This window comes from Pseudarthrobacter sp. NPDC058196 (assembly GCF_042882685.1).
GTDB lineage: Bacteria > Actinomycetota > Actinomycetes > Actinomycetales > Micrococcaceae > Arthrobacter.
In genome coordinates this window covers 56,036-111,140 of record NZ_JBHVVN010000009.1, presented here as the reverse complement: position 1 = coordinate 111,140, position 55,105 = coordinate 56,036, and the positions used below count along the sequence as shown (strand labels likewise).

Below are 55,105 nucleotides of genomic sequence, written 5' to 3'. Positions count from 1 at the left end.
CCACCAGGAGCTCTGCGGTTTCGGAGATCTCCAGCAGCACACCGGCGGCGTCACCGTTCTCCACTGAGGAGCTGACCTCGACGTCGTACGTGGAAACCTTCTCCAGGGCCTGCTGGGCGATGGCCTCGGCCCCCTCACGGATGACCGAGTCATCTACGGTGGCGTAGCCTCCGTCCAGGCCGGACGCGGCGAAGATCGGCACCGAATAGGCGGTGACGATATGGAGGGGACGACGACGGCGCTGGGCCTCCCGCGCGGCCCACACGAGGGCGCACTGGCCATGCTCAGAGCCATCGACACCCACCACGATGCCTTCGGGAGCGGCCGGAGAACCACTACCGTCCCGGGCCGGGTCCGGATGCAACTCTTGTGAGCCCATGGGGGCCGCCTCCTCGCGATACTGCCTGATGTTGCGGCTATTCTGCCAGAAAACGGGCCGGGACCCGTGCACCCCGTCCCGCCGCTGCAACGGCGGGAAAAAGACCGCTTCCGTTTCCCACTATTCTCCGTCCCCAGCTGCTTAGCAAGCCTGTTCAGGGGCGCGAATGAGGGTTATCCACAGGCTTTCCGGCCGGTCGCGGAAAGCGCCTTCACCACGGCACGAATGATTTCTCCAATGGGCTATTCACGGCCGCAATTGTTCTGTAGTCTTCAGGACATTGTTGGTCCGGGACGCCAGCTGCAACTTCCTGTCAGGGCGGCCCGGCCATGCGCTGCGACCGTGCTTGGGGGTATCGGGACGCGAGCCGGCGAAGTCGCCGGCAACCTGCCGAAGCTTCGAAGGAGGGAAACTGTAGTGTCAAGCATGCCTGGGAGTGCCGGGACCGAACAGACCACCACTGTGATCATTGGCACCGGCCTGTCCGGGCTGGCCGTGGCCGCTGAACTGCGGCGCCACGGAGTGGACTCCATCGTGGTGGACGGTCTGGACATCCTGGGCGCAGCGCAGCCGGCCAACACGTCGTCGCTGCAGCGCTGCGACGCCGCTGACAGCGACACCCTGCGGGAGCGGAACGAGATCCTGCGCCACCTGCGCAACTACGCCGCAAGCCACAGCGTTGACGTACGGAACACCACCCGGGCTGTGCAGCTGACCATGCTTGGGGGCCAGGAGGACACCTCCGCGCCGCAGTGGCAGGTCCACACGCCCACGGGGATCCTGGTGGCAGACCACATTGTCCTCACGCGCTGCGCCCACAGCCAACTGCGGCGCATGCTCAGCGACTTCGGCATTGCCGTAGGGAAGAACGTGGCAGCAGCCATGCGGGCCATCGGCATCTACCTGGTGGGGGTGGGCGAACTGATCACGCCGTCACCCAAGGAAGTGCTGCGCCAGGCCAAGACCGTGGGCCAGGCGATCTCCGCCAAGGTCAATGTTGGCAACGTCCAGCCATCGGCCGCCGCCTTCCCGGCAACGGGCAGCTTTGCGGTGCTGACCTGCTGACGGCCGTCCGTGTGGCCGCCGGCCTGGAGCTAACTGTCCGGCCAGGAGTCCGCTACCGCGGGGCTTCCTCGTCTTGGTTCCCGTCGTCGGGCGTGCCCTCGTCCTCAGGCATGTCCTCGTCGTCAGGCGTGTCCCCGTCACCGGAAAGCCGTCGCCGGGCCAGGACGCCCAGGGTGACAAGCAAACCAACGGCCACAGCCGCAAACAGCACAATGCTCCACTGGAAGGGCTCGCCCGCACCGGCAGGTGCTGACGGTTCCTCCGTCACCCCAGGCTTCGGGGTGCCTATGCCGGGGACGGCGCCGGCCGGCGTCGAACTTCCCGACGGGGCAGACCCGGCCTGCGCGGCCCCGGGGGCCGCAGCTCCGGCTTGGGCGGAACCCGACGCCGCGGTGAACGTAAACGTCCCCTCGATCGGGTGTGAATCCGCGCTGACCACGCGCCACGCCACCGTGTACGCCCCCGCCGGGCCGCCGGAACGCAGCTTTTGGGTGGCCACGTTGTCTGCGATCAGGACGGAACCGTCAGCCCATTCCGTACCGGACGCGTCCTTGACGGAGAACGAGGAACCAATGCCCAGCGGCGGGTTGCTGAAGGTGACCGAAACTTTATCCGGCGGGGCCGCCAGCGACGCTCCCTGCGCCGGGCTGGTGGATTCCGCAGCATCATGCGCGGAGGCGGGCCCCGCCAGGCCAAGGGTGGCAGCTGCAAGGACGAACAAACCGAGCATCGCGCTCAGCAACTGCCGGCGGACTGGGCGCATGGGCTGCTCCTCGTGTTGGCTTCCTTACAGACTAGGCGAATTTGGCCGCCCCTACCGTGCAGCACCCTTAGGATGCAGGTATCCCCACACATTCCCCCGGAGGACTAATGCTTAAGCAAGGCTCTGCCCTGGACCGGTATTTCAAGGTCACGGAGCGAGGCTCCAACCTTTCCCGCGAGATCCGCGGCGGGTTCGCCACTTTCTTCGCCATGAGCTACATCGTGGTGCTGAACCCCCTGATCCTGTCCGGTCCCGACTCCACCGGGGCAACGCTCGGTTTCACCGCCGTTGCCGCGGTAACCGCGCTCGTGGCAGGAGTCCTGACCATCCTCATGGGCGCGTGGGGACGACACCCCTTCGCACTCGCCACCGGCCTGGGCGTCAACGCCTTCGTAGCCGTGACGGTCGCCCGGAACCCGGGCCTCACCTGGCCGGACATGATGGGCCTGGTGGTCCTCTCCGGCATCACCATGCTGATCCTGGTGCTCACCGGTTTCCGCACCGCCGTCTTCAAGGCCGTGCCCGAGGGCCTCAAGACAGCGATCGTGGTGGGCATCGGCCTGTTCATCGCCCTGATCGGCCTGGTCAACGCCGGGTTCGTCCGGCGCATCCCGGACGTGGCCGGGACCACCGTGCCCGTGGGCCTGGGCTTCGACGGCAAACTGCTGGGCTGGCCCACCGCCGTGTTCGTCTTCGGCCTGATCCTGACCATCGCCCTGGTGGTGCGCAAGGTCAAGGGCGCCATCCTGATCGGCATCATCACCTCGACGGTAGTGTCCGTCATCCTGGAGATGACCCTCCACATCGGCCCCAGCTTTGACGGCAAGACGTCCAACCCGCAGGGCTGGTCCCTGGTGGCCCCCACATTCAGCGGCTGGGCGGCCCCGGACCTTTCGCTGATCGGCAAGGCCAACCCATTCGGTGCGTTCTCCGACCTCGGGTTCGTGGCCGCCACCCTGCTGGCCTTCGTGATCCTGCTCAGCATCTTCTTCGACGCCATGGGCACCATGGTGGGCCTGGCAAACGAAGCCGGCACGGTTGACGAACACGGCAACATCCCCGACGTGGACCGCGTGCTCCAGGTGGACGCCCTCGGTGCCATCATCGGCGGCGGCGCGTCCGTCTCCTCGAACCAGATCTACGTCGAGGCCGGCGCCGGCATTGGCGAGGGCGCCCGGACCGGCATCGCCTCGATCGTCACCGGCCTGCTCTTCCTGGTGGCCATGTTCTTCACCCCGCTGATCAACCTGGTCCCGTTCGAGGCCGTAGCCCCGGCCCTGGTGGTGGTGGGCTTCATGATGGTGTCCCAGGTGGGCAAGATCGACTGGCAGGACTGGGGCATTGCCATTCCGGCGTTCCTGACCTTCACCCTCATGCCGTTCACCTACTCCATCGCCAACGGCCTGGGCGCCGGCTTCATTGCCTACGTCCTCATCCGCACGGTCCAGGGCAGGATCAAGGACATCCACCCGCTGATGTGGGCCGTGGCCGCCGCATTCCTGCTGTTCTTCGCCATCGGCCCGATCGAGGCCGCCCTCAGCATGTAGCCACCCGCTGGACGGAAAGGGCTGGTGCGGCGTCTGCCGTACCAGCCCTTTGTCTTTCTATACCGGGGTGTTGGGCGCGAGTCCTTCGTCCCCGGAGACCGCCAGCGCCCGCTTCTCGCGCAGCCGGTCCAGCCGGTTCATCAGCGGCGAGGTGGTGGCCCCGTGGATCACGATGGACAACGCCACCACCAGCCCCACAAACGACCAGAGCCGGTGCGCCTGGTCCGCGAAATGGTCTTCCCCCAGCGCAAAGGCCAGGTAGTACAGCGACCCGATGCCGCGGATGCCGAAGAAGGACAGTGCCACGCGTTCGCGCGGCCCGGTCTTGCCGCCCAGCAGCCCCAGCCAACCCGCCAGCGGCCTGACCACCAGCAGGAACGCCAAGGCCACCAGCACCTCCGCCGGTCCGATTCCGGCGAGGAGTCCACGGGCTATGGCACCGCCGAGCAGGACCAGGATCACCACGGTCAGGAGCCGTTCGAGTTGCTCCACGTAGGAATGGAGCACCCGGTGGTAGCCATGGCTGCGCTCGGCCGCACGGATGGTCACGGCACACACGAAGACCGCGATGAACCCGTAGCCCTCCGCCAGCTGCGTCAGCCCGTACGCCAGGAAGGTGGCCGCCAGCGCCACGAAGCCCTCCGAGTGGTTGGAAAGCCGCAGGCTGTCACGGCGGGCGGAGAAGAACAGCTTCGCCAACAGTTTTCCGGTCAGGAAACCCACCAGCAGTCCCAAGGCCAGCCGCCACAGCACGTCCACGCCGAACCATTCGGGAAACCAGGCGGACGGCGAGGCGCCGGCCACGCTGATCGCGATGGCGAGGTAGACGAACGGAAAGGCCAGCCCGTCGTTGAGGCCGGCTTCCGAGGTGAGGCCGAACCGCACCTCATCTTCCCTTTCGACGCCGTCCTCCGCGTCCGCCGGTTCCCCCACCTGCACCTCCGAGGCCAGGACCGGGTCCGTGGGGGCCAGGCTGGCAGCCACCAGCAGTGCCGCGCCAAGGCCCAGGCCCAGGAACCACATGCCCAGCAGCGTCAGGCCCGCGATGCACAGCGGCATGGCGATGCCCAGCAACCGCCAAGTGGTGGACCATCGCTTGCGCCCCACCGGCCGGTCCAGGGCAAGTCCGGCCCCCATCAGCGAAATGATGACGCAGATCTCCGCCAGGTGCATCACGAAGCCGCTGTGCTCCACCGGGTTGGGATCCGGGAGCGAGGGAATCAGCGCAAACGCCCCCATGCCGGCACCGAGGAAGACCATGGGCATGGACAGGGGCATGTTGCGCAGCAGTTTTGGCAAGACGGCGGCGACGAAGACGGCGGCTCCGGCGGCGGCAAAAATGATGTTAGCGGCATCGAACATGGGCGGCCTCCAGCCTGGAAAGGTGCGGGGTTCCGGCACAGGCACGTCACGCTTCGATCTGGCCGACCGCTCTCACCCTATCCCTTGGCCCCCGCGCGCGGGTTCTTGGATCCCGGACAGGACGACGGCGGCGGTGCTGGTTTTTGTGCCCGGCGTGCGGTGAGCTTGGAGCATGCCTTTCCAGTCCCCAGCCGTTGACGTCCCGCCGCAGCCCTGGTCCGGGAGGTACGACGGCGACGGCCCGGACCACCGCCGCTGGTGGCAGGCAGTGAACCAGGAGCGCCAGCCCGGGCCGTTGGACGCGCCGGACGGCCCGGGCACCGGGCACCCATTAGCATCGGGCCGGACGCCGGTGGCCCTGTTGGGCTTCGCCAGCGACGAGGGAGTGCGCCGGAACAAGGGCCGCGCCGGGGCGGCAGCCGCGCCGGCGGCGCTGCGAAAAGCACTCGGCCCGCTGGCGTTCCACCTGGACCGGACCGTTGCCGATCTCGGGGACGTGGTGGTGTCCGGAGACCAGCTCGAGGCCGGCCAGGAACGGTTGGGCCATGCCCTGGCGGCCCTGCTCGACGCCGGCCACCAGACTGTCGTCCTGGGCGGCGGCCACGAAACCGCCTACGCCAGCTACCTTGGCGTCAGTGCCTCTGCCGCGGTCCGCAGCGGACTGCGCCTGGGCGTGCTGAACCTCGACGCCCACTTCGACCTCCGCGATGAAGCGGTTCCCAGTTCGGGGACGCCGTTCCTGCAAATGGCCCGTGCGGAAGCGGGCGCCGGACGCGACCTCCGTTACGCGGTCGTCGGCATCTCGGAGCCGAACAACACCCGGGCCCTCTTCGACACCGCCGGAAAATTGGGCGTCCGGTATCTGCTGGACGAAGACTGCGAGGCGGAACGCGTCCGGGGTTTCGTGGCGGACTTCCTGGCGGAAATCGATGTCCTGTACCTGACCATCGACCTGGACGTGCTGCCGGCGGCGGTGGCGCCGGGCGTCAGCGCCCCCGCAGCCTATGGTGTGCCGCTCGCCGTCATCACGGCCGTGTGCCGGCAGGTGGCGCGGAGCGGCAAGCTGCTGCACCTTGACGTGGCGGAACTGAACCCCGCGTTCGACATTGACGGCCGGACCGCGCGGACGGCCGCCCGGCTGGTTGATACGCTGCTGCGCTGACAGTCCTTGGCGGCCGGCCGGGTCAGGCCTTTAGGACGTAACGCCGTTCCGGCCGCCCCACACCGTACTTGAGCCGGACATCGAGGGTGCCTTCGTCATGCAGGTATTCCAGGTAGCGGCGGGCGCTGACGCGGGACGTTCCGAGCTCCTGGGCCACCTCCGCGGCGGACACGTCACCGGCGGCAGCGTTAAGGGCGGCCTCCACCAGTTTCAGGGTCTCGATGCTGCACCCCTTGGGCAGCGGCCGTTCGGCGCGGTCCAGGCCGAACACCCGGTTGACGTCCGATTGCTCGGCCACGTCTTTGGCCGCATCCAGGCCCAGGTACGCACTACGGTAGTGCTCCAGCCGCTCCTGCAGGTCAGACTGGGAAAACGGCTTGATCAGGTAATGGACAATACCGCCCCGGAGCGCTTTCCGTACCGTTTCGACCTCTCGGGCGGCACTGATCACCAGGACGTCCAGTTCGGGGGCCACGCTGCGCAGCCGGTGCATGAGGTCCAGGCCGTTGGCGTCGGGCAGGTGGATGTCCAGCAACACCAGGTCGGGCCGGAGCCGTTGGGTCTCGGCAACTGCCTGCGTCCCCGTGTGGGCCGCACCCACCACCGTGAAGCCAGGTGTGCGCTGGATGAATCCGGCATGCACTTTGGCCACCATGAAGTCGTCGTCGACGATCAGGACTTTGATCATGCCTGGGCACTCCCTCGTTTCAGCACGGCCGTAAAGACCGCCCCGTGGTCATTGGCCACCGTCAGGTTGCCGCCGCCGCGGCGGCAGATGACCCGGGACATCGCCAGCCCGAAGCCGCGGCTGCCCGCCGGCCCGGGTTCCTTGGTGGTAAAGCCCTGGCGGAAAATGTGGTCGGCCGAACCACCCGGGACGCCGGGACCGTTGTCCCGCACTGTCACCACCACGTCACCCCCGGCCCCGTCCTCCACCTGCACGCTGACGGCTGCCTGCGGGAGCCCGGTGACGGCGTCGAACGCGTTATCCACAAGGTTCCCCACCACCGTGGTGAGGTCCCGGGACAGCGCATCATCCACCTTGCCCAGCCCTGAGTCCGGATCCAGCTGCAGCGCCACGCCCCGCTCGGCGGCCAGGCTGGACTTGGCGATCAGCAGGGCGGCGAGCGCGGGATCGGCGATCCGGCCGGTCACCTCGTCATTGAGCCGGGTCCGGTCCACCGTGGCGCCGTTGACGAACTGGACCACGGAATCGTACTCGCCGATCTGGATCAGGCCGGAGATGACGTGAAGCTGGTTGGCAAACTCGTGCGCCTGCGCCCGAAGGGTGTCCGTGGCGGTGCGGGTGGCGCCCAGCTCATGCTCAAGTTCAGAGAGTTCCGTCCGGTCACGGAGCGTGGCCACCGAGCCGATCACCTTGCCGCGGGACCGGATGGGGACCCGGTTCATCACCACCAGGCGGTCCCCGACGAGCACCAGCTGGTCCGGTCCGGGCTGGTCCCCCGTGAGGACTTTCTCGAGGGCTGGTTCGACCGCCAGGCCGGACACGCGCTTGCCCACGCAATCCGGCGGGAGGCCCAGCAGCGACCGCGCACTGTGGTTGGCCACCGTGATCCGTTCGTGCAGGTCAAGTGCCACCACGCCCTCCTTGAGGCCGTGGAGCATGGCTTCCCGGTTTTCCACCAGGCTGGTGATTTCGCTGGGTTCCATGCCGAGGGTCTGCCGCTTGACCCTGCGGGACAGCAGGAGCGATCCGGCAAGGCCCAGGACACTGGCAACCCCAAGGTAGGTGAGGAGGTTGGGGACGGCGTCGCCCAGCCGCTCCAGCACGGTGGGATAGTTGCGGCTGATGGAGGCTATCCCGATCATGCGGCCGGAATCGTCTAGGACCGGAACATGGGCGGACAGGAGCGGGGCGGGCGTTCCACCCACTACGCCGGTCCAGGCCCGGCCTTCCATCACCCTGCTGTCGCCGAGCTCCAGTGGCTGGCCCAGCAGGCTGGGGTCCGAGGAGGCCACCACGGTGCGGTCGAGTTTCGCCAGCGCCACCCGGGATGAGCCCGAGACAATGCGCACGGACTCTGCCACCGCGGGCAACACGGCACCGCCACGCGGCTCTGTGTCCGGAAGCAGCTCACGCACCACCGGGTTGCCGCCGAGCGCTTCCGCGGCCGACAGGGCTCGCCTGCCTTCGGTCCGTTCGAACGCCGCCGCGGACTGGGCCAGGGAAATGGCCACCACGCCCACCAGTACCGCCAGGACAATGAGCAACTGCAGCAGAAGGTACTGCCCCGCAAGGGACATTCCTCGTCGTCGAGTCACAATGGTCTTCCTGCTGTTCCGGGGGCGATACCCGGGAACTATATCCCAAAGCCCGCGGCAGGGACGCTGCGGGGTCATTGAAGCGTGAACGCAATGAACACAACTTTCTCTGCGTACACAAGAGTGATGGCCGTCACTGCCGCCCCTAGCATCGGAACCACCAGTCAGCCGATGCTGATCAGATTTTGATGAGAAGAGGAATCCATGCGCCAGATCCGCGCATTGCGAGTCGCCGCCATTGCTGCCGGCATCGCCTTGATGGCCACCGGTTGCGGTGCCACCAGCAAGAGCTCCACGGGCACGGAAAGTTCCGGCGCCGCCGCCGGTCCCATCACGGGCCTGCAGATCATGGTCCCCAACACCCCGGGGGGCGGCTACGACACCACCGCACGCGCCGCAGCGAAGGTGCTCGACGACGCAAAGATCTCCACGAATACCGAGGTCTTCAACCTGGCCGGCGCGGGCGGCACCGTGGGCCTGGCCCGGATCGTCAACGAGAAGGGCAACGGCGACCTTGCCATGCTTATGGGCCTGGGCGTTGTGGGGGCCAGCTACACCAACAAGTCCGAGTCCAAGCTGACCGACACCACTCCGCTGGCCCGCCTCATCGAAGAGCCCGGCGCCATCATGGTCGGCAAGGACTCCCCGTACAAGACCATCGGTGACCTGGTGAAGGCCTGGAAAGCCGATCCCGGCTCCATCTCCGTGGGCGGTGGCTCCTCCCCCGGAGGCCCGGACCACCTGCTGCCCATGCAGCTGGCGGGTGCCGTGGGCATCGACGCCACCAAGGTCAACTTCGTCTCCTACGACGGCGGCGGCGACCTCCTGCCCGCAATCCTCGGCAACAAGCTCGGCTTCGCCGCCTCCGGCGCCGGCGAGTACCTGAAGCAGATCGAATCCGGCGAGGTCCGCGTCCTGGCCACCAGCGGCGAAAAGCGCCTTGACGGTGTGGACGCACCCACGCTCAAGGAATCCAACATCGACCTGGTCTTCACCAACTGGCGCGGCGTGGTGGCCCCTCCGGGGATCAGCGACAAGGACAAGGCAGCCCTGATCGCAGCCTTGGAAAAGATGCACGGCACTGAGGGCTGGAAGGAAGCGCTGAAGACCCACAGCTGGACCGATGCCTTCATCACCGGCGACCAGTTCAAGACCTTCCTCACCGAGCAGGACAAGCGGGTGGCGGACGTCCTCACCAAGCTCGGGTTGGCGTGACATCCCTGACCACAGGCCTCAAAGGCCGCTCCGAGCTGGGGGTTGCACTCCTGCTCGGAGCGGCCGGCGCCATGGTGTTCCTGGACGCCAACGGCCTGGTAACCCCGTATTCGAAGTCGGACCCGGTGGGGCCCAAAACCGTCCCGTTCATCGTGGCCGGAATGCTGGTGGTCTGCGCCGTCCTGCTGGCCATCAACGTCCTGCGCGGCGGCAAGGGTGAGGCGGAGGGCGGCGAGGACGTCGACCTGGCGCACCCCGCCGACTGGAAGACCATCCTGCCGTTGGCGGGGGCCTTCATCCTGAACATCCTGCTCATCGACTGGGCCGGCTGGGTCATATCCGGCACTGTCCTGTTCTGGGGCAGCGTCCTGGCCCTCGGCAGCCGCCGTTACGTCCGGGACGGGCTGATCTCCGTGGCACTGTCCCTGCTGACCTTCTACGGCTTCTACCTCGGCCTGGGCATCGCACTGCCGGCAGGCCTCCTGGAAGGAATCCTCTAAATGGACGTCTGGTCCTCCTTGATGGACGGCTTTGCCACCGCCCTGACCCCCATGAATTTCATGTACGCCGTAATCGGCGTCATCCTGGGCACCGCCGTCGGCGTCCTGCCCGGGCTGGGCCCGGCCATGACCGTCGCCCTGCTGCTCCCCGTCACCTACGCCCTGGAACCCACCAGCGCCTTCATCATGTTCGCCGGCATCTACTACGGCGGCATGTACGGCGGCTCCACCACCTCGATCCTCCTCAACACACCGGGTGAATCGTCCTCCGTGGTCACCGCCATCGAAGGCAACAAAATGGCCAAGGCGGGCCGGGCGGCGCAGGCGCTTGCGACGGCGGCCATCGGCTCGTTCGTCGCCGGCACCATTGGCACGGCGCTGCTCGCCGTCTGCGCACCGATCGTGGTGAAGTTCGCCGTCAGCCTTGGCGCCCCCAGCTACTTCGCCATCATGGTGCTGGCCCTGCTGGCCGTCACGGCGGTCCTCGGTTCCTCCCGGCTCCGCGGATTCGCTTCCCTGGGCCTCGGCTTGGCCATCGGCCTGGTGGGAATGGACTCCGTCACCGGCCAGCGCCGGCTGACGTTCGGCCAACCGCTCCTGGCCGACGGCCTGGACATCGTGGTGGTGGCCGTAGCCATCTTCGCCGTGGGCGAGGCCCTCTGGGTCGCCGCGCACCTCCGCCGGACCCCGCTGCACGCGATCCCCGTGGGGCAGCCGTGGATGGGCAAGTCCGACTGGAAGCGCTCGTGGAAGCCGTGGCTGCGCGGCACTGCGTTCGGCTTCCCCTTCGGTGCACTGCCGGCCGGTGGCGCCGAGATCCCGACTTTCCTCTCGTATGTCACGGAGAAGCGCCTCAGCAAGCACCCTGAAGAATTTGGCAACGGCGCCATCGAAGGTGTTGCCGGCCCTGAAGCGGCCAACAACGCTGCCGCCGCAGGCACCCTGACCCCGATGCTGGCCCTGGGCCTGCCCACCAACGCCACGGCCGCCGTGATGCTCGCCGCTTTCACTTCCTACGGCATCCAGCCGGGCCCGCAGCTCTTCACCAGCCAGGGCCCCTTGGTGTGGGCGCTGATCGCCAGCCTCTTCATTGGCAACTTCCTGCTGCTGATCATTAACCTGCCGCTGGCGCCGATGTGGGCCAAGCTGCTGCAACTCCCCCGCCCGTACCTGTACGCCGGCATCCTGTTCTTCGCCACGCTGGGCGCCTACTCGGTGAACCTGCAGTCGTTCGACCTGGTGATCCTGCTGGTCCTGGGCGCGCTCGGATTCATGATGCGGCGCTTCGGGCTTCCCGTGCTGCCGCTGATCCTCGGGGTGATCTTGGGCCCGCGGATCGAGGGGCAGCTCCGCAAGACCCTGCAGCTGAGCGCAGGCGACCCGGCAGGGCTCCTGGGGGAGCCGATCGCCGTCGGGATCTATGTCATTATTGGCCTCATCCTGCTCTGGCCGTTTGCCTACCGGCTGTTCCGCCGGAACCGTCCCGTTCCTGCTCCTGCCGGCGGGGCCGCACCCCTTGCTTCGGAACCCCTTGATGCGGTCCACTCGAAGCAGGATGCCTTCAGTCCCGACCAAAAGGAGCGAACATGACCGTCGTTGTGGGATACGTCCCGACCCCGGAGGGCGAAGCTGCCCTGACGCAGGCCATCACCGAAGCCCGGAAGAACAACACCACCCTGGTGCTGATCAACTCTTCCAAGGGCGAGGCGACCGTGGACAACCGTTTTGCCCAGGACGGCGACATCCAGGACATTGAACAGCGGCTGGCCAGCCAGGGCATCGAGTACCTGATCAAGCGGCCCGTCCGCGGCCATGACGCCGCGGCTGAAGTGCTGGACGCCGCCGAGGAGCACAACGCCGACCTGATCGTGATCGGCCTGCGCCGCCGCACCCCGGTGGGCAAGCTGATCATGGGCAGCACATCCCAGCGCATCCTGCTGGAAGCGGACTGCCCGGTGCTGGCCGTCAAGGCAGGCTAGCCGCGCAGCTTCACCCTAGGCCGTTGCGGCCGCCGGCGCCCGGAACAGCTCCTGGCGCTGGCGGCCCAGGCCTTCCACTTCCACTTCCACCACGTCGCCCGGCTGGAGGTAGGGGAAACGTCCACTCAGTGCCACGCCCTCCGGGGTTCCGGTGAGGATCACGTCGCCCGGTTCCAGCCGTATGTACTGGCTGCAGTGGTGGACCAGGGTGGCTGCGTCAAAGATGAGCTCCGAGGTCGAGGAGTCCTGGCGTGGTTCCCCATTGACCCAGCTGCGCAGCGGGAGGTTGCCGCCGTCGATGTCCTCCGCCGGAACCAGCCACGGGCCAAGGGGCGTTGACCCCGGCAGCGACTTGCCTTTGGTCCACTGGCCCGCAGCCCCCGGCAACTGGTATTCGCGTTCGGAGAGGTCGTTGGCCGTGACGTAGCCGGCGATAAACGCGGCTGCTTCTTCCGGGGAGCCGAGGTAGCAGGCCTCCCGGCCGATCACGATACCCAGTTCCACCTCCCAGTCGTACTTGCCGGAATGCGGAGGGAGCGGGGCCGGATCGAACGGGCCGGCGACCGTATTGCTCGGCTTGAGGAAGACCACCGGAATCGTGGGGGGTGCGGCCCCCGACTCGGCTGCATGGGCGGCATAGTTCATCCCGATACCCACCACGGAGCCGGGCCTGGCCACGGGCGGTCCGACCCGGAGCGCATCCGCGCCCTCAAGGACCGGCAGGTCACCTGCAGCGAGGGCTTCCCGGACCTTGTCCAGGCCGCCGTCGGCGAGGAACCCGCCGTCGACATCGGCGGTCAGTGGCAGCAGGCTGAAGTACCGGCCGGCGCCGTCCGGTGAGGGAACGAACACTGCGGGCTGTTCGCTGCCGCTGTTGCCCAGGCGCATGATCTTCATACCGAATCTCCTCAAGGTGTGGGGGCGGGACTGCTGGATGGGGCCCTGCGGTGCCCGCTTCCATGGTCGTTGATTCCGTTCGGCCCCGCGAACAAACGCTTTGTGACCGTCCCTCCAGGGCTTCAGGAGGGCAGTCATCTGACATATATGGATACTGATCGATAGAATAGTGGAGCCATCCGGCACGAAACACAGAAAGTTCAGTACATGATCACAAGCACTTTGGAGCGCGTCCCCGCCGCTGCCAAGACCGCCGAAGGGCAGGAGCTCCGGTCCATCAGCCTGGAGTTCGCCAGCGCCAGCGAGGTCCATTCAGGACTCAAAGAGGCAGTAGCGGAACTGATTGAGGTGGCAGCGAAGGACGCCGCGTGCGGCATCCTGGTGACCAGGCTGCACCCGGGACGCTACACGGTGGCCCTGGATGAATCCGTTCCCTTTGGCGAGACCTACGAATCCTTCGCAGCCTGATTAGCCGGCGGCGCGCCGACCGGTTTCCTGATGCGCCGGGTGCCTGATCTGCCGGCTGCCGGGCTCGCCTTAACGGCCGGCCCAAGGGCCCCGGACGAACGCTTGGCGCCAATAAAGAATCCCCGCAGTGCCGTGAGGCACTGCGGGGATTCTTTATGTTGCGGGTGCGGGTTTCAGGCGAGGCGGACCTGGACGCCGTCGGACTTCAGGAAGAGCTGCTTTTCCGACAGGTCCGAGGGTCCGGCCGGCACCAGCCAGAGGACGTTGCCGCTCTGCGACACCTCTTCCACTTCCCCGGCTGCCACCACATGCGCATGCTTGATGATTTCGACGCGGTCCCCGGCCTTGAGGGCCTTCCAGTTGGATACCGCGGCGGAATGGGCGTTGCGCCTGGACAGGACTGCCCCACGTGCTTTCATTTGAACTTCTACCCCTTTGTATTGTTCTGCTGCCACAGCTTCGTTGATGTGACTTTCACTACACCATCAGTTCTACTACACTCCGGGCTCCGCCACGGGCAGTGTCGCCGGATATTCCGCACTTCGGACCGGAGCGCAGCAGGTACTGAAGATCCTTCGATTTCAGGCCAGGGAGCCGACGGCGGATTCGGCCGCCCGACGCACCTCCCCCGAGGCAACCAGCCGGTCCGCCGCTTCCAGTTCCGGAGACAGGAAACGGTCAGTCCCCGGACCATCCACCACGGCGCGAAGGGCAGCCACGACGGCGGTGCCCGCCGGGCCCGGCGTCAGCTCCCCACCGGAAAGCTGCGTGCGGATATCCAAGGCCCGCGCCGACGTCACCAGTTCGATGGCCAGGACCCGGCGGAGGTTCTCCACCGCCTTGCGCAGCTTCCGGGCCGCGTGCCAGCCCATGGAGACGTGGTCCTCCTGCATGGCGGAGCTTGGAATCGAATCCACTGACGCCGGCACGGCCAGCCGCTTGTTATCCGACACCAGGCCTGCCTGGGTGTATTGGGCAATCATCAGGCCCGAGTCAACGCCGGGATCGGAGGCCAGGAAGGCGGGAAGGCCATGCGAACGGGCGGGGTCAAGCATCCGGTCGGTCCGTCGTTCGGCGATGGAGCTGAGGTCCGCGACGGCAATGGCGAGGTAGTCCAGGACGTACGCCACCGGAGCGCCGTGGAAGTTGCCGTTTGAGCTCACGCGGCCGTCGGGCAGGACCACCGGGTTGTCGATGGCCGCGGCCAGTTCCCGGGTTGCCACGAGTTCCGCATGGTCAACGGTGTCACGGACGGCACCGGCAACCTGCGGGGCGCAGCGCAGCGAGTAGGCATCCTGCACACGGGAGTCCCCCACCTTGTGGGACGCGACAATCGGCGAATCCGAGAGTACGCGCAGCATGTTGTCGGCGCTGGCTGCCTGGCCGGGATGCGGGCGCAGCGCGGCGTGCAGTTCGGGCACGAACACCTGGTCGGTGCCCAGCAGCGCCTCGACGCTGAGCGCGGCGGTGATGTCCGCCGTCGCCAGCAGCTGGCGGAGGTCGGCGATGGCCATCAGGAGCATGCCCAGCATGCCCTCGGTGCCGTTGACCAGCGCCAGCCCTTCCTTCTCGGCAAGGGTGACCGGCTCTATGCCGTGGCCTGCAAGCAGCTCGGCGACAGTCCGCTCTCCGCGCCCGCCGTACGTGACGCCGTCGGGCCCTTCCGCTTCGCCTTCACCCATCAGCACCAGGGCGCAGTGCGAGAGCGGGGCGAGATCGCCAGAGCAGCCAAGCGAGCCGAACTCGCGGACCACCGGGGTGATGCCGGCGTTCAGCACGTCCACCATGGTCTGCAGCACCACGGGGCGGACGCCGGTACGGCCGGAGGCGAGGGTCTTGGCGCGCAGGAACATGATGCCGCGGACCACTTCGCGTTCCACGGCAGGGCCCATGCCGGCGGCGTGGCTGCGGATGAGCGATTTCTGCAGCTGGGTGCGGAGCTCACTCGGAATGTGGCGGTTGGCCAGGGCACCGAACCCGGTGGAGATGCCGTATGCGGGAGTCTCGCTGTGCGCCAGGCTATCGATGTGCGCGCGGACCTTGGCGACGGTCTCCAGGGCGTCTGGAGCGATGGCCACCTTGGCGTCGTGGCGGGCGACGGCGAGCACGTCCTGGGCCGTGACGCCGACGGGCCCGAGGGTAACAGTGAGCGGTTCGTGGGTGAGGGTGGTCAATTTAAGTTCCTTGTGTTGTTTCATCGACTGCTCCGTAATGGTCCTTTTGGAGTCCCAAACGGCAGTTACGGAGCAATCGATGCGGGGTTTGGCCGGATCAGCGGGTTTCGTTCATGGGGATGCGGACGCCGCGTTCCTTGGCGACGTCAAGGGCTCGTTCGTAGCCGGCGTCGGCGTGGCGGATGACGCCCATGCCGGGATCGTTCGTGAGGAGGCGTTCGAGCTTCTGCGCTGCGAGGTCGGTGCCGTCCGCGACCGAGACCTGGCCGGCGTGGATGGAGCGGCCGATGCCTACGCCGCCGCCGTGGTGGAGGGAGACCCAGGTGGCGCCGGAGGCCGTGTTGAGCAGCGCGTTCAGGAGCGGCCAGTCGGCGATGGCGTCCGAGCCGTCGGCCATGGCCTCGGTTTCCCGGTACGGGGAGGCGACGGAGCCCGAGTCCAGGTGGTCGCGGCCGATCACGATGGGTGCCTTGACCTTGCCTTCCTTGACCAGCTGGTTGAAGAGCAGCCCGGCTTTGGCACGTTCGCCGTAGCCCAGCCAGCAGATGCGGGCCGGCAGGCCCTCGAATTCGACGCGGTCCTGGGCGGCGTCGATCCAACGGTGCAGGTGCGTGTTGTCCGGGAAGAGTTCCTTGATCGCTTCATCCGTCACGCGGATGTCCTCCGGGTCGCCGGAGAGGGCCACCCAGCGGAACGGGCCGAGCCCCTCGCAGAACAGGGGCCGGATGTAGGCGGGGACGAAGCCAGGGAATTCGAAGGCGCGATTGTAGCCACCCTTGCGGGCTTCATCACGGATGGAGTTGCCGTAGTCGAAGACTTCGGCGCCGGCGTCCTGGAATTCGACCATGGCCTGGACGTGCCTGGCCATCGAGGCCTGGGCCTTTTTGGTGAAGCCCTCGGGGTCGGCGGCGGCCTCGCGGTGCCATTCCTCCACGGTGATGCCCTCGGGCAGGTAGCTCAGGGGATCGTGTGCCGAGGTCTGGTCGGTGACGATGTCCACGGTGAGCTCGCCGGCGTTGTGGCGGCGGAGGATCTCGGGGAAGACCTCGGCGGCGTTGCCGACGTAGCCGACGGACCAGCCGCGACGCTCTTCCTTGGCTTTGAGCACCTTGGCGATGGCGGCGTCGAGGTCGGTCTCCACCTCGTCGAGGTAGCGCTTGCCGGCGCGGCGGCGCAGGCGGGTCTCGTCGACGTCGACAATCAGGCAGGCGCCGTCATTCAGGGTGACGGCGAGCGGCTGGGCGCCACCCATGCCGCCGCAGCCGCCGGTGAGGGTGAGGGTCCCGGCGAGGGTGCCGTTTTCGTCCCCGGTGAGCTTGCGGGCGATCGCGGCGAAGGTTTCGAAAGTGCCCTGCAGGATGCCCTGCGTGCCGATGTAGATCCAGGATCCGGCGGTCATCTGGCCGTACATCATCAGGCCCTCCGCCTCGAGCCGGCGGAATTCGGGCCAGTTGGCCCAGTCGCCGACGAGGTTGGAGTTGGCCAGCAGCACGCGCGGGGCCCATTCGTTGGTGCGGAAGACGCCCACGGGCTTGCCGGACTGGACCAGGAGGGTCTCGTCCTTTTCCATGGTTTCCAGGGTGCGGGTGATGGCGTCGAACGCGGCCCAGGACCGGACGGCGCGGCCGGTCCCGCCGTAGACGACCAGATCGTCCGGGCGTTCCGCGACCTCGGGGTCCAGGTTGTTCATGAGCATGCGCAGCGGCGCTTCGGTCTGCCAGGACTTTGCGGTGAGCTCGGTGCCGCGGGCTGCTTTGACCGGGCGGGCACCGGTGGTGAAATCGGCGGGTGCCATGATGGGCTCCTTCGGGTGGTGTCTGTTGGAGGAAAGAAGTTCTGTATCAACTAAAGCCCTTGGCGGTCGGGCTTCACAGGGGTTTTTACGCGGTGCTGTCCGGTATTCCAGACATGGCCGCCGATCCGTTTTGCCTCGCCAGCGATGGTCCTTGGCGGCTTGGACGAAGACCAAGTTCACAGGTCAAGGAGTGCCGGCGGCGCTACTTTCCGGGCCGGCCATGGAGCCGGACCGACAGTTCGTCAGCCACCTTCCGGACGCGGGCGGCCAGGACCGGCCACTCCTGCGCAGGCAGCTTGTCCTCGAGGAAAGTGACGGCAACCGCGGCCGTGGGCCATCCGAGGTGGTCGGTCACGGCAGCGGCAATGGAACCGAAGCCGGGCGTAACCTCGCCGTGTTCGGTGGCGTACCCCCGCTGGCGGACCTGGTCCAGGTGGGAGGACAGCGCGGAGTACTTCATGATGGCCCCCACCACCTCATGCCGTGCGGTGAAGGCGGCGGCGTTCGGGTACAGCGCACGTACTTGCGACTTGGGCAGCGCGGCAAGGATGGCGCGGCCGCTGGCGGTGAGATGGCTGGGAAGCCGGACGCCGACGTCGGTCACCAGCGACGGGCGGTTCTTCGCCCGTTCCTCCACGATGTACAGGACATCACGCCCGTGAAGCACTGCCAGGTGGGCGCTCTCACCGAGGGCATCCACGAGGCTCGCGAGCAGGGGGCGGCCCAGCCGGGACAACGGTTCCTGCCGTGAATAGGCGGAACTGAGTTCGAAGGCGCTGATACCCAACCCGTAGCGTTGCTCCTCGTGCAGGTGGAGGACGAAGCCGTTCGCCTCCATCACGCCCAGCAAGTGGTAGACGCTGGACCGGGGAAGGTCCAGGCTGGAGGCGATCTGGGAGGCCGCCATCGGCCCGCGCTTGGAGGCCAACAGCTTCAGGATGCGCAGGGTGTTTTCCGCAGCAGGGACTTTTGAGGATGCCTTGACCGCCGCGCGGGGCGCCTGGGCTTCGGTGCTTAATGCAGTGCTCATTGGCTGAAGGGGTCTTTCTGGGTAGCTCTGTCCGGTATCCCGTACTTAAGCTTGCGCCCTCTTGCACCCCGCAGCGACGGCGCATGCAAGGTTTCCTGTCTGGAATCCCAGACAGGCGCCGCAGGCCGGACGCCGGTCCAAAAACTCCCAGAACTCAGCTACCCCCGCGTCTTCCTCGTTTCAGCCAGAGAGAACCGGCGGTTCCATGTCCTCGAAGTCCAAAAACAGCTTCCATTCCGGGAAGGGGTCAGTTGGCAGCTCACTCTCGGAAGGACCAGGGTCCGATGGGGCGTCCATGGCCGGCATGTCCCATTGATCCGCGTCCTCCAGCACTTGTGGCGTATCTGCCAGCGGCCGTTTCCCCTGGCCGGCGTGGAGGATGGGCCGGTCAAAGTGGGCAGGCACGTACAAGTCCTGCTGTCCGGACTCCTTCTCCAACGGGGCACCCCACGACGCCTCACTCCAGGCAGGCCAGTGGGTTGGTTGGGGGTCGGGTTGTTCGGGTTTGTAGTGTCGGCCGGTGGGTGAGGTCCAGCCGGGTGGTTCATTCCGCGTGGCCGGGTCGGGGACCCAGGTGCTGGTGTGTTTGAGGCGGTGATGTTTGGGGCAGACCTGTGCCAAGTTTCGGACGTCTGTTTTGCCGCCGTGGTGCCAGGCGGTGAGGTGGTCGGTGTCGTTGTCGGGGGTGTGGTTGGTGCAGCCGGGGAAGGTGCATTTGCGGTCCCGCAGCTGGATCCATTTCTTGATGGTCTCCGGGAGCCGGTAGCGGGTGCGGCCGATCTCCAGGGGTGCCCCGTCGCGGGGGTCGACCAGGACCCGGTAGAACGATTCCGCCCCGTCCGCGACGAGCTTCCGTGCCATGGATGCCGGGATCGGCCCGAATCCGTCCAGCACGGCGGGTTCATCGGTAGGGCCAAGCAGTGAGAACACCGGCACCGTGACCAGGACATCGGCCCGCGGGGTAGGGATTTTCCCAATGCAACGCGTGTTTCCGGCATCCTCACCCTCAGCAGCTCCGGTGCCGAGGAGCAGGGACGCGGCGACGTCGGCGCGCAGCTGGGTCAGGGTCCGGGGCTCCGCAGGGCTTTGGAGGCCGCGGGCGGTGGCGGTGCTGCGGTTCCAGATGGCGCACGCGGTATCCCCGGGCAGGTAGAGCGAAACCCAGGCCATGCGGTCCCGGTCCGGGGCGTAATCCATCCGCCGGTCCGGCACCCTCTTCACATGCCGTTTCGCCAAGGACTCGGGGTGGTGGCGTTCCCGCCAGGCCCGGACCTTCGCCCGGAACCGGGACGGGACAAGCTCACCGGGCGCGGCACCCCGGGCCGGGTTGGGCACGTCGGGGTCGAAGAAGTGCGCCACCAACCCGGCCGCCACGGCAGGGCCCAAACCCTCGGTCTCATCCGCCACAATCCGCGCATGCTGCCACGACACCGCTCCTTCAGCCAGGGCCTCAAACACAGGTGGCAGCGAACATACCCGGCGGGACTGCTCCACCAACGCCCCGGCCGCCCCCGAGCTGATGGTGAGGATCCCGGCGATCTCCTCCACCGCGGACATCTCCGCAAAGGTGCGCTCATGCACCGGGGCGTCCGGCGGGGTCATAGCGTGCTGGAGCCCGACGCTCTCCGCCACATCCCGTGCCTTCACCGCCGCGAGCTGCGCCTCCAACCGGGCCACAAGCTCCAGCCGTTCCAGGCACAGCTCATACCGCCGCTGCAGCACATCCACTTCAGCACCAACATCGGCGCCGGAAGCGAGGGAAGCGAGGGAAGCGTCCTCGAGAACCAGCCCGCTGAGGGCAGCAACAGAGGCAGAAACACTTTCCATCACCGTCGCCAGATCCGCACCGATTCCCATAAGTAAATCTTCCAGCGAGGCACTGACATTCTGAGACGCTCCCGCACAGTCTGGAACCGAAGACAGCAACCAGCCGTGAGCCTCATCACGATGCCTCCGAAAATGGTCTGCTGGTTAGCGGCTCCCCTCCCAATGACGAGAAGGTATTCGCATGCAACCAGCTCCAACCCCAACCCGGATCGACAGCCCGGCGGAACACCAGCAGCCGGCTGCCGCCGTGGCACGCGTCCTCAACCGCGGCCTGAACGTGCGGCACATCCGCTTCATGGCACTCGGCTCCGCCATCGGCACAGGCCTCTTCTACGGCTCCGCGTCCGCCATCCAGAAAGCCGGACCAGCCGTCCTGCTCGCCTATATCATCGGCGGCGCCGCAGTGTTCATGGTGATGCGCGCCTTGGGCGAGATGGCGGTGAGGCACCCCGTGTCCGGCTCTTTCAGCCAATACGCCGGCCGGTACCTTGGCCCCCTCGCCGGCTTCGTGACCGGCTGGACGTACGTCTTCGAGATGGCCATCGTGGCCATCGCAGACGTCACTGCCTTCAGTATCTACATGGGGTTCTGGTTCCCGCAGGTGGAGCGCTGGATCTGGGTCCTGGCCGTCATCTGCTTCCTGGCGGCGTTGAACCTGCTCAGCGTCAAAGTCTTCGGCGAACTTGAATTCTGGTTCTCGCTGATCAAGGTCGCGGCCATCATCGCCATGATCGCAGGCGGCGCCGCGATCATCACGTTCGGGTTCCAGGCCGCCGGTTCAAGTGTGGCACCGGGCCTTGGCAACCTCGTTGACCACGGCGGCCTGTTCCCGAATGGTTTTGAAGGCCTGCTGGCGTCCTTTGCCGTGGTGATGTTCGCCTTCGGCGGGATCGAGACCCTGGGCATCACCGCCGGTGAAGCGGCCGACCCCAAGAAGGTCATCCCCAAGGCCGTCAACACCGTGCCGGTCCGCGTGCTGCTCTTCTACGTCCTGACGCTGGGCGTCCTGATGAGCCTTTTCCCGTGGGACCAGGTGGGCAGCGACGGCAGCCCCTTCGTCCAGATCTTCAGCGGCCTGGGCATTCCGGCGGCGCCGCACATCCTCAATGCCGTGGTGATCACTGCCGCGCTCTCGGCCATCAACAGCGATATCTTCGGTGCCGGCCGCATCCTTTTCGGACTCTCCAACCAAGGCCACGCACCGGCGGCGTTCGGCAAAGTCTCCCGCCACGGCGTCCCTTGGATGACGGTGGTCATGATGGCCGGGATCCTGCTGGTGGGCGTGGTCCTGAACGCGGTCATCCCGGAGGATGTATTCCTGGTCATCGCCTCGATCGCTACCTTCGCCACGGTGTGGGTGTGGGTGATGATCCTGGCATCCCACGTGGCAATGAAGCGGGAAATCGCGCGGAGGGGCCTGCCGGCGTCGGAATTTCCGTCCCCATGGTGGCCCGCCGCGTCAGTCCTCACCATTGCCTTCATGGCGCTGGTGATCGCTATCCTGGGCGCCTTCGAGGACACCCGGGTGGCCCTCTACGTGGGTGCCGCCTGGCTCGGCCTGCTGGTCCTGGCATACCGGCTGTGGGTCAAGGGTGATGGACGACGCCGGGCCCACCTTGAGGACGAAACCTCGGCACTGCCCGTGGTCGGGACCGCCCGCAACAGCGTGTAGGCCCGTCCACGGCGAGAGGTGCCCCGTCCTACCGGGACCGGGCACCTCTCGTTTTCCGCTGCGTTACTGTCTTCCGCTGCCTTACGCCGAAGCCGCGGCGGACCGGACGGCCTGGGCGAGGGACGTCGTCGGACGCCCAATGAGCCGCCGGAGGTCTCCGGTGCTGACCAGGAGGTCACCGCGGGCGATGCCGAGGTCCGAGTCCGCAAGGACCTCGGCGAATCCCTCCGGCACCCCGACGGAGGTGAGCAGGCCGGCGTAGTCCTTGGCGGGGAGGTCGTTGTAGGTGATGGCCTTGCCCGTGGCGGCGCTGATCTCAGCGGCGAGGTCAGCCATGCTGAAGGCTTCGTCGCCGCCCAGTTCGTAGACCTTGCCGGCCTGGCCCTCGGCCACCAGGACTGCTGCGGCGGCGTGGGCGTAGTCCGCCCGTGCAGCGCCACTGACCTTCCCGTCCCCGGCACTGCCCGCCACCGCACCCTGGGCGAGCGTTCCGGGCAACTGTTCCGTGTAGTTTTCCAGGTACCAGCCATTGCGGAGCAAGACGAAGGGGACACCGGATTCGCGCAGGAGCGCCTCGGTGGCCTTGTGCTCACCGGCCAGCAGCATGCCGGTGGTGTCCGCGTTGGCGATGCTGGTGTAAGCCAGCAGTTCCACGCCCTCGGCCCGGGCTGCCTCGATGACGGTCCGGTGCTGTTCGACGCGCTGGCCCACTTCGCTGCCGGAAATCAGCAGCACACGTGTTGCCCCCTTGAGTGCGGCGGCAACAGACGCGGCGTCGGCATAGTCCATGGCTTGGACGTTCACACCGCGCGCGGCGTATCCGGCCAACTTCCCCACGGAACGGCCGGCGGCCACAATCCCGGCGGCGGGCACACCGCGTTCAAGGAGGGCTTCGATGACGTGCTGGCCCAGTTGTCCGGTGGCGCCTGTAACAACAATGCTCACGATGGATCCTTTCGAAGAATTTGATCTGTCGAGGGGCACAACCACGGGTCATCGAGATTACTTCCCCAAAGAGAGTACGCACTTTGAGGTAAGGTACTGACCTTTAGGTAAGCTGGTGGGCATGGAAGCCGTTCCCCAAGCCGTTCCCCTACCCCTCGCCTTTGCCGACGGCGTGTTCCCCGCCGGGTGTCCCAGCAGGACCTTGCTGGACCACATCACCAGCAAGTGGGGCGTCCTGATCCTGATCGCCCTGTCCGAAGGCGAGCAGCGCTGGAGTGATTTGCGGCGCCGGGCCGAGGGCATCAGCGAGAAGATGCTGGCCCAGACCCTGAAGACCCTTGAGCGGGACGGCCTGGTCAGCAGGAATGCCCAGCCGGTCATTCCGCCTCGGGTGGACTACAGCCTCACCGAGCGGGGCTATGAGTTGAGCGGGCTCCTGGTGCCCCTGGTGGCGTGGGCCTTCGAGAACGCCGAGGACATCATCAACGGGAACCGCTGATGCATTCGGGGCTGTCGGAGGATGCATCAGGCCCTACTGATAAGTAGTCCCGTCCGCCCGAAACAAGTACTTGTTACTGGTGATGCCGGCATGGATTGCACCTAGCGTGGGCGTACGGTGGCGGCCGGAACGGGAGGACCATCCTCTGCTGGGAGCGTTCCGCCGACCAACACCGTTAGCAGGCGGCCGGCTGCCGCCTGGAGGAGAGGCTCACATGGCCAGGGGCTACGTACAGGACCTTTCCGGCATGGGCCGGCCCGTCAGACTGGGCGATGCCCTGGCGAAGGTATGGCACCGGACCAGAGGGGCCGTCAGCCCCCGATGCCCCTACCGGGTGGGCGACACCGTCATTGGCGACGACCCCTTCAACGGCAGGCGCGAAGGGGTCGTCGTATGGCAGGATCGCCGGTCGGTGGGGCTGAAGACCACCTATGGCGTCTTCTTCTATGACCACCGGGTGGTTAAACCGCTGGATTAGCGGGAGTGCCTACCGGGCGGACCAGCCGCCGTCCATGGTGTAGCTGGCACCGGTGACCATGCCGGCACTGTCAGATGCCAGCCACGCCACCAGGGACGCCACTTCGTCCGGCTCCACCAGGCGCTTGATGGCCGATTCTGTGAGCATCACCTTGGCCAGGACCTCAGACTCGTCGATCCCGTGCACCTGTGCCTGGTCCGCGATCTGCTTCTCCACCAGTGGCGTGCGCACGTAGCCCGGGTTCACGCAGTTGGAGGTGACACCGTGCTCCCCGCCCTCCAGCGCCGTCACCTTGCTCAGCCCTTCCAGGCCGTGCTTGGCGGATACATACGCGCTCTTGAACGGGGAAGCACGGATACCGTGGACCGAGGACACGTTGATGATGCGGCCAAACTTGTTGGCGTACATGTGCGGGAGGGCGGCCCGGACCAGCAGGAACGGCGCCTCCAGCATCAGGCTGATGATCCTGCGGAAGTCCGCCGGCTCAAAATCCTCGATGGGGCTGATGCGCTGGATTCCCGCGTTGTTCACCAGGATGTCCACATCCAGGCTGAGGGTGGCCAGGGCGTCCACGTCCAGGAGGTCCACGGCCCAGGCGGTGCCGCCCACCTCGTCGGCGAGCTTGGCAGCGGCGGCGGCATCGACGTCGGCCACCACCACCTTCGCCCCTTGGGCCGCGAGTGCGCGCACGCAGGCGGCACCGATTCCGCTGGCACCGCCGGTGACCAGCGCCTTGCGTCCATTCAACGTGTTATCCATTGCAGTTCTCCTTCATGCACCCAAACGGTCCAACGGCTCCAGCAGCTTAGCGGCGGCCGGCCGGAAGCAGTCCTTCGCGGGTGGCGTCTTCCTTGTCCACGTCTTCCAGGGCAATGCCCTTGGTTTCCTTCAGGCTCAGCACGGCCACCGTGGTGATGGCGCAGGCGATGACCAGGTAGATGGCCGTCGGCATCCATGAGCCGGTGTCCTTCAGCCACTGGGTGGCCAGGAGCGGCGCCAGTGAGCCGGCAAAGATCGACGTGACCTGCGAGCCGAGGGATGCGCCGGAGTAACGCATGCGGGTGGGGAACATTTCGGCCATGATGGCCGGCTGTCCGGCGTACATCAGGCCGTGCAGGCACAGGCCGATGGTGACGGCGAGGACGATGACTACGGCGTTGCGGGTGTCGAACATGGGGAAGGCGAAGAACGGCCAGGTGGCACCGAGGATGGCGCCGGCCAGGTAGACGGGCTTGCGTCCGATCCGGTCCGCCAGGCGGCCGTACTGCGGGATGATCGCGAAGTGGATGACGTGCGCGATGAGCAGTGCCAGCAGCAGCGACGAGGTGTCGTACTTGTGCACGCTCTTGAGGTAGACGATCGCGAAGCTGACCACCAGGTAGTACATGATGTTTTCGGCGAACCGCAGGCCCATGGCCTGGAAGATGCCCTTGGGGTACTTGCGGACAACCTCGAACACGCCGTAGCTGACGGCCTGTTCCTTTTCCACCAGTTCCTTCGCTTCGAGGAAGATGGGTGATTCGCTGACGTTGGTGCGGATGTAGTAGCCGACGAACACGATCACTGCGGAGAGCCAGAAGGCCACGCGCCAGCCCCAGCCGAGGAATGCCTCGCTGCTGAGGGTGGTGGACATGATGTAGAGGACCAGGGTGGCCAGCAGGTTGCCCACGGGGACGGCGGCCTGGGGCCAGCTGGACCAGAAGGCGCGGGTCTTGTTCGGGCTGTGTTCGGCCACGAGGAGGACGGCGCCGCCCCATTCGCCGCCGAGCGCGAAGCCCTGGATGAACCGCAGCGCCACCAGCAGGGCGGGGGCCAGGTATCCGATGTCGGCGAAACCGGGGAGGCAGCCCATCAGGAAGGTGGACACGCCGATGATGACGATCGTCAGCTGCAGCGTGGGCTTGCGTCCGAGCTTGTCGCCGATCTGGCCGAAGACGATGCCGCCCAGCGGCCGGGCGATGAAGCCCACGGCGTAGGTCAGGAAGGCTTGGATGATTCCGTCCAGGTCATTGCCGGTAGCTGGGAAGAAGTACTTGCCAAAGACCAGGGTGGCGGCGGTGGCGTACAAGAAGAACTCGTACCATTCCACCACTGTGCCCACCATGGATGCGGCAACGATCTTCTTCAGTCCGGTTCCTTTGGGTGCATACCTGGCTTCGTTTGCCTGGCTGTGCTCAACGCTCATGGTTCTCCTCAGTGTCCACATTGACACGTGCTGTGATCTCCAGCACAAGTGACTCAGATGAGTATTGCTGCACAATCTTTGCAGTTCAATGCCCAAACAGGCACCCGGCGTGTGCACAATTGCAGATATGAACGCCAATCCCGACGACCTGCTGATCCTCCTGGCGGTGTCCCGCTCAGCAAAATTTACGACGGCGGCCCAGGCCCTGGGCTTGAACCACACCACCGTCTCGCGCAGGATCGCCGCGCTGGAGAAATCGCTCGGCGGCCGGGTCCTGTCCCGGGCCGCCGGCGGCTGGGAACTCACGGAACTGGGCGAGCGGGCCGTGCAGGTGGCCGAACGGGTCGAAGCGGTGCTGGGCACGCTGGGACCGGGCGGCCAGGCACCCGACCCGATTACCGGCGTCGTACGCATGACGGCGACCGACGGCTTCAGCGCCTACATCGCAGCCCCGGCCGTGGCCCGGCTGCGCCGGGACCATCCTGGCCTCAGCGTGGAGGTGGTGACCATGACCCGCCGGGCATTGCAGCAGCGCTCCGGGCTGGACATCGAGGTGGTGGTGGGCGAGCCGCAAGTGCACCGCGCGGAGGCCATCCGGCTGGGCGAATACCGGCTGGGAATGTACGCCTCCCGCACCTACCTTGCCGAGCACGGAACCCCGGCCACTGTGGCCGAACTCAATGAGCATCCCCTGGTGTATTTCGTGGATTCGATGCTCCAGGTGGACGATCTCGATGCGCCGCGGCGGCTGGTGCCGGCCATGCGCGAGGGCCTGACGTCAACCAACGTGTTCGTCCATGTGGAGGCCACCCGGGCCGGTGCCGGGGTCGGTTTCCTGCCATGCTTCATGGGCGATCTCCATGACGACCTGGTCCGGTTGCTGCCCGGCGAAATCGGTGAGCTGCTCCCCTACTGGATGGTCCTGCGCCCCGACTCGCTCCGCCGCCCCGCCGTGGCGGCCGTCGTACAGGCCCTGCGGGAGCGGATGGCCGAGCACCGCGGCGCGCTCCTGGGCCGGGACTAAATCACAGGGCGCCTGGCTCAACCGGCGGGTCATGCCGGGCCGGCGCCCCGGCTGCGAAGGCCCGGACCTGTGCATCATCCCAGAGATGGGCGGGAACGGCACCGCCCAGGAGCCGGCGCCGCAGTTGGGGGTCGTCGCCGAACGGCACGTCGCTGCCCGCCATCACCATGTTGCCGTAGCGCCGGCCCTTCAGCATGGCGGGGTCCGCGATGATGGCCGTGTGTTTGAAGGCAGCGGCAATGGTGGCGGCGTCCTCCCGGGCGTTCTTGAGGTCCGGGGCGTCCCCCGAGTTGGCAACGTACAAGCCGCCAGGTGCCAGGACCCGCTTGGCATGGGCGGCGAATTCGGCGGTGGTGAGCGGTCGCGGGGTGAAGGCCCCGGCAAAGACATCGCGGATGATGAAGTCCCTGGTGTGCTCTGTGAGGGTTTCGGTCACGGCCCGGGCCTCCCCCACGCGGATGCGGAGCAGTGGCGCCTTGGGGAGGTCGAACCAGCCGCGCACGTAGTCCGCGAGCTTGCCGTCCAGTTCCACCACCACCTGCCGGGCATCGGGATAGGCGGCGGCAAAATAGCGTGCCATGGAGCACGCACCCCCGCCCAGGTGCAGGCCACGGAGTTTATGGGCGGTCCCCGCGGGAGCAGCACCCGGGGCGGCCGGCGGCCAGCGGGACTCAATCAGCGCCGCCATCCACCGCATGTACTCAAAGTCCAGGAACAGGGGGTCGGCGAGGTCGATGTGCGAGCTCATGACTCCATTGATCTTCAGCAGCCATCCGGTGGAGTTGTCCTGGTCCGCGATCAGCTCGCAGTCGCCGGTATCGATGTAGTAGACGCCTTCCATGGGGCCATCCGGCGAGGCGCCCTTGGGGATCTCAACCACACCCCCTCCGGACCGGCCGCGGCCTCCCGGCCTTCCGCGTTTGGCCATTACCGGTGCCCGCCTTCAGTCATGGTTCAACCCTAGTTGAAGCCCAGCCGGCCGGGCAGGCGCGGCGGGCCCCGCAGCGCCACGGGCACCGTCGCGAGGACATCCCGGAACCGGTTCAGCTGGTGCCTGTGCAGCCGAGTCGCCCGGTGCCCGCGATGCCCGGCCTCCCGGCCTTCCTGGGCCGGCGGAAAGGCACCACCTGATTGGCCTGCGGCGCCGTCCTGGCTTCCTGTTCCGTCCTCGCGCTGCGGTCCCCGCCCGGGCCGTCCACGCCGGTACTTTCTTCCAGCCGGCGCTGCAATTCCATCAGCACCTTCGCCAGGCGGCGCGAAACCTGCATTTGGGACATCCCGAGCCGCTTGCCCAACTGCACCTGCGTTTCCTCGCAAAAATAGCGGCGGTACAGGAGCTCCCGGTCCGAATCCGCCAGGTCCTTCATGGCAGCGCGCAGGCAAGCGAGCTCTTCAAGCCTCTCCAGCGGCGTTTCCGGGCTGGCGAGCATCTCACCAAGGGACGGGGCATCGGAGTGGAGACTCACCGCGTCCAGGGAATCGGGGTGCATGCTGCTGGAAGCCGACATGGCTTCCTGCACGTCAAGGGGGTCGGTCCCCAGCTCTCCGGCCAATTCGGCCACACTGGGGATCCTGCCCAGAGATTGGGTCAGCTCGGGCTCCGCCCTGAACAGGCGGGTCCTCAGGTCCTGGACCTGGCGTGGCGGGCGGACCACCCACGTCCTGTCGCGGAGGTACCTTTTGAGTTCACCCGTGATGGTGGGCGCCGCGTAAGCCGGGAAACTGTCCCCTTTGGCCTCGTCGAATCCGCGGGCGGCTTTCACGAGTCCCAGGTAGGCGACCTGGTTCAGGTCCGCCCTTTCCCTGCCGCGCGCTTCAAACCGTGCGGCCAAGGCCTCGGCGAGGTCCAGATACCCCAGGACCAAGTCGTTCTCGGACGCTCCCAGCGGAGGCCCCGAGGTGGCGGCGGATGGAGATGGCTGATCAGATGTTTCGGCCTGCTGGTGGACCGGGACCGTGTTCGCGGCCATTGCGGCAAAGGATTCGGGCATGGGTGCTGTTTTCCCTCGGTCTGGTTCCGAAAGCCTGCGGCAAGACTTAAAAGCAGGAAATCATAAGGCTGCTTATAAAACAATCCTTGTCCGCCGGGCCGGGCACGGGAACGGACGAAGGAACCTGCCTTCCTCCGCCCCCACGCCGCAGCGGAAGCGAACCAGCCTAAAGGCCCGCGTGCGGGTTTTTCGCGTCGCGCACATCGCCTTCGGTACCGTCGTTGAGCCGACGCCCGGCCTCATTCCGCGGATCCGCAGCCAGGGAATCAGGGCGCCCTTCGTCATTGAGCCGCGCATCACTGGACTCCGCATCGTGGTGCGCCGCCTCGCCGGCTGCTGCGTCACGGTGCCCGTCTTCATGGCGTCCGGCCTCACGGTGCGCCCGGTCCTCGCCCAGGGTGTCGCGGTGCCCGGCCTCACGGTGCGCACCAAGGTCATGTCCGACGTCGGCCGCGTTGCCTTCCCGGCGCTCCGACTCACTGGCCGTATCCCGAACGGGAGCCGCGGGCGCGGCCGCCCGGCCGTCGCGGGCGTCGCGGGCGTCGTGGTCCTCGTGGCCGCTGTGGACCTCGTGGCCGCTGTGGACCTCCTGGCGGTCATGGTTGCCGGCCTGCGCCTGCAGGTCTCCGCGCTCCTCGCGTGCACCGCGGCGGGTGCCGTCGCTGCCGACGTCGGGATCCAGCTCGTCCGCCTTCCGGGCGTGGCCGGCAACGTCGCTGCGGAGGGACTGGGCTTCCCGGCTGCGCTCCTCGGCTTCCTGCCGCAGTCGTGCCGCATCCACCTGGGCCTGCTCGGCGTCGGCACGCGCACGGATGGCCTTGGCTTCCCGCTCGCGGGCGTCGAGTTCCATGTTTTCAGCCTTACGGCGGATTTCGGCCGCTTTTTCCCGGTTCTCCTGGTCGCGCTTCTCCTGCATCGCCTTGCGGCGCCGTCCGCCGGACAGGAGCAGCAGCACAATCAGCGCCACTACGACAACCGCAACCACTATCCATACCCATGGAGCTGTGTCCACGTTTCCCACCACTTCCCACTTCGTTGTGACCGGGCAGGCCAGAGCCATTCCGGCTGACATTTTTACTCGATCGGTTACAACCCAATTAGAAAGGGTACTTACCTTTCATTAGTAAACATGCTTACTATTTTACGGCCAGTACCGCTGGTTCTTGATCAACAACCAGCCTTCTTCTGAAAGGGAGAGCGAAGATGACAGAGAACCAATGGCCCGAGGACTCCGCAAATACGGCCCCTCAGGCACATACAGGAATCCCCGGCGAGCGCGAGCCCGCCACCTTCCCGTCCCCGACCGGCCATTATGGCAGTGAGGCCGGATCCGGGTACGCACCCGTCGATTACGAACAAACACGAGCTATGCCGGAGACTGCCGGCGCCGGAGCCGGCCCTGCATCCTCGCGCACGGAGGCTGCCAAGGATGAAGCGGCAGACGTAGCCAGGACTGCGGCCGATTCCGCGCAGAACGTGGCACAGACGGCCAAGGAAGAAGCCGCCAACGTGGCCTCCGAAGCAAAGTCCAACGCGCAAGACCTGCTCTACCAGGCAAGGTCAGGCCTTACCAGCGAGGCCGCAACGCAGCAGCAGAAAGCTGCCGAGGGCATCCGCAACATTTCCGGCCAACTTCACAGCATGGCCAGCTCCCCGGACCAGCAGGGCATGGCCACTGACCTGGTCCGGCAGGCGGCCGAGCGCACGTCCTCGATCGCCACTTGGCTGGAGAACCGCGAACCCGGAGACCTCCTGAACGAGGTCCAGCGGTTTGCCCGCAACCGCCCCGGCACGTTCTTGCTCCTGGCTGCCGGCGCGGGTGTCCTTGCCGGACGCCTCACCCGGGGCCTCACCGCGGGCGTCCCGGAATCCAGCACCCCAACCGGCCCAGGTACTGCCGGCCTTTCCGGCCAGCACGCCGGTCCCGGATACGCAGGCGCCGGATATTCGAACGACTACATGCAGCCGCCCGCTGCCGGCGGAACGGTGCCTCCGCCGCCCGTCCAGTTGCCGGGTCCGGCCACCACCACGGCCGGATACGACGGCGGTGCGCCAGGCAGCAGCTACCCCGAGTCCACTTCCACGGCCGGCGGCCTCGACAACCCGCAACTGGTGGAGGAGCCCTGGTCCGGAAACCAGGTATCTGACGACCCGTTGCGGGACCAGGCATTTGCCGACGACCCCATGGCAGATGACCCCCTCACCCGGAACCGCTCCAGGGGCGGCCAGGCTGGCGGCCTGTGATGAGCAGCCAGATTCCTGAGCCGCCGCCCAGCGCGGCGCACGTGAAAGCGGACAACGCCTCCCTGGGGGAGTTGCTCGGTGACGTAACCCGTGACTTGTCCACCCTGATGCGCCAGGAGGTGGACCTGGCGAAAGCCGAGCTGAAACAGTCCGCCACCAAAGCAGGAAAAGGCTCCGGCATGCTTGCCGGAGCCGGTGTGGGCGGACACTTCGTCCTGCTCTTCCTCTCCCTGGCCCTGATGTTCGGCCTCGGCGCCATCATGCCGCTGGGCTGGTCCGCGTTGATCACCGCCGTGGTCTGGGCCATCATCGCCGCGGTCCTCGCCTCCATGGGACGCAAGGAACTCAAGCAAATCAAGGGCCTGCCCCAAACCGGCGAAACCCTCTCAGAAATACCCCCAACCCTCAAACCAGGTGAGGTAAACCGATGAGCGAAAACCCTGACGTCATCCGAGCAGACATCGAAGCCACCAGGGCACGCCTGGGAACCAACGTGGACGCTGTGGCCGACAAAGTCACCCCGTCCAACATCGTCCACCGCCAAACCGACAAGCTCAAGGACGCGGCGACCGGGATGAAGGAGAAAATCATGGGTGCAGCAGACACCGCCACCACCAACGTCCACAACACCACAGGCACCGGCGCGCACTCCGCGGCGGACAGCCTGCACCAGGCCGGCGACACCGTCTCGGCGAAACTTACCGACGCCGGCCACGCAGTCTCCCAAACCCCGGACCAGGTGAAGGCCAAGACCGCAGGCAACCCGTTGGCTGCGGGCCTCATCGCGTTCGGGGCCGGACTTTTGGTCTCGTCCCTGATCCCGCCAAGCCGGACGGAACGGGAAGCCGCGGACCAGCTGAAGACCGCAGCCCAGCCGTTGGCCGCGGAACTCACTGATGCAGCCAAGCACGTGGCCCAGGACCTCAAGGAACCGGCGCAGGAAGCCATGGCGAACGTCAAGGCCACGGCCACCGACGCCGCCCAAAACGTCAAAGCAGAGGGCCAGCAGGCCGCCGACGACGTGAAAGACCGTGCCACGGACGCCAAAGACAACGTCCAAGGCAGCTGACACGCCGCCCACTGCGGCACCTTAAGGCAACACCCATGTCGACAGGCCGGCACCGCCACCCGCGGGCCGGCCTGTCTTCTTGGCCCCCGATCGAGAGGACTCCCCATGGCCACTCACAACACGTCCGAAACCAGCACCGCGAAGGCGGCCCAGGCTCCCGACCCGAACGATGCAAGGAAACCCGGGAGTCCCCGGGACCTGGAGAAGCCGTCCTGGAAATACATCGTCAGGAAGACACTCCGGGAGTTCAGCAAGGATCAGTGCCCTGACCTGGCAGCGGCCCTGACGTACTATTCAGTACTTTCGATCTTCCCGGCCCTGTTGGCGCTGGTGTCCCTCCTTGGGATCTTCGGGGACCCGCAAAAGACCACCTCCGCCCTGCTGGACATCGTCCAAGGTTTCGCCCCCGGGCAGACCGTGGAGACGATCCGTCCCGTGGTCCAGGACCTCGCCAGTTCTTCGGCCGCCGGCTTCACCCTCATCCTGGGCCTCCTCACCGCGCTCTGGTCCGCCTCCGGCTACGTCGGGGCGTTTGGCCGGGCGATGAACAGGGTCTACGAGATCGATGAGGGCCGCCCGTTCGTGAAGCTGCGGGGCACCATGCTCGGCGTTACCGTCGTCAACCTGCTGATCGTCGTCGTCATCGCTGCGATGCTTGTGCTGAGCGGCCCCGTGGCAGAGTCGGTCGGAAACCTGGTCGGGCTTGGCGGCGCCTTCCTGACGGTCTGGGACATCGCCAAATGGCCGGTGATGCTGGCGCTGATCGTCGTGGCCATCGCCATCCTCTACTACGCCACGCCGAACGTGAAGCAGCCGAAGTTCCGTTGGATGAGCATGGGTTCGGCCATCGCGCTGGTGGTCTTCCTGCTGGCTTCGCTGGCCTTCGGCTTCTACGTGGCGTACTCCAACAGCTACAACAAGACCTACGGCGCCATCGGCGGTGTCATCGTCGCGCTGCTGTGGCTGTGGATCCTGAACATGTCCCTGTTGTTCGGCGCCGAGTTCGACGCCGAGGTGGAGCGCGGCCGCGAACTCCAGGCCGGCATCAAAGCGGAGGAAACCATCCAATTGCCGCCCCGCGACACCAAAAAGAGCGAGAAACTGCAGCAGCAGATCGACGAAGACGTCAAGCACGGCCGCGAACTCCGGGAAAGGCTCAGCCAGGACACCAAGGACGGGCAGGTGCAGGGGGAACGGCACCGCGACAAGATTCGCGAGCAGGTCCGGACCCGCTCCGAAAACGGAGAATCCGACGGCGGGGGCCAGCGTAGCGGCAACGCCTAGCAGGCGAACCGGGCCGGCCCGGGAGGGACTAGGCAGGACCTGCGGGAAGGAGGAAAATTCTTAGTGAAGGTCCTGTTGAGGTTTCCCGGGCTGTACCAGTCCGGGGCGAGGCGGGGCCGGCGGTGAGATGGCCTCTTCTGAGACCGAGGCCAGTCCCCCCAGTCGCCGTCGGCCCCCTCAGTCTCAGCATGCGCGGCGCAACTGGACAAGCCGCGCGGACTGCAATAGTTTCGTGAATACCCTGCCGGGGCCCTCCGGGAACCGGCAGTACCGCTGAAGCAGACGGCGGCGACAAGCTCGAACCCAAATGAGCGGACATGACTGCTACCCATTTTGACCAGTTCCTCGCCGAAGCAGTTGTCCCGGACAGGGAGCCCGGGCTGGGCCTCGGTCGCGATGAGCTCTACGGCCTGTACACAAGTTGGTGCCTCCTGGACAAGGCTGAGCCCCAGTCCCCGGCCGCCCTGTGGGAAGCCCTGCAGCACGCCGGCATCGATCCCGACAGCAACAACCTGTCCATGACCGGACCGGCGGCGGCGGACTACATCGTGGCCAGCGCCCCGGACCTGGTGTGACTGCCGGGCGCCTTCCACGTCAGGGTTGTGCCAGCGCCAGGAGGTAGGCGGCGAACCCTCCGGGAGCTCGCCCGCTGGTCCTCCCCGAGGTAAGGACGCGCATCGTATCCGTGGCAACAATGCCTGCTCCGGCGCGCCGTAGCCGCTCCACAAGCGCCAGGTCCTCATCCCGGTCGATCCCCGGGAAGCCGCCCGCTGAAAGGTAGGCCGAGGCACGGACCCCCAGGTTGGCCCCATGGACGTGCGGGTGGTTCTCCGCCAAGGCATGCCGGGCATGCCAGCGGGCCAGCAGTTCGTGGTTCGTTCCATGGGCATCGGGCTCAACGGAGCCAAGGACGACGTCGGCGCCGCCGGCTGCCAGTTCCAGCTGCCGCACCAGCCAGTTTTCAGGTACCTGCGAATCGGCATCCGTATTGGCCAGCCACACGCGACGTGCCGGAATATTAACGGCGCTTCCTTCCACCGCGCCGGACCCGCCAAGGCTTTCCAACACCGCCCGGCACCCGGCCCGGCGACTCTTCCCCACACTGTGGAACGTGACAGGCAGGACGCGGAAGCGGAGGTCGAGGGCCGTGACTGCGGCGGCCACTTCCACGGACCGGTCCGTGCAGGAGTCCAGGACAACAACCACCTCCACCGCGGTTCCGGGGCTGGCCACCGCGAGCCGGTCCGCGGCGGTCCCGGCTGCGGTGAGCGCCCGCTCCAGGACTTGTTCCTCGTTGTGCGCCGGGATCACCACGGCTACCCGGTCAATCCCGGCTGCGCCCGGGCCGGCCCGGAGCCCTGCGGCTTGTCCCCCCGGAGCCGCCAGCGTCATGCCACGTCCGTCCCGCGGGCCGGGCACACCAGGATTTCCAGGACGAAGTCCCGCTCCCGGTACAGCCCCGTGGTTTGCCAGCGCAGCCGTTGGCGGGCCAGCGCGTGGACGGTGTCGCCGTCGAGCTGCCAGCCCTCGATCGGATGCCGCCAGTGGCACAGGACCAGGACCCCGTCCGGTTCCAGTGACGCCTCCACGCGGTCCCACAAGCCAGCCAGTTCGGCGGGAGCGAGGTAGTAGCCGACCTCGGACACCACCAGCAGGTCGAAGGTTCCGTCGGGCCAGGAGCCGGGAACCACGTGCTGCTCAACGCGGACCCCGTGGTTGCCGTCAAGGCGGTGCGTGGCGCGGCGAACCGCGGCTCCGCTGGCATCAATGGCCAGCAGGCTCCGGCAGCGGCCCGCGAGGTCCTCGGTCAGGGTACCTATGGAGCAGCCCACTTCCAGGCCGCGCTCATAGGCCTCGCCGGGGAGGGCAGCGAGGGTGATGGCCCGCTTGCGCCGCTCATACCAGCTCGAGGCGTAGTCCCAAGGGTCAGCGGAGCCCTTATGGACGGCGTCGAAAACCTCCTCGGCGTCCTTGCTGGAGTGCGAAGGGGCGGACGCGTCCAGGGACGGTGTCCAGGCAAACACTTCGTAGCCGCGCGCAAAATGGTCCAGGAACTCCCGGCTCAGCAGGGTTTCGTCCCCCGGGGCCGGGGACAGCGGCATGACCTGGGTGGCGTGTGCAGCCATGGCACGTTCCTTGGCCTCGCCGGACGCGCCGTCCAGCGGGAACCGGACCCACTCCCGCCACTGATGGTCCCCGGGCGTGGCCCAATGCCAGTACCAGATGGGGTACTCCAGCAGTGCATGGCCTCCCTTCCGGGCGGTTTCCGCCGCCACGATACCGAGCGCGTCGTGGTCGGCGTGGCCGTCGGAACGGTAGGGCGCAACAAGGACCAGCTGATCGGGCCGGCCGGGCAGCCGCGCCGCTGCATCCCTGACGGCAGCGCCGATGGCGTCCGCGTGGGAGCCGAGGCCGCGGTCCGGAAACCCGAGGAAGCGCCACCGGTCCTGCAGTCCCAGGACGGCCAGTGCCGCGGCGAATTCGGCCAACCGGGCCCGTGCCAGCTCCTCGGCGGAGATGGTGGGCGAATCCGGGTGCGATCCCTCCCCTGCCGTGCACAGCAGGACTTCCACGTCCGCGCCCAGCGCGGCCAGCCGCGCCAGGAGTCCGCCCGCGCCGAGGGTTTCGTCGTCAGGATGGGCGGCCAGGACCACGAAGCTCATCCCAGCGAGTTCAGCAGGGCCGAGCGGAAGCTCCGGCGCGACCGCCAATCCGCTCCCGGCCCAGGATGCCTCGGCGGTGCCTTGGTCCGCGTGCGAGAAGGTCACCACGGGCAGTCCCCCTTGAGGGTGAGGCGGCCCAGCTGGGCGTCGTCCCGTGCACCGTGGTGCTGACGTACATATAGTCCCAGGTCGGCCATCCGTTTGGCGTAGCGTTCGTCGAAGGCCAGCGGGCCGGGACCCCGGTTGGAGAGCACCAGTTGAAGGACGCGTTCGACGGCGGCGGCGACGGTTCCGCGGACACGCTGGGCTTCGCTCCAGGTGCTTTGGCCGGCGGCGGCCAGGCTGCCGTCGTCGATGTGGGTCGCGGTACGGGCGAGGTATTGCATGGCGGCAGCGAGGATTCGGTCCACCTCGCCGAGGGCGGCGAGCGCCACCTGGTCCGGTTCCCTCCCGGCGTCGGCGCCTGCGAGCAGGCCGGCACGGAAATCGCGGGCCGCACCCACCGCTCCGCCCAGCCAGCAGGCGGCAACGCCCATACCTCCCCAGGCGAAGCCGGGCCGGCTGTGATACCAACCGGTTCCACCCAGGGGCAACGCCGGAACGTGGTCGAAGTGCACCGTTCCGCTGGGGATCTCCCGGAGGCCGCGCGCCACCCAGGCGGGCTCTTCGCACCGCACCCCTGGGTGGCGGAGGTCGACGGCGAAAGCCGCCCTGCCGCCGTCGTCCGTGTGGGCGGTAACGACGGCACGGTCCAAGCCCGCGGCCAAGGAGCACCACGGTTTGGCCCCGTCCAGGACCGCCGCCGCGCCTTCGGGCCTGGCGTTCAGCCTGGCGCCGGGGGCTTCCGCCGCGAAGACGCCCCATGACGTTCCCCCGGCGCTCCCGGCCGCGGCCGGTTGGTCAGCTGTATCCGTGCGGGCGGCCTGGGAGAGGATGGCGATGGCATCCAAATGCGGTTCAAACACCCTGGCTGCCGCCACGTCAATGGCGGCGACAGATGCCAGGAGCTCGAACAACAGCGATGTCCGGCCTTCACCGGGACGCGGCCAGGTTTCGCCCGCTTCCACGGCCAGGGCCAGGAGGGCAGGGACGTCGCCCGCTGCTTCCGGGATTGCGCGGAGGATTGAGCCCCAAGGGGAGAAACCGGCGGCAGAGGATTCCAGGAGGACAGGAGTGGTCACCGCTTGCAAACGTTCCTCCATCGACGCTGTGGGCGCCCGGTCCCCGGACGCATCTACACAGCTTACTTACTATTTCGCGGGAGGATACGGGCCAAGGCGAATCCGTCCCAGCCTTTGGAACCCACGGTCTGGATCACGGTGGCGTCCAGCCTCGGATGGTCGCCCAGAAGCGTGAGGGCGTCAATGATTCCGGGTGCATTGACCGGGTCCATGTCCGGGTCCAGGACTGCCCCCTCCCAGATGGTGTTGTCCAGCAGCACGGTGGCACCCGGCCTGCCCAGCCTGATGGCCCAGTCAAGGTAGCGGCTGTTGTTCTGCTTGTCGGCATCGATGAAGATGAAGTCGAACGGTTCCCGGTCCTCTTCCTCGAGCGCGGCAAGGGTATCCAGCGCAGGGCCCAGCCGGATCTCCACCTTTTCGCCCAGGCCGGCGGCATCAATGTTCGCCCAGGCCACCTCGGCGTGCTGGGGCAGGTATTCGCAGGTGACGAGCGTGCCGCTGGGCGGGAGGCCCCGGCCCAGCCAGATGGTGCTGTAGCCGGCAAGCGTCCCGATTTCCAGGATGCGGCGGGCACCGGAGATCTGGACCAGGAGCTTCAGCAGCTTCCCGGCGTTGGGTGTCACCTCGATGGCCGGCATCCCGGCCTCCGCCGCCGCCCGGATGGCCTGCTGGAGCGCCTCGTCCGGATGCACCACGGTTCGGGACAGGAACTCTTCGGTGGCGATCCACTCCGGCCGGGGCTTGTGCTCGAACATGGGCACAGTTTGGCACGGGGCGCCGTGGGGGTCCAGATGCTTCCGGCCCCCCGCCGGCTTAGGATTCCTGGGCCAGTGCGCCTTCCAGCCGGTCCACTTTCGCCGTGAGTTCGCCGGAGTAGCCCGGCCGGATATCGGCCTTGATCACCAGCGACACCCGGCTGCCGTAGCGCCCTACGGCCTCGGTGGCGCGCTTGACCACGTCGAACACCTCGTCCCATTCACCCTCGATGGTGGTGAACATGGAATCCGTGCGGTTGGGCAGCCCCGACTCCCGCACGATCTTCACCGCGGCGGCAACGGCGTCGTGCACTGATGCGTCGTCGGGCCGGGTGCCCTCACTGGGAACACCTGAGGGAGCCACAGAAAATGCAAGCAACATGCCCCCAGTGTCCCACGCGACTCCTGCCCGCCGCAGGCCGGAACGCGGGGGGCGGCCGTCACATAAGCGCCTACCCTGCGGTAACCATGCCGGCCGCAGCCTCCGTTGCTAACCTTTTGGCCATGAGCCTCGCAGTCGCCCGAAAGCCCCTCCGTGCGGACGCAGCGCGGAACGTGGACAAGATCATCACGGCGGCGCGCCAGTGCTTCCGGGAATTCGGCCCCGAGGTGCCGCTCCAAACCATCGCAACAACAGCCGGCGTTGGCCCGGCAACCCTCTTCCGGAACTTCGCGGACAAGGAAGAACTGGTCCTCGCTGCGCTCAACCGGCAACTCCGGCTCACCGTGGACCCCGTGATGGGCGGCGCCCTGGCCGATATCGACGCCACGGCCGGGCTGCTGCGCGTCCTCGAAGCACTGATGGCGGCCGCCAGCGCCGACGCCAACCTGCTGTGCGCCGTCGCCGGGCGGCGGGAACTCCTCACCGGGATCACCGGTTCGCTCATGGAGTCCATCAGTGTGCTGCTGGTCCGGGGACAAGGCCAGGGCACGCTGCGTGCCGACATTTCCATGACCGACATGTTCCGGCTGCTTGCGATGCTGATCGGCGTGGTGGACACCATGGAGCCCGGCTCCGACGCTTGGCGGCGGCCCCTGGCGCTGGTGGAGGACGCCATCCGTGCTGACCGTCCGGCGCGTCCGCTTCCCGCGCACGTGCCTGTCCCTGCCCCCACGGCCTGAACCGGCCCGGCCGGACTCGTCGGCCAAGGCCACAGGCCTCCAGTCGGGGCGGGCCCGCGTGGGGGCAGGTCCATTGTGGGTGGTTGGCAGGTGCAATAGAATCTGGAGAGGTTAAGCAGCCAGCCTCGGGATTTTCAGCTGGAGGCGACCCATGAACAATTTTGCGCCCTTCCGCCGTGCAACGGCAGCACTGCAATGAACAGTTCAAACCTTTTCCGCTACCTCACGGACCCCCGCGGACCCGAGGAAATCCTGCCGGCGCTGGCGCCCGCGGAGCTCGCGGAGCTGCTGGATGCCCTTTACCAGAACCTTGACACTCCCGATCCCGAGTTCGGTGCCGAGGCGTGGTACGAGATGGCCGTGGAGGAGAGCTGCCGCCGGGCCGCCTCACCCGACGGCGCCACCCAAAGGCTGGCTTAGCCGCCAATTCCCGGGCAGGAAGGTTCGGCGGGCAACCAACGGAAAGTCATCCCCGCCCCCAGTGGATGCCAGGCACGGCCGTCAGGCTTCGTCCCCGGTTTCTTCCCCAGCGTCGTCCTTGATTTCGGGCCGGCCGTGTTCGGGTTTGCCTTCGCGGCGGCCGTGCTCGGAGTCAGGGGCGTGCGGGTGCCCTGTTGAGTGGTGCTCATGAAACTCGTTGGGAACGTGCTCTTTGGCTTCCATCAGATGCTGCTGCAGTTTTTCTTCGGCATCCCGGCGCCGCCGTGCGGTGTCCCGCAGTTCCCTGGTTCCTTCCGAGCCGCGGGGATCAAGGTAGGCGGATCGCTGCTTCGCTGGCTGCTCCGCCGCCGAGCCGCCGGCTGAGTACTCTTCCGGCGCGTTTTTTCCGGTGTCCTCGGTGCCCTGGCCGTCTTCCGGCCCGGCAGGCCGTGACTGTTCGTCCATCTCGATTCCTCCTTTGGTGGCAGCGCCCATGAGGGCTGCCTCTCTTCCAGTGCACCATACGTGGCGCCCGGAATGCTGGGGGCGTTAGGCCCTGCCTTCCTCAGCCCGCTTGCGGACCTCTTGTTGCACCAAGGATTGAAGGGCAGGGACGGGCGACGACGGGTCCAGGTCGAGTGCCGACTGGAGCCTCTGCGACAGGATCTCCAAGTCCTCCGCAGGCACGTCCAACAGTCCTGCAAAGCGCTTGAAGAAACATCTGGCAGGAAGTCCCGCCCGGCGTCGAGCACTTTTATGGCGGGGATCGCCCGCCGAGCCCCGGGCCCACTGCAGCTTGTTTTCCATGGTTGCCGTTCATCGCGAATGCCATGGCCAACTGCATAAGCCGATCCCATAGTACAACCGGCGAACCTCACGGGAAGTGATCTGCATCACCCAGGGAGGGTGGTGGTCAATTCCAGCCCAGCAACCTCAGCAGCGCCGCCGTACCAGCACCTGCGATGACTACCACCAGGAACGGCGCCCGGAATGCCAGGGCAACCGCGGCCGCGGCCAGCGCACCCAGCCGCGCGTCAGCAGCCAGCGACTGGCCGGATGCCACGGCGTTGACCACTGTCAGCGACGCGAGCAGCCCGATGGTCATGGTGCCGGCAATTCGTGAGGCACGCGGGTCCGCCAGGAATTTGGCAGGAACGAAATACCCCACCAGTTTCCACGCGTAGGCAAGGACGCAGGCAATCAGCAGCCAGATCCACAGGCTCATGGGGCGGCCGCCGGGTCCGTGGTGTCGCCGCGCTCCGCGCCCGCATTCGGTGCACTCCCGCGCGCATGGCGGCCGGCGGGGTGACCGTATGGCTCGATGTCCGGCTCCAGCCCTTCGTCACGCCGGCCGTGGCTTAGCCATCCCGCCAGCGCCGCCACGACAGCGGCCACCAGGATGGGGACGCCGGGCGGGACGAACGGCACGGCAATCACGGTGGCCACGGCACACGCCACCGCGATCGCAACGGGTTCCCGGCCTTTGAGCCGCGGCCAGAGCAGGGCGAGGAAGGCTGCAACGGCGGCGCCATCGAGTCCCCACTGCTTGGGATCGCCCAGTCCACTCCCGGCCAGGGCGCCTACGAGCGTGAAGATGTTCCACAGCACATAAATGCCAATCCCGGCAGTCCAGAAGCCGCGGCGCTGCTCGGCGGGATCGGTTTGCCCGGTGCTTGTGGCGGTGGATTCGTCGATGGTCAGCTGCGCACCCACGTACTTGCGCCAACCCCTGGGCCGCAGCAGCGCGTTCAACTGCATGCCGTAGATACCGTTGCGCATGCCCAACAGGGTGGCGGCGCTCATAGCGGCAATACCCGAGCCTCCTCCGGCCACGACGCCGATGAACGCGAACTGCGAGCCGCCGCTGAACAGGAGCAGGCTCAGCGCCATGGTCTGCCAGAGGTTGAGGCCGGACGTCACTGACAGCGCGCCGAAGGAGATCCCATACAGGCCGGTGGCGATGCTGATGGAGATTCCCACCTTCACCGCCGGAGTGGCCGGCAGTTTCACGGCCGGCGTCCCGGCGGGCACCCCGGTGAGGCCGGTTTTCGCAGGCTCCAGGCCCACAGGATCAGCGGCGCCTGCAGCGGGAGCCGCAGCGAGTGGATCTTCCGGCGGCCGGGCGAACCCTCCGGACCATACGCCCGCACCAGGGCGTCGATGTGCCCTGCCAGGAATGCGGTGAACATCCCGGTGAGGGCGGTGGCCGTCAGCTTCCGCGTCGGCGGGAGGAGGATGCCGACGGCGGCAGCGAGTTCCAGCAGCCCACTCACCGCGATCCATTCGTCCCGGGACAGGAGGGCCAGCGGATGCTGGGGTTCCCGGGGCAAGCCGGGTTGCGGATCCACGCGGCAGAGGTATTCCGGAACAACGTCACGGAAGAAACCAGGGTCCCGGAAATGCTTGCCGGCGCTGGCCAGCAGGAGGGCACCCATGGCGGCGGCGGACAGGCCCTGGAGTGGAAGGCAACGCAAGGGCAGGCCCTTGGCAGCGGGGCCGGACCGGGGAAACGACATGGAACCACTCAACCACAGCAGGAGCGGGCGGCCGAAACTCGGCCGCGGGGGGGTAGAAAGGGGCGGCGCGGCGCCATTTACTTCAGGCCCAGGCGAGCGCGGCGCTGCCGTAGGCCGGGGGCGGGGACGGATAGTCCAGGGGCCGGCCTCCGGAAAGCAGCGGCGGCCCAACGTAGCGGAGCACGCCGTAGGGGCTGTCCATGGTGCGGTACTCCGGCGCTGCCAGTTCCCGGCGGCCAGCCGTGGTGTCCGGCAAGGCAAACAGTTCCTCAGCCGTCCGGGCCAGTGAGAGGTGCGCGGCGCCGCCCGCCCCCGCCTGCCTGCGCCCGTCCAGGAGGTGGACCACTGCCGCCGCCACGCCGTACCCTGTGGCATGGTCCAGCGCCTGGACCGGAAGGGCACCCGGGCGCCACCCGTCGTCGTCGTTCTTCCCGTACGCATGGGCAATCCCGCAGGCGGCCTGGACAATGCTGTCGAAGCCGCGCAGGCCGCTCCAGGGCCCGGTCGTGCCCCAGCTGTTGAGGGTAACCACCACCAGGTCCGGGTGTGCCGCCAGCAGTTCACCGGGGTTGAGCCCAAAGCGGTCCAGGGCGGCGTGCCGGTAGCCGGTGACCACTACATCCGCGCCGGCCAGGAGCTGCCGCAGCCTGTGCTGGGTCGCCGGGAGACCAAGATCGGCTTCCGCGCTGCGCTTGCCGAACGCCGTGTCCACGAACTGGTCGGCGATCTCAGGCAGAGCCGGCGGGTCGATCCGGAGGACATCTGCTCCGAGCGCGGCCAGCAAACGGGTGGCGACGGGCCCTGCGATGACCCGGGTCAGGTCCAGGACCCGGAGGCCCCGCAGGGGCATTCCATCAGTGCGCCCCGGGCCTGCGGTTGTTGCCGGGAGGTCCCCCAGGCCAAGGCCGGCCGTCCGTCCATCGGCGAACTGCACCGCGATCCAAGGTCCCTGGCCGGCGGCGCGGCCCATGTCCGTCGCCAACCATTCGCTGCGGGTCCTGACGGCCGCGGCGATACCACCGTTGCCTTGGATGGCAGCTTCGGCCTGCAGGGACGGCATGGCGCGGAGTGCCTGCTCCGCGCCATCGGCGGAGGATGCCCCCAGCGCCCGCAGCAGCCGCTGCTCATGGTGCGGGTAGTTGGCGTGCAGCCGGATCCAGCCGTCCGCAGTGCGCCGGAAGCCGGACAGCGGCGCGAAGCCCTGCAGCTGGCGCCCGTCGATCCGCAAGTGCCCGAAGGAGTCGAACGCTGCCGCCGTCAGGGCAGCGGTGGTGCCGAACCGGCCCCGGCCGCCCGTGTACCGGTTCAGCGCTTCCGCCGCCGCCCCCACGGATTGCAGGGCCAGGCCTTCCACATCCAGCGGCCCGGCCCACCACCTGCGCGGGAAGGATCCGCCGGCGCCGCCCTCCGCCACGGCCGTCCTACTTCGCCTGCGGTGAAGACACGCGGAGCTGGCCCAGGACCCGGGCCGGCACGTTGGTGGTGATCTCCTGGATGCCCAGGTCCTGGCACAGGTCAACGTCCTCGGGCGAGTCGACCGTCCAGACCCGGAAGCGCCGGCCGGAGTCCAGCCAGCGGCGGACGGTGTCCTGGCGTTCGCGGACATAGTCGATACCGGGGCCCGCCATGCCCACCAGGCAGTCGTCCAGGATTTGTTCGCCCTCCAGCTGGGTGGCCTTCATCAGGTTGGCGATCGCTCCGCCGGTAATCGGGCCCACGCCCAGTCCGCCGCGTATCTCGTGGACGGTGAGATCGTCCACGAGTTGGCAAATGTGCCGGGGCGGGACGAATTCCAGGAGGTGGCGGACGGAATCGGGGCTGAAACTCATGAAGGTCACGGCCACGTTGCCCAGCGTGGAGGTTTCCGGATCCCAGCCCTCGCTGCGGAGCACTTCCAGTACCCGGTCCTCCAGCTTGAGCTGGTAAGGGCTTGGATGCTTGAGCTCGATGGCCAGGCCCACGGGGCGCCCCGCACCGCGAAGGATGTCCAGGAGCTCCGGAAGGGTCAGGAACTGTTCGGAACGGGCACCGTAGGCTTCGGGGATCCGCGCCCCCTTCCAGGACGAAAAATCCAGCTGCCGCAGTTCCTGCAGCGTCCGGTCCCCCACCGGCCCCGTGCCGTCCGAGGTCCGGTCCAGGTTCGCGTCGTGGAGCAGCACCACGTGCTGGTCCCGGGTCAGGTGGACATCGCACTCCACCCCGTCGGCCCCGTCAGCCAGGGCCTGCAGGTAGGCGGCGCGGGTATGTTCAGCGTAGGTGCCGCTTGAGCCCCGGTGGGCGTAGACCAACGGCCGTTGCGGCACAGACTCGTCAGTTGTCATGCTCACACGGTAGCGGACCGGCTTCCGCCTTCGGGGCTAGGCTTGGCACATGCAGGTGAACTCTGAGGCAACTACCGGGCACGCCACGCAGGATGCACCAGCGGAGGCGACGCGGCAGGTGCCGCAGGGCACCCGGGCGGCAAGCGCCGTCGTCACCCGCGATCTTGGCTCCGGTGACGCCGAAAAGGCGGCAGCGCTGCGGAAGATGAAGCTGCTGGCGCTGAGCCTGCTCATTGCCATGGCCGTGATTTTCGTCTTCGCGTTTGCCCTGCAGAAGGACTACCCCTGGCTGCAGTACGTGCGCGCGGCCGCCGAGGGCGGCATGGTGGGTGCGTTGGCCGACTGGTTCGCCGTGACGGCCCTGTTCAAGTACCCCATGGGCATCAAAATTCCGCACACCGCGATCATTCCCCGCCGGAAGGACCAGATCGGCGCTTCCCTGGGCGAGTTCGTGGAAACAAACTTCCTCTCCGAACAGGTGGTCCAGGACAAGCTGGCCAGCGTCAACATCGCCGGCCGTGCCGGCCAGTGGCTGGCCGCGCCGGGTGGTGCGGAGCGGGTGGCCAAAGAGGGTGCCGCCGTGATCCGCGGCGCCTTCAAGGTTTTGAATGACGACGACGTCCAGGCCGTCATCGAGGGCATGGTGCGCAAGCACCTGCTCACCCCGCCCTGGGGACCGCCGGTGGGCAGGCTCGCAGAGCGGATCTTCCATGACGGGCACCACCACACACTGGTGGACCTGATGGTGGACCGCGCCGCGGACTGGGTGGACGACAACCACGAGACGGTCAGCCGCCTGGTGTCCGACCGTTCCCCCACCTGGGTGCCGCAGTTCGTTGACGGGCTGGTAGGCGACAAGGTGTACGTCGAGATCCTGAAGTTCGTCCGGGCGGTCCAGTCCGACCCCAACCACCAGGTACGGCAGTCGATCGACAAGTACCTGAACGACCTCGCGCAGGACCTCCAGCACGACCCCGCCATGATCGCCCGCGCGGAGGACATCAAGGCACAGGTCCTGGGTGATCCCGAGGTGCGTGAGCTCGCGTCCCGGACATGGGGCACCGTCAAGAATGCGCTGCTGGGGGCCGTGGACGATCCCGACAGTGAACTCACCATCAAGTTCAAGGCAGCTGTGCGGGACTTCGGGACCAGGCTGGTGGGCGACCCCGAACTGGCGGGGAAGGTCAACGCCTGGATCGGGGACGCCGCGGCCTACCTGGTGAAGACGTACCGCTCGGACATCGCCGGGGTCATCACGGACACGGTGGCCCGTTGGGATGCCGAGGAGACCTCACAAAAGATCGAGCTGCAGGTGGGCAAGGACCTTCAGTTCATCCGCATCAACGGCACGGTGGTGGGTTCCCTGGCCGGGCTGGCGATCTTCACGGTGGCGCAACTGATCTTTGGGTAAATTTCCGCCGCTGCAGGTCCCGGGTGGCATTGGCGCGTACGACGGCGGCACGGGCTGGCACGTTCACGGCACCTTGATTGCTCCACGAGGGCGTACGGGCAGCTGCTGGGGAAGGACTGGGCGGCAGACCTAAATGTCAGTGCCTCGTTGGATCATTTGTTTATGGGAATCGGTACTGATCTGACGGCGGTGATGGAGGGTGTTTCTGCCTCTGTTGCTGCGTTGGATGTGCTGGTTCTGGCGGATGCTTCGCTTTGTTCCGGCGCCGATGTTGGTGCTGAAGTGGATGTGCTGCAGCGGCGGTATGAGCTGTGTCTGGAGCGGCTGGAGCTTGTGGCCCGGTTGGAGGCTCAGCTGGCGGCGGTGAAGGCGCGGGATGTGGCGGATGCCGTTGACATCCAGCACGCTCTGCTTCCGCCGGACGCCCCGGTGGAAGAGCGCACGTTTGCGGAGATGTCGGTGGTGGAGGAGATCGCCGGGATCCTCACCATTAGTTCGGGGGCGTCCGGGGCGTTGGTGGAGCAGTCCCGCCGGGTATGTTCGCTGCCACCTGTGTTTGAGGCCCTGGCTGAAGGAGCGGTGTCGTGGCAGCACGCCCGGATCGTCGCGGACGAAACCGAAGGCCTCACCCCCGAGGGTGCCGCCAGCCTCGTGGCGCATTTCTTCGATCCTGACGCGCCCAACCCGGCCCGGGGTGCTGCGCCCGGTGACCTTGTCCCGTCCCGGTTCCGGGCGAAGGTCCGGGCCTGGCGGGAACGCCACCACCCCGAAACCCTGGAGAAACGGCATGTGAAGGGGGTGGTGGACCGGCGGATGGACTACGCCCCGGACCGGGACGGCATGGCCTGGCTCTCGCTCTACCTGCCCGGGGATACCGCGTGCGCCATCTGGAACCGCAGCACCGCCACCGCCCGCGGCCTCCAAAGCCCTGCGGAGCCCCGGACCCTGACCCAGCTGCGCGCCGACGTCGCCGCGTCCCTGCTCCTCGGCACCGGGCTGCAGCCCGCCGTCAACCACAACGCCGCGGCAGCCGACACCGAACCCGCCGCCGCGGCTGCTGGTGCCGGTAATGACGCAGGTCCGGGATGTGCTTCCACTGACATCGGCAAGATCCCCACACCCCGGACGGACGTCCTGGTCACGGTGCCGGTGTTCTCGCTGCTTGGCCTCACCGATGAACCCGCAGTGCTGGACGGATTCGGGCCGATCCCGGCATCCATGGCACGGAAGCTCGTCGCGGACGGGGCGGAATCGTTCTACCGGGTCCTGGTCGACCCCCGCGACGGGGCGCCCCTGGAGATCGGCCGCACCCGCTACCGGCTCCCCGAGACCATCAAGAAATGGATCCAGCTGCGGGACCGCAAATGCACCTTCCCCGGCTGCACCAACCACACCCCCGACAACGACACCGACCACCTCAACCCCTGGCACCACGGCGGCAAAACAGACGTCCGAAACTTGGCCCAGCTCTGCCCCAAACATCACCGCCTCAAACACCACAGCACCTGGGTCCCCGACCCGGCGACCCCGAATGAACCACCCGGCTGGACCTCACCCACCGGCCGACACTACAAACCCGAACAACCCGACCCCCAACCAACCCACTGGCCACAATGGTCCATGCCCGCTGCTGTCGCCCAGAGTGCAGACCTCTGCCCGGAAGACATCCCGCCATGGGAACCGGACGACGCCAACCTCATAGACCTCAACGACCTGTCACCGGAAGACCCTCTGTGGGCAGAGTTCTTCGAAACGCCGTTCGCTCTTTCGGAGTGAGACCTGTTCAGCAGGAGTGACGCCGGAGTGGGACCAGTTAAGTCGGAGTGACTCCGGTCAGCTGAGATGACGCTGGAGCGGTTGGTCATGCCGGCATGCCTAGGGCTGCAGGCTCCTAGGCGAAGGACTCCAGTCCGACGCCTGCTGCCTCAAGGCCTGCCCTGATCCGGACCGCCATCTCCACGGCGTCAGGTGTCCCACCGTGAATGCACAGGGAGTCCGGCCGGACCCCAATGACAGTTCCGTCCACGGCCGCCACTTCGCCTTGCGTGGCCAGGCGGACGGCCCGTTCGACCACCGTCTCGACGTCGTACAGGACGGCATTGTCCTCCGAGAGCGGCACCAGGCTGCCGTCGGCGCGGTAGGCACGGTCGGCGAAAGCCTCGAAGAACACCGGGTGCCCTGCTTCCTTGGCCAGCTTCAGCAGCTCCGAGCCCGGGAAGCCCAGGAATGGAAGGCCTGGATCGTAGGCGTTGACGGCCGCCACCACGGCGGAGGCCTGCTCGGCGTCGCGGACCGTGGTGTCATACAGCGCTCCATGCGCCTTGACGTAGTCAACGGAGGCACCTACCGCATGCGCGACGCCGTCGAGCGCCCCCAGCTGGTACAGCACGTCACCGAAGAGCTCATCAAAACTCGTGTCCAGCGAGCGGCGGCCGTAGCCGGCCAGATCGCGGTAGCCAAGGTGGGCCCCGACGGTGACGTCCAGCTCGTACGCGGCCCTGCAGCTGTCCAGCATGGTGATGGGGTCACCGGCGTGGAGGCCGCACGCCACGTTGGCGCTGGTGGCCACCTGGAACATCGCCGGATCGCCTCCTGCGGTCCAGGAGCCGAATGATTGCCCTACGTCAGCGTTGAGATCCAAGTGTGTTGCCTTCCAGCGTCAGGTTGTCCGGCGCGGCAGCGGCGGTCAACTCGCCGGGAATGGTGTCCGGCATCGGCCCGAACGCCTCACGGGCGTTCTTGGCCACTGCGCGGCCCATCATGAGGTTACCGGCTCCGCCCACAACAGCCCCTATCCCGAAGGGCAGGGCCCGGCCGAACAAGGCCGTGCCCTGCCGCTTCAGGAGGTTCTTCAGGAAGGCCGACTGGATCCGCTTCCGGACGCTCCCGAATCCCGGCAGCACCATCGACTTGGACAGGACGCTCCCCCACGCGTTGCCGGCGCTGTTGCCGGCCGCCTGGCCGCCGAGGGTCCCCAGCAGCGCGGTGCCCTCCTCGCCGAGCATGATGGCCATGACCATGGTGCCGGCCTTCTCCGGGTTGGTCAGCCTGATGCCGTGCAGTTCAGCCAGCGAGGTTGCGTAAAGGGCTGTAGCTTCCAGGAAGCCAACGGTGGCGGCCGCGGAAAGTCCCAGCGACGCCACGGTTCCGACGCCGGGGACGACGGCGGTGGCACCCACCAGGGCGCCTCCTCCGGCAACAGCCCGCAGGTAGTCGCGTTCAGCGATGTCCGCCAACTGCGCGGCCGTGGCCCGCGGATGCTTCTTCTGGAGCCTGCGGATGTAGCCAACCACCAATGGCCGCTGGATCTGCACCGCTTTCAGGAGCATGTTGTGGACGCCGGGCTTGGGCTTGCCCTCGGCGTCAAACATCGCGTTGTGGGCGGTTTCCTGTGCGATACGGAGTGCGGGGTTGCTGCGCCGGGCCATGGTCACCTTCATTCAAATCGACCTGCAGCGCGTGGCTGCCGTGTCATCCCATCCTAAATGGATAGACACTAAGCATGCTTACACTTTTTGGACCGGCTCTCCTGCATCCGCGCGTTCGGCACTGCGACCGGCGGCCTCGTCGGCCTGGAGCTCGGCCCGGAAGACTTCAAAGCGGGCCAGGTGTGCGGGACGGCGGCGAAGAATTGCCCACGCCACGCCAAGGATGACGAACCAGATGGGGGTCACCAGCAGGGCAACGAGGGTGTCGGGCTGGGTGGTCAGGGCCCAGAGGACGAAAGCGAAGAACGCGTACACCACCCACACGGCGGGGATGCCACCGGGCATCTTGAACTTCGACGCCGCATGCAGGTGCGGCCGGCGGCGCCGGAAGGAAATGTAGCTGGCGAGGATGATCGACCAGACGAAGACGAAGCACACCGCAGACACGGTGGTCACCATTTCAAAAGCCATGCCAACGTCCTGGCCGGCATACATGAGTACGACGCCGGACAGCAGCAGGACGCAGGACAGGAACAGCGCGTTGCTGGGCACCTTCCTCGAGGAGAGCCTGCTGAAGATACCGGGGGCGTCGCCTTCTTGGGCCAGGCCGAAAACCATGCGGGACGTGGAGTAGATGCCGGAGTTCGCGGAGGACATCGCCGAAGTGAGGACCACCAGGTTGACGACTGTGGCCGCGGCGCCGAGGCCGGCCAGGGAGAACATCCCGATGAAGGGGCTGTGGCCGGCGGCGAACTGGGTCCACGGGGTGACTGCCATCAGGATGACCAGCGCGCCGACATAGAAGAGCAGTACGCGGACGGGGATGGCGTTGATGGCCCTGGGCAGCGTGCGCTCGGGATCCTTGGCCTCGGCGGCGGTGGTGCCCACCAGTTCGATGCCCACGAAGGCGAATACTGCGATCTGGAATCCGGCCACGAAGCCCATGAACTCATTGGGGAAGAACCCGCCATGGCTCCACAGGTTGGTGAAGCTTGCGGTGCCCGCGTCGCTCTGGAAACCGGTGAAGATCATGAAGAGTCCCACGATGATCAGGGCCGCGATGGCGACGATCTTGATGAGGGCGAACCAGAACTCGGTCTCGCCGAAGGCCTTGACTGTGGCGAGGTTCAGCAGGAGCAGGATGCCCACCGTGGCCAGCCCCGGGATCCAAAGCGGCAGCGCCGGCCAAAGTTCCTTTGAATATCCAGCGATGGCGATGACGTCCGCAATTCCGGTGATCACCCAGCAGAACCAGTACGTCCAGCCGGTGAAGAAGCCTGCCCAGGGACCCAGGAGGTCGGCGGCGAAATCACTGAAGGACTTGTAGTTCAGGTTGCTCAGCAGCAGCTCGCCCATGGCCCGCATGACGAAGAAGAGCATGAAGCCGATGATCATGTACACGAAGATCACGGAAGGCCCGGCGGCGGAAATGGTCTTGCCGGAGCCCATGAACAGGCCTGTGCCGATCGCGCCGCCGATGGCGATGAGCTGGATATGCCGGTTGGTGAGCTGCCGCTCCAGGTGGGGAGGCTCGCTGCGCGCTGCCGTGGCAGCGCCCTGGCCGCGGGCTGGTTCGCTGTTGGACGTGGGGGGATGAATCGCCATGAGGAACTCCATCGATAAAGCGGCTTTGGGTGCCGCAAAGATTTGGTTCCTCCCCACTCTGTTGTGGACCTGAGAGTTTCCGCAGCCAAGGCCGCTTGCACCGTCGGTGAGCCAGAGTCGTGCCTGGCTGCTTTCCAGAGTTGCCTGTCCGCGGCGGTACGTGGGCCTGAGAGTTTCCTGGGGAGGGTTTGCTCCTACGGCGCCTGCTGGATGTACCCGGCAGGACTCTCCCGCCGCAGGTCGGAGGCGTATTCAGTTGGAAGCCGCCGGCTTTTTGGGGCGGCGGCCGGTCATGCAATGGGACGGGCGCCGACTGGTGGGCCGCTCCGGATACGCTGAGCCAGCCACCGGCGGCGCCAATCCCGGGGTTCAGTGTGGTGTCCGTCACGATCGAATGTCAACCCCTCCCGACACAAGTGGGGAAGGACGGCGTCACGTGTCCATTCAAGCCCTTCGCGGAAGCCGGCCGATTTGCCACGGACGGGTTCGTCCCGGTACCTTGTGAGCCGAATCACCCATATTTGAATAAGCCTTTCGAGCTGTGACGGGAGAGTCCTCCCGGCGACACACCGGGCAGGCGCCGTAGGAGCAAATCCTCCCCAGGAATCTCTCAGGCCCATGTACCGTCACGGCGAGGCGACTCTGGAAAGCAACCGGGCTTCTGCCCGGTTCACCGACGGTGCAAGCGGCCCCCTGCCAACAGCAGGCAACGCGGAATCTCTCAGGTCCAATACAGAGCGGGGAGGAACCCATCCCACGCCGTGCCACCTTCGGCCGGCCAGATCCGGAGTTCCTCATGACGATTCATTCGCATCCAACATCGTTTGTTGACCGCCATATCGGCGCGCGCCGCCAGGCCGACGTCGACACCATGCTCAAGACCGTCGGCTACGACAGCCTTGATGGCCTGGTTGACGTGGCCGTCCCCGCGTCCATCCGCCAGGAAACCGCCCTCCGCCTGCAGGATGCCCTCAGCGAGGTGGAGGTCCTGGCCGAGCTGCGCAAGCTTGCCGCGAAAAACAAGACTGCCGTGCAGCTGATCGGGCAGGGCTACTACGACACCGTGACGCCGCCGGTGATCCGCCGCAACATCCTTGAATCCCCGGCCTGGTACACCGCCTACACCCCGTACCAGCCGGAGATTTCCCAGGGCCGGCTTGAGGCGCTGCTGAACTTCCAGACGATGGTCCAGGACCTGACAGCGCTCCCGGTAGCCAACGCATCCTTGCTGGACGAGGCAACGGCGGTGGCCGAGGCTGTGCTGCTGATGCGCCGCGCCAACAAGTCCAAGGCAGCGAAGGACGGCAAGACGGTGCTCGACGCCGACTGCCTCCCGCAGACCATCGCCATCGTCATGGGCCGTGCAGAGGCGCTCGGTTTCGAGGTTGAGGTGGCCGATCTGTCCAAGGGCCTGCCCGAGGGCGACATCAACGGCATTGTGCTGCAGCAGCCGGGGGTCTCCGGCCGGGTGTGGGACCAGTCCGCTGTGATCTCCGCTGCCAAGGACCGGGGCGCGCTGGTCACGGTGGCGGCCGACCTGCTGGCCCTGACCCTGATCACTCCTCCGGGCGAGCAGGGCGCGGACATCGCCGTCGGCTCCACCCAGCGTTTTGGCGTGCCGTTGTTCTTTGGGGGGCCGCACGCCGCCTACATGGCCGTCCAGAAGGGGATGGAACGTACCCTGCCGGGCAGGATCGTCGGCGTATCCAAGGATGACGCCGGCGCTCCGGCTTACCGTCTGGCTTTGCAGACCCGCGAGCAGCACATCCGCCGTGAGAAGGCCACGTCCAACATCTGCACGGCCCAGGCGCTGCTGGCCATCGTGTCCTCCTTCTACGCGGTCTACCACGGCCCCGACGGGCTGAAGGCGATCGCCGAAACCGCACACCACAAGGCCAGGGTGCTGGCCACGGCCCTCAAGTCCATGGGCCGCGAACTGGTCAGCGACTCCTTCTTCGACACCCTGACGGTGCGCGTTCCGGGCAAGTCTGCCAAGGTGATCGCCGCTGCCGAGGCGCGCGGCATCAACCTGCGCCTGGTTGACCAGGACACCGTGGGCGTCTCCGTCGATGAGACGACGACGGCGGCAACGCTGTCGGACGTCGTCGTCGCCTTTGGCGCCGGTCCGGTGGGTGACGCCCAGGGCTTCGAACTGCCCGGATCCGTCCTGCGCACCTCGGCCTACCTGCAGCATCCGGTGTTCAATACACACCGGTCCGAAACCCAGCTGCTGCGCTACATCCGGAAGCTCTCGGACCGTGACCTGGCGCTGGACCGGACGATGATCCCGTTGGGTTCGTGCACCATGAAGCTGAACGCCACGGCGGAGATGGAAGCCATTTCCTGGCCGGAGTTCGCCTCGATCCACCCGTTCGCCCCGGACTCCCAGACCGAGGGCTGGCGCGAACTGATTTCCGGCCTGGAAGCCGACCTTGCCGAGATCACCGGGTACGACCAGGTGTCCATCCAGCCCAACGCCGGCTCCCAGGGCGAACTGGCCGGGTTGCTCGCGATCCGGGGCTACCACCACTCCCGCGGTGAGCAGCAGCGCACCGTCTGCCTGATCCCGGCCTCGGCCCACGGCACCAACGCCGCCTCCGCCGTCCTCGCCGGGATGAAGGTCGTGGTCGTCGCCACCGCAGCCGATGGCACCATCGACCATGAGGACCTCACGGCGAAGATCGAAGCGAACAAGGACGTCCTGTCCTGCATCATGATCACCTACCCCTCCACCCACGGTGTCTACGACGGAGACGTCCGGGAAGTCTGCGACGCGATCCACGCCGCCGGCGGCCAGGTGTACATCGACGGGGCGAACCTGAACGCACTGGTCGGGCTGGCCCAGCCGGGCCGGTTCGGCGGGGACGTCTCGCACCTGAACCTGCACAAGACCTTCTGCATCCCGCACGGCGGCGGGGGACCCGGAGTCGGGCCGGTTGCCGCGAAGGCGCACCTGGCCCCGTTCATGCCAGGCGATGCGAACAAGGCCGCCCACGAAGCCGGGCACGGCGTCGCCATCTCGGCGTCCCGGTTCGGTTCGGCCGGTGTGCTGCCGATTTCCTGGGCGTACGTGAAGCTGATGGGCGGTGAGGGCCTGACCGAGGCCACCAAGTCCGCGCTGCTGGCCGCGAACTACGTCGCGTCCCGCCTGAACGAGTACTTCCCTGTTCTCTACACCGGTGAGGGCGGGCTGGTGGCGCACGAGTGCATCCTGGACCTGCGCGACCTCACAGCGAAGACGGGGGTCACGGCCGAGGACGTGGCCAAGCGGCTGATCGATTTCGGTTTCCACGCCCCCACCCTGTCCTTCCCCGTCGCGGGCACGCTGATGGTGGAGCCTACCGAGTCCGAGGACCTGGCCGAGATCGACCGCTTCATCGAGGCGATGATCACCATCCATGGCGAGATCCAACAGGTGGCCAGCGGCGAATTCACCCTGGAGGCATCCCCGGTGCGCAATGCACCCCACACGGCCGCCGCCGTCGTGAGCTCCGACTGGGACCGCGCTTACCCGCGCGAGCAGGCCGCCTTCCCCGTTGCCTCGCTCCGCCAGGACAAGTACTTCCCGCCCGTCGGCCGGATCGACGGCGCAGCCGGCGACCGGAACCTGGTCTGCTCCTGCCCGCCCCTCGAAGCCTTCGAGCTTTCGACAAGCTCAATCACCGAATTGGAAGACTGATTTCCCATGACTGAGAACTACACCGCTCTTTTAGAGCAGCACAAGAAGGCCGGGGCCTCGTTCACGGACTTCGGCGGGTGGCAGATGCCGCTTAAGTACGAGTCTGAACTCGCGGAACACCACGCCGTCCGCAACACTGCCGGCCTGTTCGACCTCTCCCACATGGG

General features: G+C 67.1%; 54 protein-coding genes and 2 riboswitches (2 of these 56 cut by a window edge). Of the genes, 23 read left to right on the top strand and 31 right to left on the bottom strand.

Annotation, left to right across the window (positions count from 1 at the left end; genetic code table 11):
- Positions 1–379 carry the 5' portion of a universal stress protein gene (locus ACFVVC_RS14350; protein ID WP_387454415.1) on the bottom strand. Its footprint begins 662 nt before the window's first position, so 379 of the gene's 1,041 nt are visible here — the first part of the coding sequence; its start codon is at positions 377–379; its stop codon lies beyond the left edge, outside the window.
- Between the two features lie 426 nt (positions 380–805).
- Here ACFVVC_RS14350 and ACFVVC_RS14345 point away from each other — a divergent pair, with 426 nt between their 5' ends.
- Positions 806–1,444, top strand: coding sequence for an NAD(P)-binding protein (locus ACFVVC_RS14345; protein ID WP_387454748.1), 639 nt, complete (start codon positions 806–808; stop codon positions 1,442–1,444).
- Positions 1,445–1,496: 52 nt separating this feature from the next.
- Here ACFVVC_RS14345 and ACFVVC_RS14340 read toward each other — a convergent pair whose 3' ends face one another.
- A complete protein-coding gene (locus ACFVVC_RS14340; RefSeq protein WP_387454412.1) occupies positions 1,497–2,207 on the bottom strand; it encodes a copper resistance protein CopC in 711 nt (236 codons plus the stop codon).
- Positions 2,208–2,314: 107 nt separating this feature from the next.
- Between ACFVVC_RS14340 and ACFVVC_RS14335 the strand changes: the two genes are divergently transcribed.
- On the top strand, positions 2,315–3,754 hold the full coding sequence (locus ACFVVC_RS14335) for an NCS2 family permease (RefSeq protein WP_387454409.1): 1,440 nt from the start codon (positions 2,315–2,317) through the stop codon (positions 3,752–3,754).
- A 57-nt stretch (positions 3,755–3,811) separates the two neighbouring features.
- Here the strand turns inward: ACFVVC_RS14335 and ACFVVC_RS14330 are convergent, their stop codons facing one another.
- Positions 3,812–5,116, bottom strand: coding sequence for a cation:proton antiporter (locus tag ACFVVC_RS14330; protein WP_387454407.1), 1,305 nt, complete (start codon positions 5,114–5,116; stop codon positions 3,812–3,814).
- Between the two features lie 172 nt (positions 5,117–5,288).
- Here ACFVVC_RS14330 and hutG point away from each other — a divergent pair, with 172 nt between their 5' ends.
- Positions 5,289–6,278 carry a formimidoylglutamase gene (gene hutG, locus ACFVVC_RS14325; protein ID WP_387454405.1) on the top strand — a complete coding sequence of 330 codons (990 nt, stop codon included), beginning with the start codon at positions 5,289–5,291 and terminating at the stop codon, positions 6,276–6,278.
- 22 nt (positions 6,279–6,300) lie between these two features.
- Here the strand turns inward: hutG and ACFVVC_RS14320 are convergent, their stop codons facing one another.
- Together ACFVVC_RS14320 and ACFVVC_RS14315 are read right to left on the bottom strand one after the other, a co-directional pair.
- On the bottom strand, positions 6,301–6,966 hold the full coding sequence (locus ACFVVC_RS14320) for a response regulator (protein ID WP_387454403.1): 666 nt from the start codon (positions 6,964–6,966) through the stop codon (positions 6,301–6,303).
- On the bottom strand, positions 6,963–8,543 hold the full coding sequence (locus ACFVVC_RS14315) for an ATP-binding protein (protein ID WP_387454745.1): 1,581 nt from the start codon (positions 8,541–8,543) through the stop codon (positions 6,963–6,965). The genes ACFVVC_RS14320 and ACFVVC_RS14315 overlap by 4 nt, the downstream gene beginning before the upstream one ends.
- Before the next feature lie 222 nt (positions 8,544–8,765).
- Here ACFVVC_RS14315 and ACFVVC_RS14310 point away from each other — a divergent pair, with 222 nt between their 5' ends.
- The 4 genes from ACFVVC_RS14310 to ACFVVC_RS14295 are packed head-to-tail and all read left to right on the top strand — an operon-like array spanning position 8,766 to position 12,255.
- A complete protein-coding gene (locus ACFVVC_RS14310) occupies positions 8,766–9,776 on the top strand; it encodes a Bug family tripartite tricarboxylate transporter substrate binding protein (RefSeq protein ID WP_387454400.1) in 1,011 nt (336 codons plus the stop codon).
- A complete protein-coding gene (locus ACFVVC_RS14305; RefSeq protein WP_387454397.1) occupies positions 9,773–10,276 on the top strand; it encodes a tripartite tricarboxylate transporter TctB family protein in 504 nt (167 codons plus the stop codon). The genes ACFVVC_RS14310 and ACFVVC_RS14305 overlap by 4 nt, the downstream gene beginning before the upstream one ends.
- Positions 10,277–11,866 (top strand): tripartite tricarboxylate transporter permease, encoded by a 1,590-nt coding sequence (locus ACFVVC_RS14300; RefSeq protein ID WP_387454394.1) that lies wholly within the window; start codon positions 10,277–10,279, stop codon positions 11,864–11,866. It abuts the gene before it with no gap.
- On the top strand, positions 11,863–12,255 hold the full coding sequence (locus tag ACFVVC_RS14295) for a universal stress protein (protein WP_387454392.1): 393 nt from the start codon (positions 11,863–11,865) through the stop codon (positions 12,253–12,255). The genes ACFVVC_RS14300 and ACFVVC_RS14295 overlap by 4 nt, the downstream gene beginning before the upstream one ends.
- Positions 12,256–12,270: 15 nt before the next feature.
- Here the strand turns inward: ACFVVC_RS14295 and ACFVVC_RS14290 are convergent, their stop codons facing one another.
- Positions 12,271–13,152, bottom strand: coding sequence for a fumarylacetoacetate hydrolase family protein (locus ACFVVC_RS14290; protein ID WP_387454389.1), 882 nt, complete (start codon positions 13,150–13,152; stop codon positions 12,271–12,273).
- Positions 13,153–13,359: 207 nt separating this feature from the next.
- Between ACFVVC_RS14290 and ACFVVC_RS14285 the strand changes: the two genes are divergently transcribed.
- Complete coding sequence (locus ACFVVC_RS14285; RefSeq protein ID WP_387454387.1) at positions 13,360–13,620, top strand: hypothetical protein; 261 nt, start codon at positions 13,360–13,362, stop codon at positions 13,618–13,620.
- A gap of 173 nt (positions 13,621–13,793) precedes the next feature.
- Here the strand turns inward: ACFVVC_RS14285 and ACFVVC_RS14280 are convergent, their stop codons facing one another.
- From ACFVVC_RS14280 to ACFVVC_RS14260, 5 genes are all read right to left on the bottom strand, one after another.
- On the bottom strand, positions 13,794–14,039 hold the full coding sequence (locus tag ACFVVC_RS14280) for a hypothetical protein (protein WP_018763066.1): 246 nt from the start codon (positions 14,037–14,039) through the stop codon (positions 13,794–13,796).
- 162 nt (positions 14,040–14,201) lie between these two features.
- Positions 14,202–15,794 carry a histidine ammonia-lyase gene (gene hutH / locus ACFVVC_RS14275; RefSeq protein ID WP_387454384.1) on the bottom strand — a complete coding sequence of 531 codons (1,593 nt, stop codon included), beginning with the start codon at positions 15,792–15,794 and terminating at the stop codon, positions 14,202–14,204.
- 97 nt (positions 15,795–15,891) lie between these two features.
- On the bottom strand, positions 15,892–17,589 hold the full coding sequence (locus ACFVVC_RS14270; protein ID WP_387454381.1) for a urocanate hydratase: 1,698 nt from the start codon (positions 17,587–17,589) through the stop codon (positions 15,892–15,894).
- 202 nt (positions 17,590–17,791) lie between these two features.
- The gene (locus ACFVVC_RS14265) at positions 17,792–18,619 is read right to left on the bottom strand and encodes an IclR family transcriptional regulator (RefSeq protein ID WP_387454378.1); all 828 of its coding nucleotides are present in this window, start codon (positions 18,617–18,619) and stop codon (positions 17,792–17,794) included.
- A 180-nt stretch (positions 18,620–18,799) separates the two neighbouring features.
- Positions 18,800–20,476, bottom strand: coding sequence for an HNH endonuclease (locus tag ACFVVC_RS14260; protein ID WP_387454375.1), 1,677 nt, complete (start codon positions 20,474–20,476; stop codon positions 18,800–18,802).
- 151 nt (positions 20,477–20,627) lie between these two features.
- Between ACFVVC_RS14260 and ACFVVC_RS14255 the strand changes: the two genes are divergently transcribed.
- Positions 20,628–22,118: an amino acid permease gene (locus ACFVVC_RS14255; RefSeq protein ID WP_387454373.1), complete on the top strand. Its 1,491-nt coding sequence runs from the start codon at positions 20,628–20,630 to the stop codon at positions 22,116–22,118.
- An 81-nt stretch (positions 22,119–22,199) separates the two neighbouring features.
- Here the strand turns inward: ACFVVC_RS14255 and ACFVVC_RS14250 are convergent, their stop codons facing one another.
- Complete coding sequence (locus tag ACFVVC_RS14250; protein WP_387454370.1) at positions 22,200–23,063, bottom strand: SDR family oxidoreductase; 864 nt, start codon at positions 23,061–23,063, stop codon at positions 22,200–22,202.
- Positions 23,064–23,184: 121 nt separating this feature from the next.
- Here ACFVVC_RS14250 and ACFVVC_RS14245 point away from each other — a divergent pair, with 121 nt between their 5' ends.
- Both ACFVVC_RS14245 and ACFVVC_RS14240 read left to right on the top strand, forming a co-directional pair.
- A complete protein-coding gene (locus ACFVVC_RS14245; RefSeq protein ID WP_387454367.1) occupies positions 23,185–23,562 on the top strand; it encodes a winged helix-turn-helix transcriptional regulator in 378 nt (125 codons plus the stop codon).
- A gap of 214 nt (positions 23,563–23,776) precedes the next feature.
- A complete protein-coding gene (locus tag ACFVVC_RS14240; protein WP_387454364.1) occupies positions 23,777–24,040 on the top strand; it encodes a hypothetical protein in 264 nt (87 codons plus the stop codon).
- 9 nt (positions 24,041–24,049) lie between these two features.
- Here the strand turns inward: ACFVVC_RS14240 and ACFVVC_RS14235 are convergent, their stop codons facing one another.
- On the bottom strand, positions 24,050–24,799 hold the full coding sequence (locus tag ACFVVC_RS14235) for a 3-hydroxybutyrate dehydrogenase (protein ID WP_387454362.1): 750 nt from the start codon (positions 24,797–24,799) through the stop codon (positions 24,050–24,052).
- Positions 24,800–24,845: 46 nt separating this feature from the next.
- Positions 24,846–26,225, bottom strand: a complete 1,380-nt coding sequence (locus tag ACFVVC_RS14230; protein ID WP_387454359.1) for an MFS transporter — start codon at positions 26,223–26,225, stop codon at positions 24,846–24,848.
- A gap of 127 nt (positions 26,226–26,352) precedes the next feature.
- On the opposite strand from ACFVVC_RS14230, the gene ACFVVC_RS14225 reads away from it, so the two are divergent.
- Positions 26,353–27,249 (top strand): LysR family transcriptional regulator, encoded by an 897-nt coding sequence (locus ACFVVC_RS14225; protein WP_387454356.1) that lies wholly within the window; start codon positions 26,353–26,355, stop codon positions 27,247–27,249.
- Position 27,250: 1 nt separating this feature from the next.
- On the opposite strand, the gene ACFVVC_RS14220 is transcribed toward ACFVVC_RS14225, so the two are convergent.
- From ACFVVC_RS14220 to ccmD, 3 genes are all read right to left on the bottom strand, one after another.
- Positions 27,251–28,177, bottom strand: a complete 927-nt coding sequence (locus tag ACFVVC_RS14220) for a spermidine synthase (protein WP_387454353.1) — start codon at positions 28,175–28,177, stop codon at positions 27,251–27,253.
- A gap of 115 nt (positions 28,178–28,292) precedes the next feature.
- Positions 28,293–29,240 carry a sigma-70 family RNA polymerase sigma factor gene (locus ACFVVC_RS14215; protein ID WP_387454350.1) on the bottom strand — a complete coding sequence of 316 codons (948 nt, stop codon included), beginning with the start codon at positions 29,238–29,240 and terminating at the stop codon, positions 28,293–28,295.
- A 166-nt stretch (positions 29,241–29,406) separates the two neighbouring features.
- On the bottom strand, positions 29,407–30,252 hold the full coding sequence (ccmD, locus tag ACFVVC_RS14210) for a heme exporter protein CcmD (protein ID WP_387454347.1): 846 nt from the start codon (positions 30,250–30,252) through the stop codon (positions 29,407–29,409).
- A 191-nt stretch (positions 30,253–30,443) separates the two neighbouring features.
- Here ccmD and ACFVVC_RS14205 point away from each other — a divergent pair, with 191 nt between their 5' ends.
- The 5 genes from ACFVVC_RS14205 (at position 30,444) to ACFVVC_RS14185 (ending at position 34,412) form a co-directional block, all read left to right on the top strand.
- Positions 30,444–31,484: a hypothetical protein gene (locus ACFVVC_RS14205; protein ID WP_387454344.1), complete on the top strand. Its 1,041-nt coding sequence runs from the start codon at positions 30,444–30,446 to the stop codon at positions 31,482–31,484.
- Complete coding sequence (locus tag ACFVVC_RS14200; protein ID WP_387454341.1) at positions 31,484–31,915, top strand: phage holin family protein; 432 nt, start codon at positions 31,484–31,486, stop codon at positions 31,913–31,915. Before ACFVVC_RS14205 ends, ACFVVC_RS14200 begins: the two co-directional genes overlap by 1 nt.
- A complete protein-coding gene (locus ACFVVC_RS14195; RefSeq protein WP_387454339.1) occupies positions 31,912–32,553 on the top strand; it encodes a DUF3618 domain-containing protein in 642 nt (213 codons plus the stop codon). Before ACFVVC_RS14200 ends, ACFVVC_RS14195 begins: the two co-directional genes overlap by 4 nt.
- 105 nt (positions 32,554–32,658) lie before the next feature.
- Positions 32,659–33,837 (top strand): YihY/virulence factor BrkB family protein, encoded by a 1,179-nt coding sequence (locus ACFVVC_RS14190; protein ID WP_387454336.1) that lies wholly within the window; start codon positions 32,659–32,661, stop codon positions 33,835–33,837.
- Between the two features lie 317 nt (positions 33,838–34,154).
- Positions 34,155–34,412, top strand: coding sequence for a hypothetical protein (locus ACFVVC_RS14185; RefSeq protein WP_387454333.1), 258 nt, complete (start codon positions 34,155–34,157; stop codon positions 34,410–34,412).
- Between the two features lie 19 nt (positions 34,413–34,431).
- Here ACFVVC_RS14185 and ACFVVC_RS14180 read toward each other — a convergent pair whose 3' ends face one another.
- From ACFVVC_RS14180 to ACFVVC_RS14160, 5 genes are read right to left on the bottom strand one after another with little or no spacing between them, the layout of a single operon-like run.
- A complete protein-coding gene (locus ACFVVC_RS14180) occupies positions 34,432–35,229 on the bottom strand; it encodes a glycosyltransferase (protein WP_387454330.1) in 798 nt (265 codons plus the stop codon).
- On the bottom strand, positions 35,226–36,608 hold the full coding sequence (locus ACFVVC_RS14175) for a bifunctional PIG-L family deacetylase/class I SAM-dependent methyltransferase (protein ID WP_387454327.1): 1,383 nt from the start codon (positions 36,606–36,608) through the stop codon (positions 35,226–35,228). The genes ACFVVC_RS14180 and ACFVVC_RS14175 overlap by 4 nt, the downstream gene beginning before the upstream one ends.
- Positions 36,602–37,702 carry a hypothetical protein gene (locus ACFVVC_RS14170; RefSeq protein ID WP_387454324.1) on the bottom strand — a complete coding sequence of 367 codons (1,101 nt, stop codon included), beginning with the start codon at positions 37,700–37,702 and terminating at the stop codon, positions 36,602–36,604. Before ACFVVC_RS14170 ends, ACFVVC_RS14175 begins: the two co-directional genes overlap by 7 nt.
- A gap of 41 nt (positions 37,703–37,743) precedes the next feature.
- Entirely contained in the window at positions 37,744–38,436 is a 693-nt protein-coding gene (locus ACFVVC_RS14165) for an O-methyltransferase (protein WP_387454322.1), read from the bottom strand.
- A gap of 58 nt (positions 38,437–38,494) precedes the next feature.
- Entirely contained in the window at positions 38,495–38,818 is a 324-nt protein-coding gene (locus tag ACFVVC_RS14160) for an MTH1187 family thiamine-binding protein (RefSeq protein WP_387454319.1), read from the bottom strand.
- A gap of 122 nt (positions 38,819–38,940) precedes the next feature.
- On the opposite strand from ACFVVC_RS14160, the gene ACFVVC_RS14155 reads away from it, so the two are divergent.
- Both ACFVVC_RS14155 and ACFVVC_RS14150 read left to right on the top strand, forming a co-directional pair.
- Positions 38,941–39,558, top strand: a complete 618-nt coding sequence (locus ACFVVC_RS14155) for a TetR/AcrR family transcriptional regulator (RefSeq protein WP_387454316.1) — start codon at positions 38,941–38,943, stop codon at positions 39,556–39,558.
- A 195-nt stretch (positions 39,559–39,753) separates the two neighbouring features.
- A complete protein-coding gene (locus ACFVVC_RS14150; RefSeq protein WP_387454314.1) occupies positions 39,754–39,978 on the top strand; it encodes a hypothetical protein in 225 nt (74 codons plus the stop codon).
- A gap of 81 nt (positions 39,979–40,059) precedes the next feature.
- On the opposite strand, the gene ACFVVC_RS14145 is transcribed toward ACFVVC_RS14150, so the two are convergent.
- From ACFVVC_RS14145 to ACFVVC_RS14120, 6 genes are all read right to left on the bottom strand, one after another.
- Entirely contained in the window at positions 40,060–40,443 is a 384-nt protein-coding gene (locus ACFVVC_RS14145; protein WP_387454311.1) for a hypothetical protein, read from the bottom strand.
- A gap of 448 nt (positions 40,444–40,891) precedes the next feature.
- The gene (locus ACFVVC_RS14140; protein WP_387454308.1) at positions 40,892–41,203 is read right to left on the bottom strand and encodes an AzlD domain-containing protein; all 312 of its coding nucleotides are present in this window, start codon (positions 41,201–41,203) and stop codon (positions 40,892–40,894) included.
- Positions 41,200–41,988: an AzlC family ABC transporter permease gene (locus ACFVVC_RS14135; RefSeq protein WP_387454305.1), complete on the bottom strand. Its 789-nt coding sequence runs from the start codon at positions 41,986–41,988 to the stop codon at positions 41,200–41,202. Before ACFVVC_RS14135 ends, ACFVVC_RS14140 begins: the two co-directional genes overlap by 4 nt.
- Positions 41,985–42,494, bottom strand: a complete 510-nt coding sequence (locus ACFVVC_RS14130; protein ID WP_387454302.1) for a hypothetical protein — start codon at positions 42,492–42,494, stop codon at positions 41,985–41,987. Before ACFVVC_RS14130 ends, ACFVVC_RS14135 begins: the two co-directional genes overlap by 4 nt.
- A gap of 82 nt (positions 42,495–42,576) precedes the next feature.
- Positions 42,577–43,908 (bottom strand): CoA transferase, encoded by a 1,332-nt coding sequence (locus ACFVVC_RS14125; RefSeq protein ID WP_387454299.1) that lies wholly within the window; start codon positions 43,906–43,908, stop codon positions 42,577–42,579.
- A gap of 7 nt (positions 43,909–43,915) precedes the next feature.
- A complete protein-coding gene (locus ACFVVC_RS14120) occupies positions 43,916–44,815 on the bottom strand; it encodes a glycerophosphodiester phosphodiesterase (protein WP_387454298.1) in 900 nt (299 codons plus the stop codon).
- Between the two features lie 49 nt (positions 44,816–44,864).
- Here ACFVVC_RS14120 and ACFVVC_RS14115 point away from each other — a divergent pair, with 49 nt between their 5' ends.
- Both ACFVVC_RS14115 and ACFVVC_RS14110 read left to right on the top strand, forming a co-directional pair.
- A complete protein-coding gene (locus ACFVVC_RS14115; protein WP_387454296.1) occupies positions 44,865–46,226 on the top strand; it encodes a DUF445 domain-containing protein in 1,362 nt (453 codons plus the stop codon).
- 162 nt (positions 46,227–46,388) lie between these two features.
- Positions 46,389–48,002: a DUF222 domain-containing protein gene (locus tag ACFVVC_RS14110; protein WP_387454294.1), complete on the top strand. Its 1,614-nt coding sequence runs from the start codon at positions 46,389–46,391 to the stop codon at positions 48,000–48,002.
- A 115-nt stretch (positions 48,003–48,117) separates the two neighbouring features.
- Here the strand turns inward: ACFVVC_RS14110 and ACFVVC_RS14105 are convergent, their stop codons facing one another.
- The 3 genes from ACFVVC_RS14105 to cycA all read right to left on the bottom strand — a co-directional run bounded on the left by ACFVVC_RS14105 (position 48,118) and on the right by cycA (position 51,259).
- Positions 48,118–48,867 (bottom strand): LamB/YcsF family protein, encoded by a 750-nt coding sequence (locus tag ACFVVC_RS14105; RefSeq protein ID WP_387454291.1) that lies wholly within the window; start codon positions 48,865–48,867, stop codon positions 48,118–48,120.
- Entirely contained in the window at positions 48,851–49,654 is an 804-nt protein-coding gene (locus ACFVVC_RS14100; protein WP_387454742.1) for a hypothetical protein, read from the bottom strand. Before ACFVVC_RS14100 ends, ACFVVC_RS14105 begins: the two co-directional genes overlap by 17 nt.
- 78 nt (positions 49,655–49,732) lie before the next feature.
- A complete protein-coding gene (cycA, locus tag ACFVVC_RS14095; RefSeq protein WP_387454288.1) occupies positions 49,733–51,259 on the bottom strand; it encodes a D-serine/D-alanine/glycine transporter in 1,527 nt (508 codons plus the stop codon).
- A 144-nt stretch (positions 51,260–51,403) separates the two neighbouring features.
- Positions 51,404–51,502: riboswitch (glycine riboswitch) on the bottom strand.
- Positions 51,503–51,794: 292 nt separating this feature from the next.
- Positions 51,795–51,895: riboswitch (glycine riboswitch) on the top strand.
- Positions 51,896–52,055: 160 nt separating this feature from the next.
- Between cycA and gcvP the strand changes: the two genes are divergently transcribed.
- Positions 52,056–54,938: an aminomethyl-transferring glycine dehydrogenase gene (gcvP, locus tag ACFVVC_RS14090; RefSeq protein WP_387454285.1), complete on the top strand. Its 2,883-nt coding sequence runs from the start codon at positions 52,056–52,058 to the stop codon at positions 54,936–54,938.
- Between the two features lie 6 nt (positions 54,939–54,944).
- Positions 54,945–55,105, top strand: the start of a protein-coding gene (gene gcvT, locus ACFVVC_RS14085; protein WP_387454282.1) for a glycine cleavage system aminomethyltransferase GcvT. It continues 988 nt past the right edge of the window; the window shows 161 of its 1,149 coding nt (coding positions 1–161); the start codon lies at positions 54,945–54,947; its stop codon lies off the right edge, out of view.

Coding starts and splice junctions, on each gene's coding strand:
- ACFVVC_RS14345 (WP_387454748.1), top strand. CDS start 806: ATGCCTGGGAGTGCCGGGACCGAACAGACCACCACTGTGATCATTGGC.
- ACFVVC_RS14340 (WP_387454412.1), bottom strand. CDS start 2,207: ATGCGCCCAGTCCGCCGGCAGTTGCTGAGCGCGATGCTCGGTTTGTTC.
- ACFVVC_RS14335 (WP_387454409.1), top strand. CDS start 2,315: ATGCTTAAGCAAGGCTCTGCCCTGGACCGGTATTTCAAGGTCACGGAG.
- ACFVVC_RS14330 (WP_387454407.1), bottom strand. CDS start 5,116: ATGTTCGATGCCGCTAACATCATTTTTGCCGCCGCCGGAGCCGCCGTC.
- hutG (WP_387454405.1), top strand. CDS start 5,289: ATGCCTTTCCAGTCCCCAGCCGTTGACGTCCCGCCGCAGCCCTGGTCC.
- ACFVVC_RS14320 (WP_387454403.1), bottom strand. CDS start 6,966: ATGATCAAAGTCCTGATCGTCGACGACGACTTCATGGTGGCCAAAGTG.
- ACFVVC_RS14315 (WP_387454745.1), bottom strand. CDS start 8,543: ATGTCCCTTGCGGGGCAGTACCTTCTGCTGCAGTTGCTCATTGTCCTG.
- ACFVVC_RS14310 (WP_387454400.1), top strand. CDS start 8,766: ATGCGCCAGATCCGCGCATTGCGAGTCGCCGCCATTGCTGCCGGCATC.
- ACFVVC_RS14300 (WP_387454394.1), top strand. CDS start 10,277: ATGGACGTCTGGTCCTCCTTGATGGACGGCTTTGCCACCGCCCTGACC.
- ACFVVC_RS14295 (WP_387454392.1), top strand. CDS start 11,863: ATGACCGTCGTTGTGGGATACGTCCCGACCCCGGAGGGCGAAGCTGCC.
- ACFVVC_RS14290 (WP_387454389.1), bottom strand. CDS start 13,152: ATGAAGATCATGCGCCTGGGCAACAGCGGCAGCGAACAGCCCGCAGTG.
- ACFVVC_RS14285 (WP_387454387.1), top strand. CDS start 13,360: ATGATCACAAGCACTTTGGAGCGCGTCCCCGCCGCTGCCAAGACCGCC.
- ACFVVC_RS14280 (WP_018763066.1), bottom strand. CDS start 14,039: ATGAAAGCACGTGGGGCAGTCCTGTCCAGGCGCAACGCCCATTCCGCC.
- ACFVVC_RS14270 (WP_387454381.1), bottom strand. CDS start 17,589: ATGGCACCCGCCGATTTCACCACCGGTGCCCGCCCGGTCAAAGCAGCC.
- ACFVVC_RS14265 (WP_387454378.1), bottom strand. CDS start 18,619: ATGAGCACTGCATTAAGCACCGAAGCCCAGGCGCCCCGCGCGGCGGTC.
- ACFVVC_RS14260 (WP_387454375.1), bottom strand. CDS start 20,476: ATGGGAATCGGTGCGGATCTGGCGACGGTGATGGAAAGTGTTTCTGCC.
- ACFVVC_RS14255 (WP_387454373.1), top strand. CDS start 20,628: ATGCAACCAGCTCCAACCCCAACCCGGATCGACAGCCCGGCGGAACAC.
- ACFVVC_RS14245 (WP_387454367.1), top strand. CDS start 23,185: ATGGAAGCCGTTCCCCAAGCCGTTCCCCTACCCCTCGCCTTTGCCGAC.
- ACFVVC_RS14240 (WP_387454364.1), top strand. CDS start 23,777: ATGGCCAGGGGCTACGTACAGGACCTTTCCGGCATGGGCCGGCCCGTC.
- ACFVVC_RS14235 (WP_387454362.1), bottom strand. CDS start 24,799: ATGGATAACACGTTGAATGGACGCAAGGCGCTGGTCACCGGCGGTGCC.
- ACFVVC_RS14230 (WP_387454359.1), bottom strand. CDS start 26,225: ATGAGCGTTGAGCACAGCCAGGCAAACGAAGCCAGGTATGCACCCAAA.
- ACFVVC_RS14225 (WP_387454356.1), top strand. CDS start 26,353: ATGAACGCCAATCCCGACGACCTGCTGATCCTCCTGGCGGTGTCCCGC.
- ACFVVC_RS14220 (WP_387454353.1), bottom strand. CDS start 28,177: ATGGCCAAACGCGGAAGGCCGGGAGGCCGCGGCCGGTCCGGAGGGGGT.
- ACFVVC_RS14215 (WP_387454350.1), bottom strand. CDS start 29,240: ATGCCCGAATCCTTTGCCGCAATGGCCGCGAACACGGTCCCGGTCCAC.
- ACFVVC_RS14205 (WP_387454344.1), top strand. CDS start 30,444: ATGACAGAGAACCAATGGCCCGAGGACTCCGCAAATACGGCCCCTCAG.
- ACFVVC_RS14200 (WP_387454341.1), top strand. CDS start 31,484: ATGAGCAGCCAGATTCCTGAGCCGCCGCCCAGCGCGGCGCACGTGAAA.
- ACFVVC_RS14195 (WP_387454339.1), top strand. CDS start 31,912: ATGAGCGAAAACCCTGACGTCATCCGAGCAGACATCGAAGCCACCAGG.
- ACFVVC_RS14190 (WP_387454336.1), top strand. CDS start 32,659: ATGGCCACTCACAACACGTCCGAAACCAGCACCGCGAAGGCGGCCCAG.
- ACFVVC_RS14185 (WP_387454333.1), top strand. CDS start 34,155: ATGACTGCTACCCATTTTGACCAGTTCCTCGCCGAAGCAGTTGTCCCG.
- ACFVVC_RS14180 (WP_387454330.1), bottom strand. CDS start 35,229: ATGACGCTGGCGGCTCCGGGGGGACAAGCCGCAGGGCTCCGGGCCGGC.
- ACFVVC_RS14170 (WP_387454324.1), bottom strand. CDS start 37,702: ATGGAGGAACGTTTGCAAGCGGTGACCACTCCTGTCCTCCTGGAATCC.
- ACFVVC_RS14165 (WP_387454322.1), bottom strand. CDS start 38,436: ATGTTCGAGCACAAGCCCCGGCCGGAGTGGATCGCCACCGAAGAGTTC.
- ACFVVC_RS14160 (WP_387454319.1), bottom strand. CDS start 38,818: ATGTTGCTTGCATTTTCTGTGGCTCCCTCAGGTGTTCCCAGTGAGGGC.
- ACFVVC_RS14155 (WP_387454316.1), top strand. CDS start 38,941: ATGAGCCTCGCAGTCGCCCGAAAGCCCCTCCGTGCGGACGCAGCGCGG.
- ACFVVC_RS14150 (WP_387454314.1), top strand. CDS start 39,754: ATGAACAGTTCAAACCTTTTCCGCTACCTCACGGACCCCCGCGGACCC.
- ACFVVC_RS14145 (WP_387454311.1), bottom strand. CDS start 40,443: ATGGACGAACAGTCACGGCCTGCCGGGCCGGAAGACGGCCAGGGCACC.
- ACFVVC_RS14140 (WP_387454308.1), bottom strand. CDS start 41,203: ATGAGCCTGTGGATCTGGCTGCTGATTGCCTGCGTCCTTGCCTACGCG.
- ACFVVC_RS14130 (WP_387454302.1), bottom strand. CDS start 42,494: ATGTCGTTTCCCCGGTCCGGCCCCGCTGCCAAGGGCCTGCCCTTGCGT.
- ACFVVC_RS14120 (WP_387454298.1), bottom strand. CDS start 44,815: ATGACAACTGACGAGTCTGTGCCGCAACGGCCGTTGGTCTACGCCCAC.
- ACFVVC_RS14115 (WP_387454296.1), top strand. CDS start 44,865: ATGCAGGTGAACTCTGAGGCAACTACCGGGCACGCCACGCAGGATGCA.
- ACFVVC_RS14110 (WP_387454294.1), top strand. CDS start 46,389: ATGGGAATCGGTACTGATCTGACGGCGGTGATGGAGGGTGTTTCTGCC.
- ACFVVC_RS14100 (WP_387454742.1), bottom strand. CDS start 49,654: ATGGCCCGGCGCAGCAACCCCGCACTCCGTATCGCACAGGAAACCGCC.
- cycA (WP_387454288.1), bottom strand. CDS start 51,259: ATGGCGATTCATCCCCCCACGTCCAACAGCGAACCAGCCCGCGGCCAG.
- gcvP (WP_387454285.1), top strand. CDS start 52,056: ATGACGATTCATTCGCATCCAACATCGTTTGTTGACCGCCATATCGGC.